We start from the raw sequence: 57,671 nt of genomic DNA on the forward strand, positions 1-57,671 counted from the left end.
TATCCCGCCAAGACCACCACTACCCCACGCTGAGACCGGTCTGCTGCTGGACAATCACGCATACGGTGTTGAATTGTTCAGGGCCACATACCAGCAGGAAGGGTGCTCCTCTTTTGCGGTATAGCGTCAACACCCGCTGCTGCCGGTCAACCTCGACTCGTTCGACATCCTGCCAGCGGATACGGTCGCTGGTGCGCATGACCAGGCCGGCTCCCATGGCGGTGACCTGACCGCTTAGCAGCGATGCAATCCGAACTGTCCGAAAGAACAGCTTTGTGCGATCGCCGAGGGTTGATCTGACACCGGTGGTGTCAAGGACAAACTGCTGTTCGTAGCCGATCAGGGCCAGCAACCCGACCACGATCACGAGCAGCCCGGCGATGATACCGGCGGTGATGCCCATGACCTGCAATGTGATCAGCCAGTGATTCTCTTCGCTGATGAGGAATATCAGCAGGCCGAGGGCCAGGATTGCTATCCCAAACACCAGTAGCGTCTGTTTGAAGATCAGGCGATTGCGCAACAGTGAGAGGCGTGCTGTCCAGGTAAGTGTTGATAGTTCCATCGTGCGTCTCCTGCATACCGGCCAGTGCATTGAGTACAGCATGGCGCACGGTGGCTTGCAGGACAAGCGCAGATTGAGCAATTCGGGGTAACTGACGGACAATCTTCCGGGTCTCGGTGGTTAGATATGCACCACAGAGGCACAGAGGGTACAGAGAGTTAACATAATCCAAGTTACTACCTTACGTCACCACAGCGGTGCGGGTCGTTGAGCGCGATGGGGGGAGGGGGGAACACGGATGGACGCGGGTTGGGCGGATGAACGCGGATAGATCGTCACCCAAGGTGTCACCTTATATCACCACAGCGACACGAAGTATGGTCATACCAGATGTGTGTGACGTAGTGCGTCTACGGAACTGACTGCTACCCAAACGGTGCATACCGGTCAGGTACGCTGCACAATGTTGTGCGCAGCGTCGTGCTGTTCATCATAGCAGGTAGTCTTTCGTAGCCTGCTCATAGCATAGGTGGTAACTTGAGTTAACATAAACAATCCTCTGTGTCCTCCGTGTCTCTGTGGTTAATCGCACCACAGAGGTACAGAGGGCACAGAGGGGGTGAACTCACACCGGTTGTTCTCCCTTTCCTGACAACTTATTCACCCACATTCTGACAAAACTGTCATCAAACCATAGCCATTTTTCGGGTAACCCTTAACGTGCCGTTCAAGATTTTCACCTATCATAGGCGATGCCTGATGACTCAACCATTGCGTTGCGGCGCTCCTGCACTTCACCCTCGCCTGCCCTCCGCATGGCCGGTTTACCGGTGGATGTCGCTTGTTTGGAAATGTATGAGGTGAACGTTATGCGTTGGATTGCAGGTTGGACGCGCCACTGGATGTATTTTGCGCTGGTGGTTGCCCTGATTGCGGTGCAGGCCGGTGTATCAACACCGGTGGCACGCGCAGTCAGTGCCGATCTGGTGATCAACCAGGTCTATGGAGGCGGTGGCAACAGTGGCGCACCGTATACCAACGATTTTGTCGAGATTTTTAATCGCGGTACGACAACGGTTAGTCTGAACGGTCTATCGATCCAGTACGCCAGTGCCACCGGGACGGGCAATTTTGGCAGTAACCCAATTGTGTTGCTCAGCGGATCGCTGGCTCCCGGCCAGTATTATCTGGTGCAACTGGCCGGTGGGGCGACCGGTAGTCCGCTACCGACACCGGACGCGACCGGTTCGATCAATGCCAGTGCCTCAGCCGGGAAGTTTGCGCTCGTGAACAGTACGAGTGGCCTGGCGTGTAACGGCGGCTCGACCCCCTGTTCGCCGACGCAACTGGCCCTGATCATCGATCTGGTCGGTTATGGGAGTGCCAATTTCTTCGAGGGCGCGCCAGCGCCAACGTTGAACAATACGACGGCAGCTCTGCGTACTGCGAACGGTTGTGTCGATACCGACAACAATGCGAGCGATTTCAGTGCCGGATCGCCCAATCCGCGCAACACGAGCAGTCCTGCCAATCCGTGCAGCAGTCCGCCGCCACCCCCGCCGATGATGGGCAATTGCCCTGATGTGCCGAATGTAACCCTCATTCACCAGATACAAGGCACAACCGACACCTCACCCTGTGTCGGTGAAGAGGTGCTGGTCGCGGGTGTGGTCGTGGGTGATTTTGAGGGCCCTTCACCCAATCTGCGCGGCTTTTACGTACAGGAAGAGGCAACCGATTCTGACAGCGATCCGCTGACGTCCGAAGGCATCTTTGTCTTCAACGGCAACAACAACAACGTGGCACTGGGTAATCTGGTACAGGTGCGTGGCACGGTCAGTGAATTTCAAGGCCAAACCCAGATCAGCGCAACCCAAATCACCATCATCGGCAGTGCTACCGTCGATCCGACTGACGTAGCCATGCCCTTCCCCGCCACCGACTATCTCGAACGGTTTGAAAGCATGCTGGTGCGTTTCCCGATGAAGCTGGTCGTGACCGAACACTTCCAGCTCGGTCGCTTCGGTCAGGTGGTGATGTCGGCAGAGGATCGCCTCTACCAGCCGACCAGCCTCTTCCCGCCGGGGCCGCTGGCTAGTGCGTTACAGGCTGCGAATGACCTCAATCGTATCATTGTCGACGACAACTTGCAGAATCAAAATCCCGACCCGATCCTGTTTGGGCGTGGTGGCAATCCGTTGAGTGCCGCCAATACCCTGCGCGGTGGCGATAGCGTGACCGGGCTGGTTGGGGTGATGACCTACACCTGGGCCGGTAATGCGGCGAGCGGGAATGCGTATCGGGTACGTCCGGTGGGTGATTTGAGCGATTTGACGCCGGGGGGTGGCGTCCCGGTCTTTGTCGCCGAGAATCCGCGACCGACGGCACCACCTGCGGTTGGCGGCAGCATCACTGTGGTCGGGATGAATTTGCTGAACTACTTTAACACCTTCAGCGGCTGTACTAATGGTCTTACCGGTGGGTCGACCGATTGCCGTGGGGCCGAGAATGCGACCGAATTTACCCGCCAGACCGCCAAGACGGTAGCGGCGATTGTTGCGCTCAACCCGGCAGTGTTGGGGGTGATTGAAGTCGAGAACGACGGCTATGGCCCGGCCAGTGCGATTGCCGATCTGGTTAATCGGCTGAACAGTGCGACCGCACCGGGAACCTATGCCTTCATCGATGTTGATGCAGCGACCGGTCAGGTTGATGCGCTCGGCAACGATGCGATCAAGGTAGGGATTATCTATCAGCCGGCTCTGGTCACACCGGTCGGTCAGACGGCGGCGCTCAATACACCCGCCTTCATCACCGGCGGTGATAGCGCACCGCGCAATCGGGCAGCGCTGGCCCAGGCATTTGCGGTGAATGCGAGCGGTGCCCGCTTTGTGGTCAGTGTCAACCACTTCAAGAGCAAAGGCAGCCCCTGTGATGCGCCGGATGCCGGTGATGGTCAGGGCAACTGCAACATCGTGCGCACCAATGCCGCCAATACGCTGGCAGCCTGGCTGGCGAGTGATCCAACCGGAATCAACGATCCTGACGTGCTGATCATCGGTGACTTGAACAGCTACGCCAAAGAAGACCCCATCCGCGCCCTTGAGACGCAGGGATACGAGAACCTGGTTGAGCGCTTCGGGGGCGCGAATGCTTACTCGTATGTCTTCAATGGCCAGTGGGACTATCTCGATTACGCACTGGCAAGTGCGAGCCTCAGTTCCCAGGTCGCCGGCACAGCCGAGTGGCACATCAATGCTGATGAACCGTCGGTTCTCGACTACAACACCAACTTCAAGTCGGCCGGTCAGATCAGCAGCCTGTATGCCTCCGATTTCTACCGCACCTCAGATCACGATCCAATCGTGGTTGGTCTCGACCTCGATGGGGTACCGCCAACGACCACGGCGACGGTCAGCGGGCCAAATAACCCGCTCTGTCCGGCTGATTGCTATGCGGGCAGCGCCACCGTGACGCTCACCGCAACCGATGATCGGTCGGGCATTGTCGAGATCGCCTATCAGATCAACGGTGGCGGCTTCCAGCCCTACACCGGGCCGTTCACCTTCAGCAGTGACGGCACGTATACCGTCGAGTTCTTTGCCCGCGATGGTGCCGGCAATGTTGAACCAACTCAGACCCTGGTGGTCAAGGTGAGTTCCTTTCCGGCTCTATCTCCCCTCGATACATTCAACCGTGCCCCTGGCCGCCTGGGGCGCAACTGGGGTGGGGCAACCCAGAGCGATCAATACCGCATCGAGAACAATGCAGTGACGGTAGAGAAGGGTGGTCTGGCCTGGTGGCGGCCAACCGTCTTTGGGCCAGATCAGGAAGCCTATCTGCGCCTGACGAACATCAATCCGGCGGGACAGCATCACACGCTGGCCTTGAAAGTGAACGGCAACCAGGGGCAAAACGGTGCCATCCTGGTCAGCTACGATGCGCTCAATCAGCAAGTGGTGGTTGAGGCATTGGTACGCGGGCAGGGCTTCCTGACCGTCGCCACCTTCCCGGCGGTGCTGCAAGCTGGTGACACCCTCGGTGCTCGTGCGCACGCCGACGGTACTGTTGAAGTCTTCGTGCGCTGCGAATCAATTGGTCTGGCCGACACGCGACCGGTAGCCGGCAACCGCTACGTCGGTACCGGCGGCCGGATCGGGGTCTGGTTCCTCAACACTGCCGGTGCTGCCTTCGATGATTTTGGCGGCGGCGATCTCACGCCGTAGGCTCAACAATCACCTCCGCCGACCGGATGATGGTTGGCGGAGGTGGTTTTTTGTCCTTTGCATCAAAACTACAACAACCCAACCAATTCGCGTTCAATAGCTCCAACCGTATCAGTTGGGGCATACCGCCGAACGACATTGCCATTCCGATCCACCAGAAACTTGGTGAAGTTCCACTTAATCTCACCATCAGGGCTTAGTCCTGGTTGCTGTGCCTTCAGATAGGCAAAGAGCGGGTGAGTATTGGGGCCATTCACCTCAACTTTGGCAAACAGCGGGAACGTCACCGCATACGTGCGAGCGCAGAAGGCTTTTATCGTCGCCTCATCATCCGGTTCCTGATTGAATTGATTACTCGGAAAACCGAGCACGACAAAGCCACGATCTTTGTATCGTCGGTAGAGCGACTCAAGATCGCCGTACTGAGGCGTTAACCCGCAGTGACTGGCTACATTAACGATTAAAAGCACCTTATTGCGGTAAACCGCGAGGGATTGCTGTTCGCCATCAATGGTGCGTACAGTGAATTGGTAGATGTTCATAGGATGATAGTTCGTTGTCTAAACATTTAAAACCTTTTATTTGATTGTACCACGGATAGGGCTGTTACCTGAACGATGTATGCCGGATGTAGTTTAGAGTCTGTTAATTGGGAGGATCCCCGCCGGGGTGAGGCATTGAGCGCATGCTCCCCTCTCCCGCGCTGCGGGAGAGGGGAGGGGGGTGAGGGCGTGCAGGGCGTGCTCTGCATCCTAGCTTCATAAAAGCTGTGCAGCCGTGCGCACCTGCCCACCCTGGAGCGGGGCCGGGGGTGAGAACGCGCTTTGCATCATCTGACAGAGCCACCACTACCCGATCAATCCTCTTCACCTCGCCCAAATACCAGTCGGCCACTGTGCACCTGTTTGCCGGTTATGCGCTTAATGATGACCGGCACGTAGGGCAGGAGCAGGGCTGCCAGGGCTGCCAGCAGAAGACCGAGCGAGAGTGGTCGGGTGATGAAAATGCTTAGATCACCCTGGCTGATGGCGAGCGCCCGGCGGAATTGCGATTCGGCCAGGGGCAGGAGGATCAACCCCAGAATCGCCGGGCCAACCGGTATACGGAAGCGGCGCATGAAGAAGCCGATGACACCGATAAGGTACATCAGGACAACATCGACAAAACTATTCGCCATACTGTAAACGCCCAGGGTGCCGAAAACCAGAATCCCACTGTAAAGAAGTGGGCGCGGAATGGTTAGAATCTTCACCCATATTTGAATGAGAGGGAGATTCAAGATCAGCAGCATGACGTTCCCAATGTACAGACTGGCGATCAGCGTCCAGACCAGATCGGGCGAACGCTGAAACAAGAGGGGGCCAGGCTGGAGGTTGTAGATTTGAAAAGCGGCCAGTAAGATTGCTGCGGTTGCCGATGTTGGTAAGCCAAGAGTCAAGAGTGGTACCAAGACCCCCGAAAAGGCAGCATTGTTAGCTGCTTCCGGCCCGGCCACACCCTCAATTGCGCCCTTCCCCCACTCATCTTTGTAGCGTGACAGCCTCTTTTCAACCGTGTAACTGAGGAAGGTTGGAATCTCGGCACCGCCAGCCGGTAAGGCGCCCAAGGGAAAGCCAATGAGTGCACCGCGCAGCCATGCCGGCCACGAGCGTCGCCACTCGTCACGATTCATCCAGACGGACGAACGGACGGAGAGTACCTCTTCGCTTTTATGGCGGAGCTGCGAGGCGACGTAGAGCGCTTCGCCTACGGCAAAAAGACCAACGGCAACCACTACCACATCGATCCCGTCCAGCAATTCGATGATCCCAAAGGTCAGCCGGACTTGACCGGAGAGGATATCGATCCCGATTAGCCCGAAAAAGAGACCGATGAAGAGGCTGATCATGCCGCGAATGATTGATGAACCGACCAGCGCTGTAACACTGACAAAGGCCAGCACGGTGAGTGCGAAATAATCTGCCGGTTGGAAGAGCAGAGCAACGCGGGCCAGGAGAGGCGCAATAAAGGTGAGGAGGAGTGTCGAGAGGGTACCGGCCACGAACGAGCCAATTGCAGCGGTGGCCAGGGCAGCGCCGGCCCGCCCCGACTTCGCCATTGCAAACCCTTCAAAGGTGGTGGCTACCGATGCCGATTCGCCGGGTGTGTTGAGCAAGATTGAGGTGGTGGAGCCACCGTACATCCCGCCGTAGTAGATACCGGCAAACATAATCAGGGCACCGGTTGGATCAAAGTTGTAAGTTAACGGCAAGAGCAGGGCAACCGTAAGAGCCGGCCCAATGCCCGGCAACACACCGACTGCTGTACCGATGGTGACGCCAATCGCCGCCAGGAAGAGGTATTGTGGCGTGAGCGCATTGGCGAACCCGGCCAATAGATAACCGATAACGTCCACAGACTATCCCTATAGCAAGCCGATCAGGATACCGGCGGGCAGGCGAACACCAAGGAGACGGGTGAATGCGAGATAGACAATGAGGCCGATCAGAAAGCCGATTAATAGATCACGGCGCAGATGCCGGCTCCCCAATATGCGACTGCTCAGCGGAAAGAAGAGGGTCGTAGCAATCACATATCCGAGTGGCCATAACACAGCCGCGTAGGCGACCAGTAATACCAGCAGTAATAGCGTTGTTGGCCAATCGGTTGTCTGTTCCTCGTCAGCCACTTCAGCCACCAGATCATGATCTGGCATAACTGTAACCCGCAGGAAGAAAAGGAGACCGAAGATCAAACAACCACTGCCAACAATCGTTGGGAAGACACGTGGCCCAACGACAGTGAACCCCGCACTTTCGCTTATCTGAGTGATCTGGGAGAGGATAACCCCTCCCAGACCAATCACCGCTAATGCGGCCAGCCGTAATGAAAGCAGTGCCCGTGTGTGTGCATTCATTGCACCAACCCAAGATCGCGCAGGACGCCCCCAATACGCGTGATTTCATTATTCAAAAATGTGCTAAATTCGTCGCCGGTGCGAAAGAAGTCAGTCCAGCCATTTTTGCTAAGCGCGTCTTGCCACTCTTTGCTGGCATGCATCTTCTCGATGGTAGCGATAACGGCAGCGCGCTGTTCAGGCGTGAGGTCGGGAGCACCGAACACGGCGCACCAGTTCATTAATGCTACATCGACGCCGGCTTCTTTTAGGGTTGGTGCATCGATACCGGCAATCCGTTCCTCACTCGATACCGCCAGCATGCGCATGGTTCCGGCGGCAACCTGTTCGGCAAATTCCGACACGCCAGATACACCAGCCGTCACTGCACCGGAGAGAATCGCTGCGGTTGCTTCACCACCACCCGAATAGGCAATGTAGTTGACATTCGCCGGGGCGACGCCAACAGCTTTAGCAATCAGACCAACCAGAATGTGATCGGTACCACCAGCCGATCCACCACCCCACGAAATAGCCGTCGGATTGGCCTTGAAGTCCTCAATGAGTTCTTGCAGGGTCTGATACTTCGAGTCGGCAGGTACAACAATTGCTTCTGCCTCGGCAGTGAGTAGCGCGATAGGAGTAACCTGTGACAGGTTAACTGGCGCTTTATTGGTTTGAATTGCACCAACCATCACCAGGCCGCCAACCATCAGCTCGTGCGGTTTGCCTTTGGCTTCATTCACAAATTGCGCCAGACCAATGGTGCCACCAGCACCGCTCACGTTGTAGACCTGTACGGTCTGACCAGTTGTTGCGGCCAGGGCCGCTTGCATCGCACGAGCGGTGCTATCCCAACCACCGCCGGGTGAGGCCGGCGCCATAATGTTAATCGCTTCGGTTGGATACTCAAACGAAGAAGAAGTGGTAGCCTGATTGCCACATGCGCTAAGCAGCATTGCTATGAGCAGAATGACCGGGAGAACGCGACGCATAGCAACGCCTTTTCTAATAGGTGCATTTGTCTGGGTGCTCAATGGGACAATAGTTGCACTATTATATTCCCGACGGAGATTGGCGTCAACCGAAAAGATTATATATTCACGATCACGCTGCTTTCCATGCAGACATCATACGCCGAAGTGGGCGCTGTTTACGTTTGCATAGTTTGGCGTGCGCCGGCCACACTTCCACGCTTGCCGTGCAGGATGCCGTGCGCGTGTCTCACCGGTCACTCTACAGATTGTGAAAGCAACGAGAGTTCTCGAATTGATGACTTCTACACAACGCACGTTAGATATGAACGCGGCGCTATACTGCATACGTTGTTCCAACTGTGTAGGCACTCTTGTGAATACGTCTTTCAGGTCTGATTGTTGCTATGCGACGCACCTGCCAGGAATTGTTCTCTTGTGGTCAGAACAATCCGGTTGTGGAACGGATCATGCAGGAGCAACCCTGCCGGATGTGCTTCGCCGGTGATCCCTGCGTCGTGGAGACGGGTAAGGATCGGTGCCAGTGCGTTCTGATCGGGTAAGACAATTGAAAACCACTGGAGTCCGAGGGCATCGGCTGGTGCCGAGGGAGCACGCTCGCCCTGCCAGGTGTTCAGTCCGATATGGTGATGGTAGCCACCGGCTGAGACCATCGCCATCTGCAAACGGCGCATCACGCCCTGAATATCGAAGCCGATCAGTCGGTGGTAGAAGTCTACTGCTACATCTATATCCGCTACGTGCAAATGGATATGACCGATGCTGGTCGTTGCTGGTATAGGAGCGGCAAGATCATCGGTGGGTGAGAGCAGGCGTAACAGTGCAGCTACGTCAAGTGGTTCACGTCCGTTGCTCAGACTGCCGTCTGTACGACGGGCGAAAAAGATGTCGTCGTTCATGACAAGGACACCATCCTCTGGCGACTCGCAATAGATTTCAATCCCATTGCCATCCGGGTCGTCAAGATAGGTGGCTTTGGTCATGATGTGATCGGTTGGTGCGTTTGGATAATGTGCCCGAAAGAGGCGGGCCAGCGCACGAGCCAGTTCATAGCGGTTTGGAACGAGAATTGCAACGTGGTACAGCCCGCAGATGCCACGGTAGCGGCGGTACGTCGGTTGTTCGTGCAAGATCAAGAGATCAGGGCCGCCAACGCCGAGATGAGCCGTCTGTGCAGTACGCTGATGAAGCCGCAGACCGATCAAGTTTTGATAAAAGGCCAGTGAGCGTTCAAGGTTGGTGACGGTGAGGGCTACAGTACCGATATGCGTGGCGGGGTGAATCGTGCCGGCTATCATAAGGACTTCTCCTGGCTGATCTGAAATGTGTCCCTACTCCTCGCCGCGTAGTCGACGCAATTCACGTTCCAGCTCACGTAGTCGTGCCGCAAACGCTTCACGCGCCTCGGCTTCGCGGCGGGCCTGTTCTTCAGCGAGCCGGGCCCGCTCTTCAGCCGCTGTCCGTTCCTCTGCCTCGCGGCGGGCCTGCTCCTCGGCGGCCGCCCGCGCCTCGGCTTCACGGCGGGCCTGTTCTTCAGCGAGCCGTGCTCGCTCCTCAGCAGCAGCGCGAGCCTCGGCTTCGCGGCGAGCCTGCTCTTCGGCAGCCGCCCGTGCAGCCGCTTCTGCCGCCCGCGCCTCGGCTTCACGGCGGGCTTGTGCTTCGGCGGCAGTGCGGGCCTCCGCTTCGCGCCGTGCCCGCTCCTCAGCCGCCGCCCGCGCCTCCTTCCCGCCGGGCCTGGGTCTGCGCCGCTTCTGCCAGCTCCATCATCGCGGTGTAGTTCTCCATCACCTCGCCCCGCTCGTTGACACACACCACGTGGTTGTCCGCGATCCCCAACCACAGTCGGGCACTCTCCAGATACACCCGTCCGTGCTCGTCCGGCGGGTACAGCACGTAGCGCTCTCCCACCAGCCGGTAGTCCAGCAACCGCAGCTGGAGCGGCTCTTCCCGCGTCAGATCATCCACGATCACGTACTGCGCGACCCCCGCCCGTGCGTAGTGCTCGACTTTGCGCACCAGATCGTTCTCGCAAGTCTCCGGTGAGGTGATTTCGATGATCAACGCCGGACGCGGCCCCTCCTGGGCGACATCGAACGTGCTCCTGTTCTCCCGTTTGGTGATGCCGGGAATCACCATCACATCCGGGCCGTGTGGCCGTAGTCCGGGCACGTCCTAGGCGATGCGGATATCGCTCATCACGATGGCTTCGCCGGTGCGTTCGAGCCGCGCCTGTAACACATCGGTGAGATAGCGCTGGTCGGTTTCGTGACGGATGCTATGCACGATGAAGTCTCCCACCTCGGGATGGAGGACATCCTCGAGGGTGAGCGGCACCTGCTCGAGATGATGCGGGTCGTCGGAGGTGGGACGATGCACAAAGCGCCAGCCGTAGCGAAACGGGTCGTCGGCGGGCGCCGCTGGTGGGTCGGGAACCAGCGTGGTTTTGGGTGACGGTTGGCTCATGGTGAAACCTCCCTGCTGGGGTGGGTAGCGGTTGGGAAAGAGTTCTGAATTGGTATTGTACCACAGTGGTCGTCTGGCATGCTGGCCGGTGATTGGTGATGGGGTGCGCACAGATGCCTGGGAAGCGTGAGCGTGGCATAATGCACTCCTGGGACAACACAGTGTTCTGATATATAAACCGTGCCAGGAGTGCAAAAGTAACGCGGATATTTGCAAGAGATGGTGGATAAGTGGATGAGGCGCACCAGCGGATACTTGTCGGAGAAGCTCTGTTATACAATCGGCCTGTCAGCTCCCATCGGCATACTGACTCGCCAATCGCTCACCAGCGTGACGGGCACCGATGATGTTGCGTGCTACCGGGCCAATCTCGAGTTCGGCCAGCGGGCCGCTCACGAATAATCCTGGTGCCCATTGCAAATCAGAACCAATCAGGGGATAGCCGCACGGCGCGGTTGGTAATTCGTTGTGGGCAATGGCATCATCGAGCCACGGATGACCGGGACGTTCAGATGTGAAGCCGGTGGCAAGGATAACCGTTGTTACCGCCAGCTGGTGATGCGTGAGCTGTAAGGTGATCGCGCTATCTGAAATGGTGGCGGCGTGTACTTCATCAATCACGATCTGAAGTTGTTGCTGTTGCGCAGCGGCGTGCAGACTCTGGGCCAGTTCAACCGGCATCGTTCCCGGTAAGCGGGCCGCAGTAATCATCGTGCGCCGTCGGGTTGGGTCGGGTTCGGCGTGGAAGCGACGAAGCTCTTTCGGCCCCATCCAACCGGGCGGACTATCGAACGGGGCGACCTGGATCGGACGACGCATAAGCAACGTTACCTGCGCTTTTCTGCAAAGGTTTAGTGCGAGATGACCAGCACTGATCCCGCCCCCGATAATCGCGACGGCACTGTGTGCGGCGATCTGATCGAGAGCGAACGTCGGTTCGTAGAGGTGATAAACCGCTGCTCCAGTCTTTCGTAGTTCACCCGCCCAGGCCGGCCAGCGCAATTGTTCACCACAACTCACTGCCAGTAGCACATGTCGTGCCGAGAGCATGCCCTGATCGGTTTCCACATCCCAGAATGTTGATCGCCGACGCAGACTGCATACGCGCCCTTGCAGCGTGTAGTCTGACAATCGGTATTGACGTATGAGCGATTGCGCGTGAGCCTGAAAGATAGCGAGGGATGGGCGCTGGTACCGACCGTGAAAATGGTGATCGTCAGCGTTGATGTGTCGTGCAAATCGTAGCAGATCGTATGGATCAGGCGCGAGGTGATGCACAACCGTTGAGCGAAGATAACGCATCCCACAGGCGGTCGTGCAAGACCTCCAGCGTGCGAGCAGGTGATCGTGGGGATCGATAATGCGAATGCGATCGGCGGCAATCTTGCACCGCTCACGCAGCACGAGTGCCAGATGTACACCGTGAATGCCGCCACCAACGATGAGCCAATCCAGATGCATACGACTAAGTCCGAACAAATCGTTTATTACAACCGAGGCAATCTCTCCGATGACGTGCCTCTGGTATCGGTCAAGAAAGAGGTTATGCGCGTGAACGTCGCTCAACATCTTTTAGGGTAAGTCCCCGGTCACGTAATGCTTTCAATAAGCCTTTACGCTCGATTTCACGCAGTGCTGCCGCCGATAGCTTGAGGCGTACAAAGCGCTGTTCTTCCGGCACCCAGATCCGTCGTTCCTGGACGTTGGGTAGCCAGCGTCGGTTCGTGCGACGCTTGGAGAATGAGACGTTGTGTCCAAATGAAGGTGAGCGACCGGTCAAATCGCAGCGACGTGACATATCTGTTCCTCCGTTGTTGCGAGAGGGTGTCAGAACGAGATACCCTCTCGCTACCAGTTTAATGTTCTACCGTCAGAGCGTAATCACCTGATCCGGTGGGTTACCGGCCAGAGCAGCATACAGATCGGGGAAGCATCCTACCTGCACACCGGCCACGGTCCCGGTTGCCCGGCAATTGCCCGGTTCACCGACAGCCAACCCACGTTCAAGTGCGCATTGGTCGCACATCATCAAGAGGATACCCTGCTCGGCAGCGACTTTTGCCAGCCGCTCCCCCATCGGATCACCCGCCCGCAGCAGGTAGGTGTTGTCATCGAAGAAGAACATCCCAACGACTTGTGCACCATGGTTGCCAGCTTCTAACTGTGGCAGAATCATCTTGCCGAGCTTGTAGCTGGCGGTGTGGCCTGATGTAGCGAAGATGTAAGCAACTTTCATGCTTCCTAATCCTTTCGATATGAACATGTTGCGAAATTGGCGAAACTTATCCTAAACGAGCATGACGGGCACTGTCAACGCGGGGCGAATGCTGCCATTGTCAGCGGTGGTAATCCTCTTCGTCCAGGATCATAACCGGCTCCCAGCTTCCAAATGGATCGGTAAACGTTGCCCAACCGGTCGGACCGAGTTTCATCTCCTCATCGGTCAACAAACACGATGTCATGCGTGCCCGCAGGGCTGATTCATCGAAATCCTGACCGATAAATACCAGCTCTTGCCGACGATCACCCCACTGATCGTCCCAGATCGCCGCCAGTGCCGCTGCTTCGGCGGGATCATCCGGCTGATCGTCCACTGCTGCCCACCACCATCCACCCGGTTCGATGCGGCAGGAAGCACCGGCTTGCGACCAGATTCCGCACTGGTTCATACGGGTTGCCAGCCAAAAGATACCCTTTGAGCGCAGTACTCCCGGCCATTCCTCGTGGAGTAGCTCCCATAATCGCTGCGGATGAAATGGTCGCCGGGCACGGAAGACGAAGCTGCTAATCCCGTATTCTTCCGTTTCGGGTGTATGTTCGCCGCGCAGTTCCTTGAGCCAGCCTGGCATCTGTGCTGCCCGCTCGAAGCTAAACAGTCTGGTGTTGAGAATGTGGTCGAGAGGGACTTGCCCAAACACGCTGCGGATCAGGCGAGCCTCTGGGTTTAGTTTGCGTAAGAGTGCTTCAAGCCGAATCAGATCAGTTTCACTCACCAGATCGATCTTGTTCAAGACAATGACATCTGCGAACTCCACCTGATCGATCAGCAGATCAACCACCGTCCGCTCATCATCGTCACCGACAGCCAGATCACGATCACGCAATTCGTCTAGCGAATGCAGGTCACGCGGAAAAGTAAAGGCGTCAACGACCGTAACCATCGTGTCGAGGCGAGCGATCTCGCTCAGGGAAGTGCCATCGGGACCAGGAAAGGTAAATGTCTCTGCTATTGGTAAGGGTTCGGTGATGCCAGTCGACTCGATCAGGAGATAGTCGAATCGGCCTTCGCGGGCCAGGCGGGCAACTTCGATGAGTAAATCTTCGCGGAGCGTACAACAGATACAGCCGTTCGTTAGCTCCACCAATCGTTCCTCGGTGCGACTGAGTGCAGCATCACCAGAACGGATTAGGTGCGCATCGATATTGACCTCGCTCATATCGTTGACGATCACTGCTACTCGCAGGCCGGCCCGATTGGTCAGTACGTGATTGAGCAGGGTCGTCTTGCCGCTTCCGAGAAACCCGGAAAGAACGGTAACGGGTATTGGTTGTGAGACGGGCATTGGTTGTTCCATATTGATACATTATATCATTTTTGATTGACCAAAAAAGGTGCTGCTGGATGCAGCGGTGAAATGATACCTTATATCAATATGGCTGTCAAGTCGAACGATCGGCGTGTCAGACAACTAACCAACCAATCGGGGTGCCGGCAGGATCGCAGCACCGAGACCCGGATGAGACAGCGGTTGGTATGTAGAACCTACCCGTGACCAGCAGGGTCAACGGTGTACCACACGCCGGATCGTGAGTACGGCTGCTGCGGCAGCCATGCTGCCGCACTCCAAACGTCGCGACCCGCGCATGACGTGCGGGTAAGGCAACCAGTCCAGCGCGTGATGGCACGATCAGAGCTGCTCTCTGCCAACGGGTCAGAAGTAGGATGGGCTGTTGTTGGTGATTGGCAAGCGTTCATGCACCTGTGTGACTGTCTGGGAGCACGATAGCCCAGCTTTGTAGAAATAAGTTCTGGTTCTTGCAACTTCTTCTGTGCTCTCTGTGTCTTTGTGGTGTGCATCACCAATCGTGGCGCAGGTGCCCCGTCACCTTCATCCAAGCAGAATCTGCGCCAGAATGATCTTCACAACCATGGCTGTCGGGAAGACCATCGCGTAGCCGATATTGGGTGCTTCGTTGCCGGTCTGCTCGTTGGCAAAGGCCAGCACTGCCGGTTGGGTCTGGAGGCCGGCCAGCATTCCGATCAGCAGGCTGAAGGGTATCTTGAGTAGTTTATAACCGATAAAGAGGGTTAGCAGGGCAACTGGTATCGTGATTAGTGCACCCCCGATGAAGAGGAACAGGCCATTGCCCTGGGTGATGGTGGTGAAGAAGCTGTAACCGGCACGGGTGCCAATGCCGGCCAGGAAGAGAGTCATGCCAACTTGACGTAATGTAAGATTGGCGCTGTACGGCAGGCTCCAGATAATCGGCCCGGTACGGCCACGCCAGCCGAGGATGAGGGCGACAATCAGCGGGCCACCGGCCAGACCAAGCGCGAAACTTCCGCCACCGGGTAGTGGGATGGGGATCAGTCCCACCAGCATACCGAGCGCGGTACCCAAACCCAGCGAAACCACGTCAATTTCCGCCAGCGAACGGTAAGAGTCGCCGAAGAAGGCGCTAACCCGATCCATATTATCACGTTGAGTGACAACACGCACCCGATCACCGGGTTCGAGCACTGTATCGCCGTGCGGTAGGAGTTCGACATCACCACGGCGAATGCGGGTGATGACCGCTCCCAGCGTTGAGGGCAGGTTGAGCATGCGCAGTGGTACCCCAATAACCGCTGGATTGGAGACGAAGATACGTCGGAAGTCGAGGGTGTGACGATCGAGCATGAGTTGCTCGTCGGTTGGCTCACCCAGGACAGCCGTGACCTCGGCTACAGCTTCCGGCGAGCCAACGACACTGATCAGGTCTCCGGTATTGAGCCGGGCTGCTCCGGTAGCCAGCTCGATCCGGCCATCATGTTGGCGTCGGCTGAAAATCACGTTCCAGCCATTAGCTCTGACCAGTTCGGCAATGCTTTGCCCGTCCAAATTGGTGTTGGTCACGCGAATAGTGCAGTTGATCAGGTGCTCGCCAACTGCTCCGAATTCGCGAAGCTGCTGGCTTTCCTGCTGTAGATCGATCCGCCAGAGCCGGCGCGTCAGGTAGATGGCGAGGATCATGCCGAGCACGCCAACCGGGTAAGCCACCGAGTAGCCAACCACCGGTTCGGCACGGAGCACTTCATCTGCACCCCGTTGACTCAACCGCTCGATGACCGCTGCCAGGGCTGGGGTGTTGGTCAGACTGCCAGCGAAGAGGCCGGCGGTTTGTGCGCTGTTGAGACCCAGGATCATGCGCAGTACGACAGCAATACCGGCGGCAACGATGATGATCCCACCCACAAACAGATTGTTGCGTAGCCCACGTCGGCGAAAGGAGGCGATAAAACCGGGGCCGCTGCTCAGGCCAATCGTGTAGACGAAGATGACCAGACCGAGCAGGTAGATGATGTCGGGCAGGCGTAATCGTTGATCGAGGGCGCCAAAGGCCAGCCCAACGAAGAGCACTGCTGCCACCCCAAGACTAATTCCACCGATGTTGATTCTGCCGATCAGGTAGCCGATTGCCGATACAGTGAAGAGTAGCAGGAGCGGGTTGTTAGCCAGTATATCGATCATGATGAAGCTCATCCTCTTGTTATGGTGTCGTTGTTGTCCGCTGTGTATGGTATCATGCAAGCGATAACCCATAGTTAAGAAAGAGGGATCGTATGATTACTGAAGATATGGTTCGGGCAGCACTGAAGAACGTGGTAGACCCTGAGATTGGCCTGGATGTCGTCAATCTCGGTCTGGTGTACCGCATTGATATTCTCGATGGTGGCAAGACCGTTGATATCGATATGACCCTGACCACTCCGGCCTGTCCGGCAGGGCCGCAGATTCTCGAACAGGCTCGCCGGGAAGTGATGGCGTTGAAAGAAGTCTACAAGGAGCTTGAAAACGTCAAGATTAACCTGGTCTGGACGCCTTTCTGGAATCCGTCGATGATGTCAGAAGAGGCGCGGGAAGAGTTAGGGTTCTTCTAAGTGGTAAACGAACGGTGAGTATTGGGCGATACTCACCGTTCGTTGACGATTCAGCAGCATACAATACAAGGGGGTATTGTCATGACAACCATTGCTCCGCCCGCGATGCCTGCCTACACTGAAGAAGACCATCTGGTTTGGGCGACACTTTGTGCTCGCCAGGTTCCCCGGCTCGATCGGTATGCCTGTCGGCTCTTCCGCGAAGGGTTTCGTAAACTCAATCTCGATTTGCAGCGTCTCCCCGATCCGGTACAGGTGAGTGAACGGCTGGCCGCGATGACCGGCTGGACGTTGTGTGATGCTCAAAACGAGTACCTCAATCCCACCGAATGGTTCGAGCATATCGCCGAACGACGTTTTCCGGTCACCAATTACATCCGGCGCATGGACGAGCTTGATTTTACGCCGCTCCCCGATCTCTTTCACGAGTATATCGGCCATCTGGCGTTTTTCACCGATCAGCGGTTTGCCGATATTGCCCAGGCGTTTGGACCGCTCTACTTTGCCGGTGATGAACGGCAACGGCTCGAAATTGCCCGTCTCTGGTGGTACAGCATCGAGTTTGGCCTGATCCGCGAAGATGGTGAGCTACGCGCCTTTGGTGCCGGTCTGCTATCGTCGATTGGTGAACTCGACCACGCCTTTGCCCCTGATACGCCGCGGGTACCCTTCGATATTCGACGGGTTGCCAATACGCCAGGGGCCGCCTATTCGATGCATGAAACCTACTTCATCCTTGAGGATTTAGAGCACGTTGCGGCTATTTTGCGCGATTACGCTGCGATGGAAGGGCTGCCACCGGTGCAGGTCTGATACATAACACCCGGTGTAGCAGGGAATCGGTACGATCCTTGCGGGTAGGTGAAGGTGGTGCTTTCGCCTACCCCACCCGGCAAGGGGTGTTTGGACAGGCTATGATGGGCAAAGCAGGCTCTTGAGCCTGCTTTGGCGCTATGGAGAGGTCATCTCCTTGAAAACGAGTGCGAGATGAACGTCGTACATGTGATCAGTGCGAGACGTGGAGCACGGTGGGAGTAGCGGCCAGGCTTCTGCACGCTACACGACGTGACACGCATATCACGGAGCGTAGAAATCCATTCCGGTGCGTGATTACGTAGTTCACGGAGCCACTTCTCTCTGCCTCACTGATCATGCCGAAAGCAGGCTATGCCGTCTGATGTACATTGTCAATATTTATCAGCCTATTCTTCCGTAAGTTGTCAATAAGTCTTACACATCATTCAAGTTGCCACTACGCTGTAAGCAGGCCACGTGCTGCTATGATGAACAGCACGACGCTGCGCCCACCATCGTGGAGCGTACCTGTGTGAACCATGTGGGTAGCAGCCAGTTACCATAGATGCACTACGTCACGCTCTGAGGTGGCAACCCGGATGATGTCCATCCTCTGTGTCATCCGTGCCTCTGTGGTGATGAAAGGTGGCAACTTGGGTTACATATAACAACGCCCATCAATCCCCACTGCCCGTCTGAAATTGCCAGGTGTAGCTAAACGGTTGACTGGCGTATGATCCGTTAACTGAAACCTCGATCAATGTATTGGGGGGAAGGCTAAGCGTCGGCGTGATCACGACCCCCTTGTGACCAACCGGTAATGAGGTCGAGAAGCTATGTGCGATATTGCCACCCCCCACGACATGTAAAGCTGTGCTGCTGACAATCGGTGTGTCGCCGAAATAGCGCCAATGTACCGTAATCGGGAATTGCGTCGGTGGGATGTCAGTCTGGTTTGGCGCTGGATAGCGCACCGGCCAGTTGGGATAACTGTCGCCGTTGTTGAAGTACGATAGGACATCCAGCGCTGCCGCACTTCTACTCCCATTACTGGTTGTGTAGAAGCCGAAACCGAATGTAGGAGTCGTCGGGTACAGGAGCCAGAGTCGGTGACCGACCGAGCGCATCCAGCCGTCAACGGCATTGGCTGGTGCCCACGATCCACCCCATCCAAGCCAGGCATTGCCTTTTTGGGCGCAGATCTGTCCGGCTGCGGAAGCGAAAGGGAGGCTCGGGTTCTGGTTGTGTGTCAGGTGATTGTTTTCGGCCATATAGCGGGCGTGTTCAAAGCAATTGCTGTTGAGGGTTGCATCTTCGGTGACCGGAGGAACACCGGCGCGCAACCGATAGCCGTTCACCCGTTCCAGCCAGTTGCTGGAGAGTGGCGGTAATGGATTGACGACCATCGGGATGAAGACGGTGGTGGTCGTCTGGGTGACGGGTTGAGCCAGGGCGTTTGTTGACACAATGAGCAGTATCAGTGCGACGATGCTAGATCGATGGAGTGGAAAGTGACGTGTCACATCTAGCTCCTTACAGAAATCTGTTTCAGGTATCTTGCTCTACTGTACGCGGTGTCTATCAGCCGGGTCAATAGCTCTTCCTGGCTATTCGGGAATAGGTATGGTGTTCGTTGTTTCTACAGAGAAGCGGTACGTGTAATCTGGATCTGTTTTTAGGGCGCGGTAAGCACTCTCGTGTGGGGACGGGCGGGTTGAGGACGGGCCTGGCTAGAGCGTCGGGGTGGTGGGGCTGGTGGCTATCCATACCATCAGCAGACTGTGCTGCGAGCGCGGTAAGCGCTCTCGCGTGTGGGGACGAGCGGGTTGAGGACGGGCCTGGCTAGAGCGTCGGGGGTGTCGGGGCTGATGCCATACCGGTTTCACCCATCCTATCAGTCTTGCTGATGAAACTTGACATCTGAATTGCCTTCTCTGCCGCCCTGTGCTACGATGAGCCTTGAGCGTTCGCCACTTGTGACGGAGTAAGCTATGAGCGATGCCGATAGAGAGATTGTAGCGGTTGGAAGACCGGATCGCGCCGGAAAGAGTCGATTGGGTAGTGCAGTCTCACAGGTGGTTGTCGTCGCCGATGAGCGACCGTTGGCCGTCGCGTTAGCTGATTACCAGCAGGAAGATGCAACGTTGCTGCCCCATTTTTATCTGGCTCGCGATGGCACGCGCTATCAATTGTTGGCAGCCGGACGTGCCGGTTGGGGGGCCGGGCGGGCGATCTGGCGTCAGCGCTGGCGTAATCTTGATCGCAGTGCATTGATTCTCTGTCTCGAAGCGTCTTCGCTCACCGATCTCAGTGAGGCGCAGGCGACGATCCTGGCAGGCTGGCTCCCGGAACTGGTTGCTCAACATCATCTGTCACTGGCCGATGTAGGGATGCTGGTGGCTTCGGCCAATGGCCAGGTGCGGTTGCAACCGTATATCCCGCCTGCCCCGCCGGTCGAGCTTGTTCCCGATACGTCGTTCGTACTAGGGAGCGGTGTGCGTTCGCCGGAGCAGGAACTTTGGCTGGGTCTGGCTACGATTACCTGGCGGCAACGGGGAGCGCAGTTGCGCCTTAATCAAGCTTTTTCGCTGTATTGGGGGAAGGTTGATCTGGGTGCGCCGCTAGCACCCAACGAGCCGCCGCCGGTAGCTGTCGATGGCAAAACGTACAATTTTCAGGTCTTTGCCCGCGATACGATCTTTAATGAAGGCACGCAGTACGCTGCTGTTCAGCGTTTGTCCGATCTTCTCGGCTCCGACATTGAGGCGATTCCGACTGCCGGTGTGAGTCGAGCGTTGATTGAGGCGAGTTATCGTAGTGCGCTCAAAGCCAGTGCTGCTCGCGCACCGCTCGAAGGGAAGACGGAGTTTCGGGCCGATTGGAAATTTCATTTCGTCGCTCTGCAAGCCCACCTTGGCCCAGCACTCAGTGGCAATTACGTGACTGCCGACCGCGCCTTTGCGGTGCAGGTCTTTGCCGGTGATACGCTCTATACCCCGATGAGCCAGCAGTCCGGCTGTTTCTTTCTCAGCCTGACCGATCCGGCCAGCCCGCAGTACGCCCTCATCTGGGCCGAGACCTGTAAGGTGGCCGGGATTCCGTATCTTCCTACCGATCCGTTCCATCAGCGGGCTATCGAATTGAAGTTGGGCACGCCGTTGAGTGGGGTTATGCGTGAGACGATTAACGGGCAGGTTTACGATGTGCAGGTCTTTGCGTATGATACATTGTATCGGGGTAGTGATGGGGTCATTCGCCGTATGAGCGAACTGCCGCGTCCGGCTGAGGTGCAAAACTGGCAGCCCAAACCGGTGACGCAACCGGTACAACCGACGCCGGCACCGCAACCCGCACCAACACCGTCACCGGCACCATCGCCATCGCCATCACCTGCCGTCGATGTGCGCAATGCCCCGGAGGTGGTACGGGCTGGTGCACCGCGTCGCGATCCCAATTGGCCACCCAAACCTGATTTCAACATCCTGACCGACCGGAACAATCAGCGTGAGCAAGTGCTGGGGAAGATCGAGTGGGTACGGCGGAGTGGTGATGACATTACGATCACGAATGATTGGGTTGTCCGCCACATCATCGAGGTGCACATTCCGCAATTGGAGCGTTTTCGGAATACCAATGGTGGGCGGATTAAGTTTCATCGGGTTGCCGCCGACCAGCTACGGCGGCTGTGGCAGGCCTGGGAAGATGCCGGTCTGCTCGATTTGGTACTGACATTTGACGGTGCCTGGTGGCCACGGACGATCCGCAGCAATCCAACGACGTTGAGTAATCACGCTTACGGGACGGCGTTTGATATTAATGCACAGTGGAACGGCTTTTACAGACCGGCGGCGCTGGTTGGTGATCGCGGTTCGGTGCGTGAGCTGGTGCCGATTGCCAATGCACTTGGATTCTTCTGGGGTGGTCACTGGAACTACGATGGCAGGGGAGCCAGTGATGGTATGCATTTTGAGTGGGCAGTTGCCCGTTGAGCAAAGGAGCACACCATGCAACTGCAAGGGTTGAGTGTCCTCGTCACCGGTGGTGCGTCCGGTTTAGGTGCAGCGACGGCTGAGCGATTGGCCGGGGCTGGCGCACGAGTAACGATTGCCGATTTGAACGAAGCAGCCGGTATGGAGCTGGCGGAGCGGATCGGGGGGCAATTTGTGCGCACCGATGTCACCGATCCGGCGCAGTGTGCTGCTGCTGTCAGTGCGGCGGCTGCGCAGCAGGGTCTGCACGTTCTGGTGTGTTGCGCCGGGATCGTGCTGGCCGAGCGGATGCTTGGTCGGGAAGGCGTGCATGATCCGGCACGTTTCAAGCGGGTGATTGAGGTCAATTTGATCGGTACCTTTCAGATGATGCTGTACGCTGCCCAGGTGATGAGTCAGAATCAGCCAAACGATGAGGGCGAGCGTGGTGTTATCATCAATACGGCGTCGATTGCAGCCTTCGATGGGCAGATCGGGCAGGTGGCCTATGCTGCTTCAAAGGCGGGGGTGGTTGGGATGGCACTACCGGCAGCGCGGGAGCTGGCCCGCTTTGGGATTCGGGTGATGACGATAGCGCCGGGTATTTTCGATACGGCTATGATGGCGAGTTTGCCGGCGGCTGCTCGTGAGTCGCTCGGTGCCCAGGTGCCGTTTCCACCGCGACTGGGACGACCTGCCGAGTATGCAGCATTGGCCCACCATATCATTGAAAATCCGATGTTGAACGGAGAAGTTATTCGACTCGATGGCGCGATTCGGATGGCGCCAAAATAACGGAGGAGACTAATGCAAATCTATCTTGATACGGCAAATCTTGCTGAGATTCGCGAAGCAGCCAGTTGGGGCATTCTCAGCGGGGTGACGACGAACCCGACTCTCATTGCTCGTGAAAAGGGAGCTGATTTTAAGGCGATCATCACCGAAATTGCCGAGCTGGTTGATGGGCCGATCAGCGCCGAGACCATCTCGCTCGATGCCGAGGGAATGGTGCGCGAGGGGTTGGAGTACGCCTCGTGGCATCCGAATGTGATCATCAAAGTACCGAGCACAACCGAAGGGTTGCGGGCAGTGAGCCAACTGGCCAAACATGGCATTCGCTGCAATGTGACGCTCTGCTTCAATTCGGTGCAGGCATTGCTGGCGGCGCGGGCCGGTGCGTTTATCATCAGTCCGTTCGTTGGCCGGGTTGATGATACCGGTGTCGATGGGATGGCGTTGATTCGGGAGATTGCCGGTATTTATCGCCAGGATCGTGAAATTACCACCAAAATCCTGGCCGCCTCGATCCGTCATCCACGTCATATTGTCGAGGCGGCGCTGGCGGGTGCCGATATTGCTACCTGCCCGTTTAAGGTTTTGCAACAGGCGATGCGCCATCCGTTGACCGACCGCGGCATCGAGCAATTCCTGGCCGATTGGAAATCACGCACGAGTTCCTGAGTTTACGGTATGCGAGCACATCCGCTTATGCTTGGGCTGGTTGGCGCCAGCGGCTCCGGGAAGACAACCCTGACCCAGGGGATTGTTCGTCTGCTCGGCGCCCATGGGGTCACACCGGTCAATCTGGATGATTACCTGCGCTACAGTCGGGCTGAGCGCGCCATGCGCGGTATGACCGACGCCGATCCGGCAGCGATGGATTTGGATCGTATGGCCGCCGATCTGGTTGCGCTGCGGGCTGGTCAAACTATCGAGAAGCCGGTCTACGATCATACGATTGGTGCGCCCCGGGGAAGTGAGCGCGTCGCACCGACCGGCCTGGTTATTGCCTATGGTGCGCTCACGCTTACTCCACCGGTGCAGGTCGAATTATTCGATTTGACCGTCTATTTTGATCCGCATCCTGCCCTGTACCGTCGCTGGCGGGAAGAACGAGATGTTCTTCAGCGCGGGTATACTTGGGCTGAAGTGCAGGCTGCATGGCCGGCGCGTGAACGTGATATTCAGCAGTACATCGTCGTGCAGCGACCATTGGCCGATGTCGTTGTGCGTTTTGTGCCGGGGGAAGCAGGGATTGATCTGCGTCTGCTATTGCGCCGCCGGGCATTGACGTTCGAGATAGCACGTGTCGCGCAGGAAGCCGGATCATCGGTGGTGCAGGTACAGCAGCTTGCGGCTGATGAGGATGGACTGCCGGCTATGCTGGTTACTGCCACATCCGATCCTGCCCTGGATTGCCTGAGTGAGGCGTTGCGTGAGCGTCTACCGCGCAGTGGTCAGGTAACGGGTGATACGCTCAATGCCACGCATCCGACGTTGCGGTTTGCCCAAACGCTGATTGCAGTGTTGCTCTTGCATAAATGATAGGAGCACGTTGTTGCCGATGGGAATGGGTAGGCGAAGGCACTGTCTTCGCCTATCGTATGCGGCGATGAAACCGGTAGGTTGCAGGAAAACCGGTGTTCCTGTCCATCCAGGCTGCAAGCGCCCAGTGTTCATGACCCTGCTGGAGTGTAGAAGCCATACTCCCGCACTTGGTGAGTGTATTCAGGTCATGACTCAACCCTCCATCAGCCGCCATATACTTCATCTACCAGCTCAAACGCACTCTCAACAATTGACATCAGGTCAAGATGGAAGGCTCGATAGAGATCATCACGGCTTCCCGATTGACCAAAACGATCAACCCCGTGCGCTCGTAAGGGCACACCGAAGACCGATCCGAGCCATGCCAGCGCGTGCGATGCAGCGTCGTGCACTGTGACGATAGGTGCCTTACGTTCGTCGGCAAGGAAGAGCCAGCTCAAATCGTCGCCACACTGCCAGTGTTCATAGACTCGACGGGCACTGGTCAGGTTGATAACGTTGACGGCAACCCCTTCCCGACGCAGATAGTGGGCTGCGCTCACCGCTTCGGGAACCAGCACACCGCTGGTCACGATATGTACGAGTGGTGATCGTGACAGATCGCGATAATCTGTGCGGTCGATCAGCCGGTAGCCACCGCGCAAGACCTGACGACGTAGTTCAGCAGTACCGAACCGATCAAGTGCGGGTTGCAATAAGCTCTGATCGATTGGCCGGGTCGAGAGGCGCAGGTAGCTGGCTGAGCCGTTCGGATCGAGGCACAGGCGAAGAGCTTCGTGCAATAGCCAGGCTGTCTCAAGCGCAAAACAAGGTTCAAAACTCGCCAGTTGTGGTAGCTCCATCCCCAACGAAGCGGTGACCGATGACTGATGGGCGCCACCTTCAGGAGAGAGCGTAATACCACTCGGCGTACCGACAACAATAAAGCGTGCACCTGAATACAGGCCGTAAATGAAGGCATCAAGCCCGCGGCAGACAAACGGGTCGTACACCGTACCAATCGGAATCAGCGGCTCACCGATGAGATCGCCGGCGATACCGAACATGCCCAGCAGCATAAAGAGATTCATCTCCGAGATGCCTAACTCGATATGCTGCCCACCCGGCCAGCGTCGCCAGCGCAACATGCGATAGGCTTCGGTTTCAAAGTCTGGTTCTTCGCGCCGGGCAAACACACCGGTCTTGTTGATCCAGCCGGCCAGGTTGGTCGAAACCGAAACATCGGGTGACGCGGTGACGATGCGTTCGCGCAGGCCGGCGATGTCGGCAAGCCGCACCATAAAGCGTCCGAACGTGTCCTGGGTACTGACTGTACCGCTGGTCGGGACGGTAATCTCATCGGGTAATGGGATGGCTGATGGCGAAACCGGGGACGTCGCCACACCGTAGAGCCGCCTGGCCGCTTCCGCGCACAACTTCCCGCCCGGAGAGTCCTCTGGCAGCCGATCCCATTCGTGGCCGGGCGGAATGGCCAACTGCTCGCGCAGAGCTTCGATCTGCTCTGGACTGAGCAGCATCGAGTGGTTGAGCGGATTACCGGCAATCGGTAACCCCCACCCTTTGATCGTATACGCAAAAATGATGGTCGGACGTCGCGGTTCGGCATCGGCAGCGGCAAGCGTCGCCAGGAGTTCGCTCACATCGTGACCACCCAGATTGGCCAGGGTAGCCGGTAACTCATCGTCAGGCACCTGCGCCAACAGACGGGCCAATCGCTCATCGTTGTCGATCAGTCGTGGACGTAGATCGCGACCATTGAGTCGAATGAGAGCCTGATACTCCTCGTTACTCATCTCGTCAATGCGTGCGCGTAGCACCTCGCCGCCTGGTTGTGCAAAGAGTGCTTGCAACCGCCGACCATATTTGGCTTCCAACACCCGCCAGCCGCTCTCGGCAAACAATCGCTTGAGATGGGCAGCGCGAATGCCGGGTACCACCCGATCCAGACTCTGACGATTGAGGTCAACGATCCAGAGCAGGTTGTCGAGCTGGTCGAGCGCCGGATCGATCACCGCCTCCCAGACGTTCCCTTCATCGAGTTCAGCATCACCGACCAGCGCGATAAAGCGTTGGGTTGCCGGTTTGCCGAAGTGGGCTGCAATATAGTGTGCACTGAGGGCGGCGAAGGCCGGGGCTACTGCCCCCAAACCGACCGATCCGGTCGAGAAATCGGGCGCATCAGGGTCTTTGGTGCGTGACGGATAAGCCTGCAAACCGCCAAATGCCCGCAGTTGAGAAAGATAGCGGGTATCGAGCCGACCGAGCAAGTACTGGAGCGCATGATAGGCTGGTGAAGCATGTGGTTTAATCGAGACACGGTCGCCAGGTCGCAGATAACATAAGTACAACGTGGTTAAAATGGTCACCATTGACGCAGATGAAGCCTGATGACCACCCACCTTTACCCCGTCCAGATTGGGACGCACATGATTGGCGTGATGGATCATCAGCGTTGACAGCCAGAGCACGCGCTGTTGCACCTCTTCAATGGCGCTGATCAGCGCAGGGTTTGGCTCAGTGTGGGGCATACATCGCTCCTCTTCATTTATTGTGCGGGGCCGAGTCTATTATAGCATTCCTCCGCTCACATCGGGGGAAAGGGGAATGGCGAGTGGGAATATGGACGTGCTCCAGGGCATTCTCCCGCCCCCAGCGGGGGCGGGCTGGGGTGGGGGTGTGCCCCGCACCTCACCTTCCAGCCCTCGCTCACATCGGGGGAATGGGGAGTAGGAAATGGGAGTGGCGTGCTCCCTATCCTTCGCCGGGAGCTGGGAGCGCACGCCGCTGGTGCGCACGGTACCGATCCCATTCCTGCACGCGCCAGCTATGCACGTGCTCGCCGTATAGTAGTTCCTTCTTTTGGGCTGGGGAGTGCCTTCTTCATCAGCGGCTGTGCCTGCCTGAACATCGCCGCAGGTACCGCCCGGCTACCTGCACTGGCGGTGGCACCCCGCTGAGCATGAAACGTCGCGGCAAGCATTGGTGGCGTGGGGGCTTACCTCACCGCTCTGCTCACATTGCAGGAGAGGAGCGGAGGAGTGATGACGGACGTGTTCCATACTGGTTCCCGCTCACCTTAATCCCGGCCCCCCTCCTAACCTCCCCCCCGCTGGGGGGAGGAACAGACAAAACATAAGAACGAACCCGTCGTTTATTGCATCAGATATTGCATCAGAACGCCTCGGTGCCGCTTGCCGTTCTCCCCTCTCCCGTGCGGGCGCGGGAGAGGGGCCGGGGGTGAGGGCATACTCTCGCTCCCAGCGGGGGGGAGCATACCACCATCCATCCGTATCAGTCTGGAAACAGCTCATCGATTTCTTGCTGGGCCTGTACCAGATCAACCGCACGTCGGGTACGTTGCTCGATATAGCGATAAAACTGCTCATCGTAGGCACGGGTTTGCACTACGACCGGCATGGGTACCGCGTGACCAAGCACAAGTGCCTGCTGGCGGGTGTCGAGATTGGCCAGCACAGCACGGAGCCGGCTACTACCGCCGACACCGGTGAATACTGCGTCGATATCGTGTTCATCACTCAGGAGAGCGGTGATACGCGTACCAAGCTGACTGAGCACCTCGCTGTCGATAGAAGAGGGTCGCTGATCAACGACCAGCAGGGTGACGCTATACTTGCGCATTTCGCGGGCAATCGTGCCGAAGATGGTTTGCCGTGCCAGTCGTGGGTTAAGGAATTTGTGCGCTTCTTCGATAGTGATCATCAGCGGGCGTGGACGATCTGCTTCATTTTTAGTCTGAAGATAGCGTTCGGTTTGTTCACGCCAGCGCTGGTGGATACGCCGGGTGAGGATGTTGGCGACCAGCATGTAGGCTAATGGATCATCGTAACGACCAAAACTCAGCACTACATGCCGTCCGGCCATCAACGCGTTGATTAGATGATCAACAGGCGACAGATCGGCCTGATCCCGAACAAAGCCGAGACGCTTCAATTGCAATGTCTTGCGCTTGAGGGCTTGCAGCGAGGCCAGACTGGCACTCTTCTGTTCGGCAAATGCCTTCAAGGCTTCCTGATCCATCTCCCATAACGCCGCCAGCCATTGAGTGCGGTACTCGTCAACCAGTAATTCGGCGGTCTCGGCAGCGGTAGGATTGAGATTTAGCTCCTCGCTTAACAACAGCACATCTTCTGGTTCGATCTGATCATAACCGATCACGATCTCACCGTCGATCTGACCGTGATTGAACGCGCTATCAGCCAGACTGTACACTAGCACACGGCTCCCGAAGAGCTGACGCAACCCCTTAACAAAATGACTCCCTTCTGAGCGAGCCGTCCATCCATATTCGTTGTGCATATCGAAGATCAGGTTAGAGGCCACGTCGCTCAGGATCACGCCACACACCAGCAGACGGGTCAGAAAGCTCTTACCGGTACCACTCTTCCCGAAGACGCCGTTCGAGCGCTCGACCAGGCGATTCAGGTCGATACATACCGGCACCGCCATATCGAGCGGTGTCCCGATCATAAACCGGCTCCCCTCTTCCTGACCAAACACTTGCGTGAAGTCGGCTTCGCTGGCCTCGTAGAGTGGGGCGAAATGAGGTGGCACTGTTTTAACCGGCAACAAATCAGCGTCCCCGTCGAGAGGCAGCATCAGGCGAAGATCGAGCCGAAGTTCGCCGTAGGTAGTGGTACCGTTGAGTACACTGGCAAAAAAATCATCGGCTGGCGGTGGATCAAGCATCACCTTTGAGGTCGTCGCCCCAAGCCGGACATCGGTCACCATCGAGAAAAATGTGAAGCGCTGGCCCTTCACGACCACGAACTTACCAACGCGCATATCTTCAACTGACGTACCGGCATCGAGCCGTACCGTTAATCCCTCTTGAAGCGAACCGCCGGTGACTACACCGAGCCGTGGCCGTTGCTGCATATGAACCTCCTTCGCCGTAGACCCGTGACTGATCTTAACACAGGTCAGCATAGGAGAGCTTATTAAAAAAAGATGAACCTGATGATGAACGCGGAAATTTGGCGATCTATCACGTTTTGTAAAGTGATGGAAGGCACAGAGTGAACGAGAGATACTATGCGCATCCTCATTGTAGAAGACGAAGCCAATGTGCACTCTTTCTTGCAAAACGCAATGAGAGCATTGCGACGTGGTGTGAAGGTTGATACGGCGAATCACGAGGCCGATGGCTTGAAACTGGCGCGTCGCCAATCGTACGACCTGATCATCACTGATTACCATATGCCAAAGATGGACGGCATCGATCTAACCTTCACTTTGCGCCAGGAAGGGTATACTATGCCGATTGTGATGATATCTGCTGATTCCATTGTTGAGACGTATGCGTTAAATGCAGGTGCTAACCTCTTTCTGGCAAAGCCGGTTAGTCTGGAAAATCTCCGTTACATGCTTAATCTCTTCGGTCTGTAGAGTTTCCGAACACCAGATGGGGGATCGATAGCAGACGTGCGACGCTTTAAATGTATCGCACGTCTGTTATTTGTGTGATACCATCTCTAACAGTATGGCACATGATGAACACGACACTGGAGCTGGCATGCAAACAATTCCACGTTATGACGGGTATATTTTTGATCTTGATGGCACGATCTATCTGGGTGACATTCTCTTGCCCGGTGCTGCTGAACTTTTGCAAACGCTACGCCGTGAGGGCCGCCGGGTCACATTTCTCTCGAATAATCCGACGAAGACACGTCGCCAGTATGCCGAGCGGTTGCAGCGCCTGGGCATTGCTGCCGATGAGCACGAGATTGTGAACAGTTCCGCAGTTATGGTCGAATGGTTGCTGGCTAATGCGCCTGGTGCGCCATTATTCGTCGTTGGCGAAGCACCGCTTATCGGTGAACTGGAGGCGGCCGGTTTTCCCCTGAGTGAAAAACCGGGTGAAATCGCCTTTGTGGTTGCTTCGTTTGATCGAACCTTCACCTATCGCAAGCTACAAATCGCTTTTGATGCCATTCGAGCGGGTGCGCGGTTAGTGGCGACCAATCCCGACCGCTTCTGCCCGGTGCCCGGTGGTGGTGAGCCGGATGCTGCCGCGATCATTGCCGCTATCGAAGCCTGCACCGATACCCGTTGCGAGGTGATCGTCGGGAAGCCGTCACCGATTATGGCACGTACTGTTACCAACCTGATCGGCTTGCCGCCTGAGCGCTGTATTATTGTTGGCGACCGTCTGATGACCGACATTGCTATGGGGGTGACCGCCGGCATGGATACCGCTCTGGTCTTGACCGGTGATAGCCAGCGCACCGATCTGGAGCGTTCGCCGTATCAGCCAACGTATGTGCTGGAGCGGATTGATGAGCTGATTGGTGGGAGTGGCGTTTAAGTACCAATGGTTGCCTGCATTGCTCGTGCAGCCTGCATAATAGAACTTATTTCAAAAAGCGGTGCTATCGTGCGTCCATACGGTCGCACAGGCGCGTGAACGCCTGCCAATCACCAACGACAGCCTGTGCTGATACTGGCCCATTGTCGGATCGCAGCTCCGGTCGTGCCATCACGCGCTGGAGGATTGCCTTACCCGCTCGTCATGCGCGGGTCGCGGCGTTTGGAGTGCGGCAGCCATGCTGCCGCAGAGCCGTGCTTCGTGTCAGGCGCACGTCACGCCGTGTAGGATCATATTGCCTTCCCGTGCCGGGCCGTGAATGATGGTATCCGACTGAATGTGGGAGCATCCGCGCTCAATAACTCTCGCAATGTACCCACCGTGTTAGCCAGGCCGAGCGGGGCGGCAAGGTAGAGATCACGATACTCCCCATATCCATAGGTTACCGCAATACAGGGCATCCGATGGGCACGTGCGCCATGGATGTCGAAGATCGTATCCCCCACCATCACCGTCCAGGCTCGATCAACACTGAGTGTTGGTAAGAGGGTACCGATGACCATTGCCTTGTTGCCATCGCGATCGTCGGGATCAACGGCGGCAATGGCCTCGAAGAAGGGTTGCAGCCCAAAGTGGGTCAGAATCCGTTCGGTAGGCGGACGAATTTTCGAGGTGGCGACGAAGAGCCGAATGCCTGCGGCCTTGAGGTCAGACAGGAGTTCGGGAATGCCGGGGAAGACAGTGTTCTCGTACAGACCGGTTTCCCAATAGCGTTGCCGATAATGGGCAACCGCTTGATCGGCTAACTGCGGGTCGCCAAGCAGTTGCTCGAACGAGGCGTGCAGGGGAGGCCCAATCCAGCGCCGAAGTTCGTCGTCGCTGAGGAGTGGATGCCCAAGCTGTTGCAGGGCATAATTGACGCTGCGGGCAATGCCGGTGAAGGGATCGGTCAGTGTGCCGTCAAGATCGAACAGAATTGCGCGAAAACGGTGTTGTCTCTTCATGCCCATAGTATAACGCAAAAACGGTCATACCCGGCAAATGCCAGGAAACGGTGTTATAATATTTTCATCCGGTCTGAAAAACCGAGATATGCATCTAAGATACCTGCTACGTGAGTAATCATCACAGAAAGGCCCCAGGAATGTTCAATTCGATGGCCGATGTGCGTGACTTATTGGGGCGACAGAACTATATCGCCTCTGACGAGATCAGTACCGCGATTTTTCTTGCCGAGCGCTTGGGGAAGCCGTTGCTGGCCGAAGGCCCCGCCGGCGTTGGCAAGACTGAGCTGGCGAAGGCATGGGCTGGGGCGCAGGGGCGAGAGCTGATCCGTCTCCAGTGCTACGAAGGGCTTGATGAGACAAAAGCGCTGTACGAGTGGGAATACGCCAAGCAACTTCTCTACACCCAACTGCTGCGCGAAAAACTGTCTGATCTGCTTGGTGATGCGCAAAGCCTGCGCGAAGCTGCTGATCGACTCGCTTCGCAAGAGGATGTTTTCTTTTCGGAACGATTTCTGTTACCGCGCCCGTTGTTACGCGCCATTATGAGCGATCAGCCGGTCGTCTTGTTGATCGATGAGATTGATCGCGCTGATGCCGAGTTTGAGGCGTTTCTGCTCGAAGTTCTCAGCGATTTTCAGGTGTCGGTACCAGAGCTGGGCACGCTGAAGGCGAAGCATGTGCCAACCGTCATCCTCACTTCAAATAACACACGCGAATTGAGTGAAGCACTCAAGCGTCGCTGTCTTTACATTCATATTGACTACCCTGACCTCGAAGCCGAGTTGCGGGTTGTGCAGTTGAAGGTGCCCGGTCTGGCGCCCAGGCTGGCGCGCGAGGCCGTCGCCCTTGTGCAGCGCCTGCGCACACTCGACCTCAAGAAGCACCCCAGTGTATCCGAAACGCTTGATTGGGCACGGGCATTGGTTGAGTTGAATGCCCGTCAGCTCGATAAAGCAACGCTCGATACCACCCTGAACGTGCTGCTCAAATACGAGAGCGATTTGCAGCGAGCACGTCGCTTGTTGCAGCAGGGAGATCGGCCCGACCGTCCTGATCGTCCTGACCGCCCTGATCGCCCACGCGGTGGGTATCGTGGTAATGATTGGACAAATAACTAGCGGAGTAGCTATGGATCGACGTATTACTGAGTTCATTGCCGGTCTCCGAGCTGCTGGCGTGCGAATTAGTGTTGCTGAGTCTGCCGATGCGTTACGAGCGATTGAACAGGCCGGTATTGCCGATCGCAATATTTTCCGGTTGGCGTTGCAGACAGCGCTGATTAAAGAGCGGCAGGATCAGACGATCTTCAACGAACTGTTCCCGCTCTATTTTGGCAAAGACGCTCCGCCTGCGATGCAACCGGCTGGTGGTGGTCAGCTTTCACCTTCCGAACTGCAACAACTGATGCAGCAGTTACAGCAACTCCTCTCCCAACTGCCTCCTGGCCCGCTCCGTCAGCTCTTCCAGAGTATGGTGAGCGGTCAGCCACTCAGTAATCAACAGATTCGGTCGATGCTGGCGAATGTCTCACCGCCACATATGACCAATCCACGCTATCGTGACTGGATGGCGCACCAGGCGATGCGTGAGTTGCAGATGCAGCGGTTGCAGCAGGCGCTCCGTCAGCTTCTTGCCCAGCTCCGCGAGCAAGGGATGCGGGAAGAGGCGTTGCAGGCCATCGAACAGGCCGCACGGGCTAACCTGCAAGCGCTGGAGCAGCAGATCGGCCAGCAGGTGGCGCAGCAGATGCAGGAACAGGCGCAAGGTCAGGGGCCACGCCAGGGCCAGGGACGCCCCAGCGAGCGTGAGTTACTCGACCTGCCGTTGGAACGGCTCGATGAGAGCCTGCTCCCGGAGATGCGAACGCTGGTACGAAAACTGGCCGCCCGTTTGCGTACACGGCTGGCGCTGCGTCAGCGTCGTGGCAAGACCGGTACCCTCGATGCCAAGGCGACGATCCGCACTAATCAGCGGTTTGGTGGCGTGCCGATGCTGATCCGTCATCGCAAACGGCATCTCAAACCAAAACTGGTGATCTTGTGTGATCGTAGCGTCAGTACGCAACACGTCATGTCGTGTATGTTGCTGATGATCTATGCCCTGCACGATCAGGTCAGTCGTGCCCGTTCGTTTGCATTTATTGACCGCCTGTACGATATGTCGCACTACTTTGCCGAATCACGCCCAGAGCAGGCGATTACTCAGGTATTGGCTGAGATTCGGCCGACGCGCAGCTACAGTACCGATCTCGGTCATGCGCTGGCTGAATTCTGTCGTGATCAGCTTCACCTGGTTGACCGGCGAACAACGGTGATTGTCCTTGGTGATGGACGCAACAACGACAATGATCCCAACCTGCCGGCGTTCGAGCAGATTCGGCGGCGAGCGCGGCGGATTGTCTGGTTTGCCACTGAAGAGCGCTGGAAATGGGGAGTCTACGATCCCGGCTCGCTGAGCAGCGACATCTACAAATACGCACCGATGTGTGATGCGATGCACGAGGTGACGACTCTGCGTCAGTTGGCGAACGCGATTGATCGCCTGTTCTTACACCCGTAGATGCGTCGTTAGCTGTAAATATACGTGTAGCTGCATGTGGAGTGCGGAAGCCACGCTTCCGCATAGTTTGTCTTCTGCCGATCAGTGTCTGATAAATGCCAGGTCGTCCGTCGCTACTACTGCCAGATATCTTGCGAGATGTTCAACCGGTACGCCTGACATCCGATATAAAGTGGAATAGACTGAAACCTGTACTTACCACTAGAAGTTATTGCACTGCGGAATGATCAATCCTGTTCACGATGTTTTCGGCGTCCATCCCCGGCGCAACAGTGGCCATGCCTGCCAGAGGTATTCGATCCCTGAACCGACAGTCCAGATCAATGCCAGCCCCATAACAACTGGCCACAAGTTCAGTAGCAGGACAAGACTGCCACTGAACATGACCCCGAGAAAGCCTCCGTTCCCGGCATGGGCAGCCAGTAATCGCCAGATCAACGCCACGACCGTGATCACCAGCTTCTGCTTCCCAAAGCGACGGGCTGAGATCACAATCCCTTCGGCAGCGGCAAATGAGCGGAGACCGGAAACAACAAACTCGCGGATAATGATAGTGAGTGCGATCCAGGCTGGAATCAGGCCGGTTTCAATCATTGGGATGAGAACACCGGCAACGAAAATCTTATCACTAATCGTATCGATAAAAACACCGAGTGGTGAGACAACCTTCAGATGGCGGGCCAGGCGACCATCGGCCATGTCACTCAAAGCCATCAGCAACAGCAGAATGGCTGCGCCCAGATAGGCGGTCGGTGAGGCAAGCAGTACCATCCAGGCCAGGATAGGTGTCGCGAGAATACGGAAGAGACCTAGCAGATTTGGAAGCTGACGCATGGTAATTTCTCGGTTCTAAGCCTGCTCTGCACCCTCGATTATAGCACAAACTGTTCCTGTTTACTTGACATAAGTAGTGTTTATTCCAGTAGTTGTGTCTGCTACCTGCCATGGTATAATTCAGACTAACCCTCTGATCGGAATAGTCGTAGTACAAATAGACAGGTCACTTATCACAATTCAGGCAGCTTGTTGCGAAAGACAGGTATTTGCGCTTAATGTCGCCGGGTTCATGGCATACTGGCAAACTTTACTTGAGCGTATCTGGTTCCTGTACACATTGATATGGTAGCAATTCTCGAACGAATCAATGAACTTCTCTTCGCTGCGGTATTGATTGTGAGCTTTTCGCTGCTGGCGTATATTGTGTTGCAAAACTGGCGCAGCGATATTGTTAGATCATTAGGTGTGTTGCTAGCGGGGGTCATTATTGCCTACAGCGGTGATCTCTTGCTGGCTCGCGCTCAGCGTCCGGCCACGATTGAATTTCTGGGTCGTGCTCAGTGGTTAGGTATTGTGTTGGTACCGGCAGGGTATATCCATTTTGCGAATGCCTTGCTGGCCTTTGGCAGTGCCCATACGATTGCCCAACGCTGGCGTAGAAGTGTCTATGCTGCGTACATCGGCAGTCTGGCCATCTTTTTGCTGGTTGTCCTCGGTACAAATCTGGTCGTCTACACCGGTTCGCCGAGTGGGCCAGTGGCACGCTTCAATGCTGGCCCCCTCTTTTGGTTTTACGTCCTCTTTTTCGGTCTGGCCATAGCCTCGGCCCTGATTGCGATTCTGATTGTCCGTCGCTCGGTGCTGACACCTGCTCAACGCCGACGTTTGAGTTATCTGGGGGCAACCTTCGCCGCGCCAGGGATTGGTGTCTTTCCGTTTCTGCTGATAGCTTCACCGAATGTGATACCGCTCACCCTGATTCTGGCGCTACAGGCGGTTGCCAGTCTGATTGTGATCGTAATGCTCACCGTCATGACCTATTCGGTAGCGTTTCAAGGCATGCTGATCCCGGAGCGATTGATTAAACAGGATTTTGTGCGGTGGTGGTTGTATGGCCCGTTTGTTGGTATCACTACCATCCTGTTTATTCAAGCGGTACCGATTATTGCGCAGTATTTGGGATTGCCACCAGAGACGCTGATCACCTTCGGTGTGATGGTGATGACGGTGTTGATGCCGATCTTTGTGACGCAGGCGAAACCCTATCTCGATGCGCTAATCTATCGCCAGGATCATTCAGAGATCGATTATCTGCGCAATTTGCCTCGCAACATGTTCACCCGTGCCGATCTACGGGCTTTGCTGGAGAATTCGCTAGTTGCGATCTGTAGTGCATTGCACGTCAAAACTGGTTTTATAGTTGCACCGGGTGAAGATGGCTTTAGCGTTAAAGCGGTATGGGGATCGCGCCGTGATGTTCGACGGTTTGTTACCGAGCATCCGGTGATGTCCATCATCCCACAGTTGGAGTCCATGCCGTATGACGCTGCTGCAAGTCTGGATAGCGGTTCGTTTGTGGTGATCGATGATTTTTGCCTGTTCCCACTGCGGAGTCCCGATGGCATTTTTCTCGGCGCAATTGGGCTGGAAGCGACGCTCGATCAATTGCGCCGTAATGGCGGTATGTCTACCGATATGCGTCGTATGGTGACTGGCCTGGCTCATCAGATCGAGCTGGCACTGACGACTGCGCAAATGCAACGACAGATTTTCGATGCCTTGCGAGAACTGGCCCCAGAGATGCAATCGTTGCAGCAATTGAGTTCCCGTCTGGAACAGGCAACCCCGCTAACGTTAAGTAATCTCGATGATGATATTGTCTTGCATCCAGATTTTCCGCAGTTGGTAAAGGATGCGCTTACCCAGTTGTGGGGTGGGCCAAAGCTGGCCGAAAGTCCACTCCTCGGTCTGCGCAGCGTGCGGCGGATTCTCGCCGAACAGGGTGGCAGCCCGACACGAGCATTACAGGCTGTGTTACGGCAGGCAATCGCTAATTTGCGTCCTGATGAACAAATTGATCCGTCAGCCCAGGAATGGTTGTTGTACAATTTGTTAGAAGGACGTTTCCTGCGCCGGCAAACGGTTCGTGATGTTGCTCATCGGTTGGCCATGAGTGAGTCTGATTTTTACCGCAAGCAGCGCATAGCAATTGAAGAGGTTGCCCGCCAGATAGTTTTAATGGAAGAGCATGAGTACGAAAATTCTTCTGGTCGAAGATGAGACTGATTTGCAAGTCATCACCCGTATGGCGCTGGAAGACGCCCACTATACGGTAGCAGTCGCCAGTAATGGACTTGAAGCCCTTGCCATTCTTGATCGCGAGTCGTTTGACCTTTTGTTGATTGACCTGTTAATGCCAAAGATGGATGGCCTTGAGTTATGCCAGCATTTGCGTCAGCATCCGGTCTGGCAACATATTCCTGTACTGTTGCTTACGGCTAACCCCAAGGCACATCTGGCAAACCATGAGTTTCATCCGGCTGTACGGGGCTGGGTCGAAAAGCCATTTAATGTCTTTGAACTGGTCGATTACATTCAGTCTATTTTGAACGATGCGCAGACGTAGGGTGTGCCATAGACAGGAAGGTGGCAGGGCATATCGTGCAAGTGTCTGAGCGATCGGTGTTACTGGCTATCTTGTGCCGGCAAATGTATCGTGCCACGTCGCACGATACGGTGTGGCAGGTGCTGCTCGACGGCGCACGCAGTGTGGCAGCAGCCGATATGGCAGTCATTTATCAGTTAGACCCTGAAGCTGATCTGCTTCAGCGATTTGTGGATCGTGGGACGACGGTCTTCCCGGATTACATTACGGTTCCGAACTATCTGCTACACGATTTACGCCTTTTGCGTCAGCCGATCAGATTTATTCCGGGTCAGCAATCGACGCCCCTGGCGCTGGCATTTACCTCTGCAATCTGGCCTGATCACCCACCGCATGAAGTGGTGATCCTGCCGCTCATCGAGCAGGGGCGGTTGGCAGCAGTGTGCGTATGCGGCTGGTTGTCGTCGGTTTCTGATGAGGAGATCAGCGCATTGCAGTTTCTCGTTGATGATGCTACCTATGCACGGGCAATGCTGGCCTCCACCGATAGGAGACAATCCGATGAAGGAGTAATCTCCGACGCGATCACCAATCTGACCCTGCTCTACACCCATACGTTCGATCAATTGATTGAAGCAGCGCTAGAGCAGTTAGTGGTGATCGGCGAAGCCGCAGCGGGTGCGCTTTATTTGTATGATGATGAGACGCAATCGTTGCGCTTGCAAAGTGTCAAAGTCAATGCTCTTGCTACGGCCTTTGCGCCTACGCTGCGTCAGTTGTGGCAAAACGATCTGGGGCGTCATTGCCAGGTACTGGCCGAATCGCTGCTTGAGTCGAGTAACGAAGTCGTTTACCTGGTTGCCGATCCATCATCGTCACACGATATTGCTCCTTTACACAGATTTCTTTGTGAGCACGCTATTGATGGCATTCTGTCGTTGACCATTGTCGCCGGAGGCTGGCAGGCCGGCGTTGTGCAGTTAGTGCCATGGCCAGGGAATGGTTTCAGTGAACAGCAATGGCAATGGTTGCGGTCGTTGGTCAGACAGATCGGTGTGGCAATTGAGCATTCGCGCTTGTTTGAACGTCTACGGGCTGAACTGGATCACGCGCAGGCAGTAGTTGAAACAACGAATGATGGTATTGTGTTGATCAATGCCCGGCGCCGGGTGGTGATGGTTAATCGCCGCGCCTGCTATTTCTTCGGTGTTGCCGAGCACGATCTGAAAGGTCGGCCATATGACGATCTGTTGCAGATCTTCAACCGGGTCTTCGCCCATCCTGCCCGTCTGGGATTGTGGCTTGGACAACTGCTCGGTTCAGAAACCGACCGGGCGAATGAAGAGTTTCAAGTGGTCTGGCCACAGGCGCGCCGTTTGCAGTGTTTCTCGGCCCCGGTTGTTGATCGCCGTGAGCAGTACCTGGGCCGTATCCTGATCTTTCGCGATGTGACTCGTGAGCGTGAAGTGGAACAGATGAAAAATGAGTTTGTTTCCATGGTCTCCCACGAACTACGCACACCGCTCGCCAGTACTCAGGGTGCGCTCCAGTTGTTGCTGGGTGATAATGAACGAGGTAAACCCGGTCTGATCCGTGATATATCGAGTGTCGAGCGTGATTTGCTACAACGGGCACTTACCAATACGAACCGGCTGTTGCGATTGGTAAATGATATTCTGGATATTGCCAAAATTGAACGGGGGCAATTACAATTACAGCGCCGTCCCGTCACTCCCGAAGAGATCTGTCGGAACGCAATTGATGACCTGGCCAGTTTTGCCCGTCAGCAGCAGGTGACAATTTCACTCGACGTGCCGCCAAATCTCCCGTTGGTGGATGTTGATCGCGACCGGATCGTGCAGGTGTTGGTGAACCTGCTCTCAAATGCGATCAAATTTTCGCCGGCAGAACACCAGGTTGTTGTGAGCGTTACCCACGAGCAGGGTATGGTGCGCTTCAGTGTGCGTGACTGGGGACCGGGTATTTCGCGAGTTGATCAACGTAAATTGTTTCAGAAGTTCCAGCAGCTTGATCAGTCGAAGAGTAATGTCAGGGGTGGCTCTGGCCTTGGTCTGGCTATCTCGAAGCAACTGGTTGAGTTGCACGGTGGTCGCATCTGGGTGGATAGCGATGTTGGTTTGGGCAGTACGTTCAGCTTTACGGTACCGCTGGCAGCGGTACAGCGGATTGCCAGTGCCGATCAGCGTCCACTCATCCTGATCGGTACTGATGGTCATCCCTTAACAGATGCGCTGCATACCAGCCTGATGACTACATCTGATTGGGAAGTTGTTTTGACGCCGATTGCCGATCTGCAAACGATGTTGCCGGCACGTCAGCCAGCAGTGACCGTTCTGCTGCATCCTGTTAGTGTTGAGGAGGTGATTGGACGACTACGTGCTCTTGCCCTCTACCAGTTGACTTCAATTATTGTTGTTAGTGATGAATCGGCAGTTAAACTACCTAAAGACATTGTTGTCTTTCCAGGAACGGTTTCTGTAGATCAGCTTGTAGCAGAAATACGTTATCAAACGACCAAGAATAAACCACTCATTATGGTTGTGGATGATGATCCGAATGTGCGTCCAGTATTAACGCGCCTTATCCAGCGCCATGGGATGCGTGTGCTGGCTGTGGGTGATGGTGAAGAGGCATTGGCCATCGTGCAACACGTTCGCCCACAAGCTATTTTGTTAGATTTGCGCATGCCCGGCCTGGATGGTTTTGAAGTGTTGCGCCGGTTGCAGGCCGATCAGGCGACAGCCTCGATTCCCGTAGTGGTATTGACGGCCAACGATCTGGCGCCTGATGCACCTTCCCAGGCATTTGCGCTCGGTGCACGTGGTTTTCTCGAGAAGCCAGTCTCGGCTGAACGACTGATTGCCATGTTGACCTCCGTCATTCCAGCAGATGAGGGCAGTCATGAGTAAATTTTCTCCGGAGGTTGAACGGTTTATTCATCAGTATGTATCACCGCTCACGTCGTTGCAGAGTGCTGTTGATCTCCTCGTCCACCACTATGGACAGAGTACTGATCAGCGCCTTAACAATCTGGTCTCTTCATTACAGCGCTCAACCGTGCGTTTGCGTCAGTTTGCTCAGTTACTGACAGAACATCTTCAACAAGAGGATGAGGACATTGTTGTCCGTGTTCCACGGGCGTGGTATTGGCGAGATCAGCATGCTGCACCATCTGTAGACGCTTTACCGTCTGCATCGCTAGGGTCGGGTTTAGCAGTGTTGGTAGGCGAAGCAGACCTCGACGATCTGGCTGCTCTGTTCCACAATGCCGGCTGGCAGGTTGAGCGAGTGTCATCATGCGCTGCCGGCCTTGATACCGCCCGTTACCGCCGTCCACGTTTGCTGATTATTGCTGGCACCACTGCCGATATCGAGCCGGCCTTATGTGCGCAGATTGTGCATACCGATCCAGAGACACGCGGTGTGGTTGTGGCAGTGGCCACCCGTGATCGCTCAGTCCGTCCTGTAACAGGCATTCCCTATATTGATCTGCAACAACCGCTGCTTGAACAGCTCCATCGCCTGCTGTCCATGCATCACCAGGCCGGTCAGAACGTGCCGCGGATTTTGCTGGTTGATGATGAGCTGGATATTCGGGTTATCCTTAGCCAACAATTAACGGATGCCGGTTTTGTGGTGGTAACGGCATATGATGCGACAACGGCGTTACGGCTGATGCATGAACAATTCTTCGACCTGGTCATCCTGGATCGACTACTGCCCGATGGTGATGGCTTAAACGTGTTACGGACGATTCGCTCGTCCGGTACGACGCGCCTGATTCCGGTGATGCTGCTTTCAGCGGTGAGTTCGTTAGATGAGAAAGTACGCAGTCTGCAATTGGGTGCTGATGATTACGTGGTGAAACCGTGTAGTGCGGCAGAACTGGCAGCACGTATTCGTTCGATCTTGCGCCGGAGCGAACGCGAGAGCAGTCTGAACCCCATTTCGCGCTTACCCGGCAATACGACGATTGAACAGGTTATTCATGAGCGATTGGTCAAACAGGAACCTTTTGCGGTTGGCTATATCGACCTTGACAATTTTAAGGGGTACAATGATCACTACGGCTTCTTCAAAGGTGATGCAGTCATTTTACACGCTGCCCGGTTACTGTCTGAAGTTGTCCACTGGCAGGACACGCCTGACGATTTTTTGGGTCATTTAGGTGGTGATGATTTTGTGCTGGTTTCAACCCTCGAACGGGCGCAGCAGATCGGACAGGCGATGATCGAACGATTCGATGCTACTATTCCGTACTTCTACGCACCTGAAGATCGTCAGCGTGGTTATATTGTTGGACACGACCGTCAGGGACGACCGTGCCGATATCCACTGTTGAGTGTCTCGATTGCGATTGTACCAGTGACGCCGTTGCGCTATCGACAGCCATACGAGATTGCAATGCGGGCAGCCATTGTGAAGCGACAGTCGAAATCGGTCACTGGGAGTTGTGTGATTATCGATAATGAAGAAAGAGGATAGCAATGCCTTCTGTGCCGGTACCAACAATTGTAGAACGCACAAGCCGTGGGGAGCGAAGCTGGGATATCTTTTCGCGCCTGTTGAGAGAGCGAGTGGTGTTGATTGGTGAACCCATCGACGACGAACTGGCTTCATCAGTCGTCGCTCAGTTGCTGGTGTTGCAACAGCAAGACCCTGAACGCGATATCTGGATGTATATCAACAGTCCTGGTGGCGTGATCCGGGCCGGCCTGGCGATCTACGACACGATGCAACTGGTAACCCCCGATATTTGCACAGTGTGCGTGGGCCGCGCTGCGAGTATGGCGACCGTCTTGCTTTGTGCCGGTACGAAGGGGAAACGGTTTGCCCTGCCACACGCCACCATCCACTCGCATCCGGCAGGTGGCGGTGCCGAAGGGTATGCCCCCGATGTCCAGATTGCGGTAGACGAAATGCTGCGTTTGCAACGATTACTGCGCGAGATCATGGCTAAGCATTCCGGTCAACCCGTTGAGCGCCTGGAAGCCGATTTTAGTCGAGATTTCTATATGACGGCACCACAGGCGCTGGAGTACGGATTGATCGATGCTATTCTAACACCAAACCGGTCGTGAAGGCAGACTGGTTCAGGTGTCGTGCGAGCCAGTCAACCGTGAGCGTGATGCATTCCAGGTCTATCGGTAGCGAGATATGACTGGCGAACGGCAAGAGATGATACTCAGCCCAGCCGGCTGCTAGCGCTGCAACTTCGGCTGCTGCGGCTGGCGGTACAATTGCATCGCGTCCGGCATAGACCAGCAGGGTCGGTAATGGTGGCTCTCGTCGGGCCAGCGGGCGCAGGCTTTCGGGAAAGGCCAGAGCATCGAATAAGTCCCAGGTACTGATCGTAGCCCGAATCCCACTGGTTTGCCACGCTCTGATCACATGATCAACAGCACCATCGCGGAAGAGGTGTAGCATGCGCAATTGTAGAATTGCCAGTGCTTCACGAATCTGCACCTGTCGGTATGCCCGGGTATCAAGCCGCAACCGTGGTGGTACTTCCCAGAGCGCCAGCGCATCCACGCTGGCGCCGTTCGCGACCGCCCGGGCCAGTACTGCACCGCCGAGGCTCATCCCGATAGCGCCAACCTGAGTGTAGCGCTGGCGTAGCCAGTCAATCGGATCGGCAACGCTGTCAACCATGTGTGGAAACGCCTGGGGTCGTGGACTCTCGCCATGACCGTCGAGATCGATCAAGAGCGCGGCGACGCCGTGCGCAATCAGTCCATCCACCAGTCGCCAAGCGTAAAAGGTCTTATCGCAGCCTGAACCATGAGTGACCAGCACCGCAGTCTTCGACCCACCGTGTGGTACGATGTGCAGTGCCGGTACCGGTCCATGGCGGGCGGGTAGATCGAGGCGTACAATCTGGCGATCCGGGTAACGCCCTGGCCGTAACTGTTGTTTTGGATCGAGCTGCCGTCGCCGGAGGGTAGCCAGGACTATCTGACCAAAGAGTGCCGGTAATAGCAGTGCCAGATGGCTGCGCCATCCCGAAGCCGGCTGGCTCCAGGCCATGGTCAGAAATGGTAATGCCAATCGGTTGCTCCAGCTCAACCCCCGCAGACCACTGAGATGGGCAACCGCATTACCAAGCGTAATCAGCCGTAAGAAGGTGTTAAGTAAACGCACAGAACCTCGATGAATGACACAATTGCTGCAATTGCCACACCACCCGGAGAAGGTGGCATTGGTATTATACGCCTGAGTGGGCCTGACGCTCAATCGATTGCGATGCGCATTTTTCGTCCCGTGCGGCCAGGACGGTTGCGCAGTCATCGGGTGCGCTATGGACACGTGATCGGGCCTGATGGAGAAGTCATCGATGAAGCATTGCTGACGCTGATGGCCGCTCCTCACAGCTTTACCCGTGAAGATGTCGTGGAGATCTCTTGCCACGGCGGAGCGCTTCCAGTCCAACTGACCCTCGAAGCAGCCCTGGCTGCCGGCGCCCGGCTGGCGAATCCCGGTGAATTTACCTTACGGGCTTTTCTCAATGGTCGGATTGATCTGAGTCAAGCCGAAGCCACCCTCGATGTGATTCGGGCACAGACGAGTGCCGGGCTGGCGATTGCGCAGGCACAGTTGGGGGGCTGGCTGGCACGCGAGGTACGGGCTGCCCGCACAGCCATCCTTGAACCGCTGGCCTACATTACTGCGCTGATCGATTTTCCTGAAGAGGGGATTGAACCGCAGACGGTGGCTGGGCCAATTGAACAGGCGCTGACCACGGTCGAGCACTTACTGGCCGGGGCCGATCAGGGCATGGTCTTGCGCAACGGTGCGCGCGTCGTGCTGGTTGGCCGCCCAAATGTTGGCAAGTCAAGCCTGCTCAATGCCCTGCTCCGGGTTGAACGCGCTATAGTTACCCCCATCCCCGGTACAACGCGCGATACCCTGGAAGAGATGGCAAATCTGGCGGGGGTACCGGTGGTGTTAATCGACACCGCCGGTATGCGTACCAGTACCGATCCGGTTGAACAGATTGGGGTGGAGCGGGCAGCAGCGGCGCTGGCCGGTGCTGACCTGGCGCTGCTTGTCTTCGACTCATCACAACCGTTTACCCCCGAAGATGAAGCGATGCTGGTGACCACTGCCGACCGACCAACCATCATTGTCTGGAACAAGTGCGATGATCCGGATGTACCGCCACCGCCCGCTCCGCCGCATCCGAAAGCGATGGCTGTGGTTGCCTGTTCGGCTCGCTATGGTCATGGGATCGATACGCTGGCTAAAACAATCGCTACGACCTTGCTCGGTGGCACATTACCGGCTGTTGGCGCAACGCATCTGGTCAGCAATCCGCGTCACCGGGCTGCCCTGCGGCGGGCCGCCGAGTTTCTGCGCGCAGCTCAAGAAACCCTGGCCGCCGGTGCGGCAACCGATCTCCTGGCAGCCGATTTAACCGGTGCTGCCAATGCGTTGGGTGAGATTACCGGTGAAACTGTGGGTGAAGATTTGCTCGACATGATCTTCAGTCGTTTCTGCATCGGCAAATAGCCCCTGTGTTACAATGACAGCGGGCCGTTATACCGCGAATTAAGGAGGAACGCGCATGAACAAGAAGACCATCCGTGATGTGGATTGGGCCGGAAAACGTGCGCTGGTACGAGTTGATTTCAACGTGCCACTTGATGATCAGGGTCAGATTACCGATGATACCCGGATTCGGGCGGCATTACCGACCATTCGCTATCTGCTGGAACACGGTGCCAGTGTGGTCTTGATGTCGCACCTGGGGCGTCCGAAGGGTAAACCCGATCCGAAGTACAGTTTGCGTCCCGTTGTCGAGCGTTTGTTTGAACTGCTGCCCGAAGCAAAAGAGGTCAAGAAGACCGAGGCGATCACCGGGCCGGCGGCGGAGGCGGCTGTGGCGATGCTAAAACCAGGGCAGGTATTGGTACTCGAAAACACTCGCTTCGATCCCCGTGAAGAGCCAAACGATCCGGCAATGGCGGCTGAACTGGCGAAATTGGGCGATATTTTCGTCAACGATGCCTTCGGCACAGCCCACCGCGCCAATGCCAGCACTGAGGGCGTAGCGCACTATCTGCCGGCTGTTGCCGGTTTTCTTATGGAAAAAGAACTGACGTACATCGGTGGTGCCCTGAATAATCCGCAGCGTCCATTCGTAACTGTCATCGGTGGTGCGAAAATCAGTGACAAGATCGGCGTGATCGAAAATCTGCTGGGTAAGGTCGATGCACTACTCATTGGTGGTGGTATGGCTAACACCTTCCTGCTTGCCAAAGGGCTGAATGTCGGCGACTCACTGGTCGAACCGGACAGTGTACCGGTGGCTCAGCAGTTGATGGCCCGTGCTGAAGAGCGGGGTGCTCGCCTGCTGTTACCGGTTGACGTGGTGATTGCCGATGCGTTTAGCGCCGATGCCCAGCGCCAGGTTGTTGATGTAAGTGCAATTCCTGCCGGCTGGCGCGTGCTCGATAGTGGCCCCAAGACCATCGAACAATACAGCGCCGAGATTCGGGCTGCCCGCACAGTTATCTGGAATGGGCCGATGGGTGTCTTTGAACTAGAGCCGTTTGCCGTCGGTACACGTGCTATTGCCCAGGCAATGGCCGAAGCGGCTGCCAATGGTGCAATCACAATTGTCGGTGGTGGGGATAGTGTGGCCGCAGTGGAACAGGCCGGTCTGGCCGATAAGATGTCGCATGTGAGTACCGGCGGTGGTGCCTCGCTTGAGTTGCTTGAGGGACGAGTCTTGCCGGGTGTGGCTGCGCTGCAAGATGCAGAGTAGTCTGGCTTGAGCAGGAGTTTTCAGGCGACCTACAGACGTAGTAGCACAGGCTTCGGCCTGTGCTACTTTCCAATCTACCATCGCCTACGGCACCGCTGTCGTATCTACAACTGCCGCAGTCTCCCACGGCTCAACATTCCCTGCCCAATCGCGTGCACGAATCCGGAACTCAAACTGTTTGCCTTCGTGGGGGCCAAACCATGCGCTCAAGTCGGTCGTGCCCAATTTCCAATCCGTCCAGCCACCGTTCGGCAATAGACGCACCTGTACATCGTAACTGGCGATACCGGTCAGATCATCATTGCCGCCCCACTGGATCTGAAACCCATTGTCAACCCGTGAGATCGAAATAATCTGCGTATCAGGCGGTGTCGTGTCACTGCGCGGTTCCCAGGCAATAGCGTCGAAGCGCACCGCCAGGCCGCGATCATCGGTGAGATCGCTTAGGAAGACCTGGGGTACGTCATTGTTAACACCGCCAAAATAGTATGTACCAAGCGAAGCCCACTGACCGGCGGCGGCACGTTGGTCGAGTGTTACTTCGGTGATTGCCCCGTCATGGCTGATCTGATAACGGGCACTGGTAGTCGCTGGATTGCCGCAGACCGGGATGTAGGCTTTTACTTCGTAGAACCCAGGGCTGAGATCAGGCGCTTGCCAGCTTGCGGCAGTGGTAGCTTTTGTGGGATCGGTCGTTGAATACGTCCATTGATGTTGACCGTTTAAGCCACACGTCTCTTCATACCAGTCTTTGCCGACCGGATCAAAAGCAGAATCGGCGTTGTCAATGGTGGTTGCACCTTCTGGAGCAGTCACAGTGGAATCGGGATTGTCGGTTATCTGCCCGGAGCCGACGTCGATAGCCGAACCGGGGCCAGGGTCTTCGCCCAGCCAGAGAAATGTGACGTAGACATAATCGCTGCGGGTCATACCCAGGTCATCCCAGAAGGTACCATCGGCGATGTCGATTCCATTCGGGAAGGTGATGCGTCGTCCCCATTCATCGCGTCCGCCGTTGTAGCCATGATAGTAGGCGGCTTCAGCCATTGGCATACCTACCGGTAAATCGCTGTACCGTCGATTGGGATTCCAGTAATCATCGCGGGTGTTCCATGGGCCGACATCCCAGACCGGCACGACGACTGAACGGCCATTGTAGGTGAGACGAACTTTGAATTTGTCAGTGCCTTTTGGCGAGAGAACACACCAGCACGGGAGGGCGACGAAGCGGTCACGGGGTTGAATGATATGACCATTTGTGGTTCGGCGACCAACTAAACCTTCACGGGTAGCGAAGATACGGTAGGTTGGTGCGAGGTTCGACTGCTGAGACGGTGAAGTCGTTGGGGCAGCCTGGACGTGGGCGATGGCTGTCGAAAGAATGACCAGCACAACGACAAGCAGGCCATGGCGAACGATCCTTCCTCTCATAAATTGTTTCCTCCTTTGTGACGGCATACGGCTATTCGCCGGGCAGACGCGAGGCAGCCGTCATCGGGTGAGGTCCGCCGACGCCAGGGGGCGCCATTGGTGCCTCGTAAGCATTACTGTGGTTTGCGTCTGCCAGGGCGTCGCGCAATGCGCAAACAGAGCGCAACAGTGGTAGTTGAGGAGTGCTGGCAACAGGGCCAGAGCACTGGCGACGCCCGCCTATCGTAGCCGAAGCAACGGGCTTCGGGGTGTAGCGTTATCGGCCGCCTTCGACGGTCAGGTTGGCAAGGTCGGGTATGGCAGCAATCCAGACCGATCCGGGCGCGAGTGGTATTTCGTTGCCATTCGCGTCAACCAGATACAGTTGCGCGTAGCCGGCTGCTTTCCGCCAGGTCGCTTCAATCATGCGCCCGTCGCGGAAGATACGAGCCTGGCCCTCGCCGATCACATCTTGCTCGATACGACCTTTAGGATCGTTGGGGATAGGCCGTTCGGGCACTTCCAACACGACAACATTCTTAAACTGTAATTGCGCACCGGTTGCCGCATCAACGTGTGGGCGATTACTGCGGAAGTAGCGGTAGCTATTCGTGGCCGGATCGTAGCTCCAGCCTACGCTTGCCTCGCGGTAAATGAAGAAGTAGCGCAATTCTTGTTGTGCAGGACGGTCTTCCAGTGGGGCTTCGGACGAGTAGGTAAACCCAATCTCTTCCAGCCCTTCAACCGGACGGTCATTCGCTGCGGCAAAAGCAGCGATGTTTGCACTATTGGTGTAGAGGTTGTGGGGGGCGCTGCGGTCGTGCGTGCGATAGAAATAGCTGCTGGCATTTCCGCGTAATGCATCCATATTGATCAGTTCAATGGACGTTTCTGCCAGCAACAACCCTTCCGGCGATCCTCCGGCATGAACATACACTGCCCGTAGTCCCTTTGCCCATTCGACATAATATGGTCGGGCACTGCGTACCGGGCCAATGACCGGCATATCAGGTGAAATACCAGGAATAAAGATCGCCATATAGCGCGTAATTCCAAATTCAGCCAGCGCTTCAAAGACAACCGCAGCCCCATCCATGCCGGTCTGCGGGTAGGCATTCGGATGGTTGTCATACATTACTGCGAAGGGCCGTGTAGTCACCGAACCACGTGGAACCGCCAGCGGTGCTGTTATCGGTTCAGGTGAGGGTGTTGGTTCAGGAGTAGCGGTTGGCTCAGGAGTAGCAGTAGCTGCGGGTGTTGCCGTAGGCGGCAGTGTTGGGACGGCTGTTGGTTGTGGTGTATCCGCTGGTAATCGCGTCTCTATTGCGATGAGAGTGGGGAGTGGGGTAGCTATTGGCGTATTCGCAACAGCAGATCCACACGCACCGATGAGCACGATACTGAGCAACAGGGCTAGCGAAGAAAATCTACTTATCATGTTCCTCTTTCCTTGTGCACCGCAAAGCATGGCGGATAGCACGGGCGGCCTATTATACCATGGCTCTGCTATTTGGCAAGCAGCGATCTTTTTGGGTTGCATGTGTTTATTGGTGGAAACTGCAGCAGCCCTGCGCCGACGTCTGGAAGCCACCTCATTGATCCTGGCAGTACAGTGGAGAACTTATTTCATAAAAGTTGAGCGGTCGTGTTAGCTGACTATCGCACAGGCGCATGAACGCCTGCCAATCACTAACGACAGTATTGTCCTGCTCCCAGTCTGCCAGGATGGAAGCGAGGAGGGCTGACGACCATCGTCAGTACCATCACTTGTTGAGTTGGTTATCTTGTCCGTTTGTCATGCGCGTGGCGCAGCGTTTGGCGTGCGGCATCCGCGCTGCTGCTTCTCATGATCTGGCACGTGTCACGTCGTTGACCCTGCTGGTCACGGGGATGCTGTCCGTACTCGTCCAATCATGTCGTCTGTCGGTAATGAATGAGCTACCTTCTGGTCGATGTTTTTGAAATAGGTTCTAAACCGCCACTCACTGCTGCTACCTGCAATCACGCGCCATTGAGCAGGCAATATCCGTACTGTTCACCCGTAAACGCGGTACAATATCATCAAATATTAGATAACCCAGGTTGCTACCTATGCTGTGAGCAGACCGCGTGAGGCTAACTGCAATAATGAACAGCACGGCGCTTTGCACAACACTGTTGAGCGTAACTGTATGAACCATGTGAGTAGCAGTCAGTTCCCATCGACGTGCTTCGTCACGCCTTAAGAGTAACTCGGATAATGCCCATCCTCTGTGCCCTCCGTGCCTCTGTGGTGATACAGGTGGCAACTTGCGTTAGTTATTAAATGGAGTGTCGATCATGAAAAAAATGCTACCTGTTGACTTGCCGGAATGGTTGACCATTGTTGCCAAAATGATCGACGCCGAGCGATACGCCGATCTGACTGCTGCTGCCATAGATGTTCTAACCTCGATGTTACCCGGCTATCAGGTAGACATTAAATTGTTCCAGAGTGATTTCCAGGATGAATCAGATGCTCTTGTCCATCGTTTGGGGCAGCGTGAAACGTTTGCCTGGCTCGTGATCCGGCCTGCTGATCTAACTGATGATGATCTGATAATCCTGCAATCAGTTGAGCAATTAATTGTTGCTGGTTATGAGCGCATCCGACAACGGATCGAACGGCAGGGTTGGCATCGCCGCCTTCAACTTGAAGTCGACGCTTTGCGGGATACACCCCAGCCTGAGCTTATTTGCCAGCGGATGGTGCAACTGCTGACCGATCTGGTAGGACTTCCGCTCACCATTGGGCTGGCGACACCGATCCATCAGAGTGTTTGGCTTCAGCAGATCGTGCATTACGCGGCACAACCAAACCGCAATGACATTTCTGAACAACGGTGTTGGACAGCAGAGACCGACCTGAGCAGCATGGTGATCAAGCTAAGCATGCCATTAAGCTCAGCCGCGTACCTGGAAGATTGTGCACGTTATAATGTGCGTCCGCACGCAGTGTGGCTGGCGTCGCCCCCCACCTTCTGGTCAGGTGTACCCGTTCGCTTTGGTGGCAAAACCTTTGGCGTCATTTATGGCTATACATTTGCCTCCGAACCTCTGAATGAAACCCAACAGCAGATGATTGCTGAAGCGCTTGAGCTGGCTGTTCGCTTACTGCGCACGCCTCTCCTGCAACGCGAAGTCGATCTTGCCAATCAGCAACACAACATCTGGCAGAAACTTGTCGCCACCAGTGTGCAGCTCCTTGATACCGATCAGGCATTGCAGACGATGCTTGATCTCAGTTGCCAGTTGCTGGTGGTAGAAGGTGGTGGTCTGTTCATTTTTGATGAACAGCACAATGAACTGGTGTTTCGTTACGCCTATGGTCGACAATCACACCAGTTGGTAGGGATGCGTTTGCCGATGACTCACGGCATCATCGGTCAGTCATTTGCGCTGGGGAAGCCGGTAATTGTGAATGACGCCAGTGATGATGTGCGACTCAGTCGCGTCATTGATCGGGTGATTGGGTTAAAGTGCTATAACCTGATAACTGTACCGTTTACGTCACCATCTGGTGTGCGTTTCTGTCTGCAATACATTAATCGCCAGGACGAAGTACCGTTTATTGATACAGACATCGATGAGATACAGGCTACTGCCGCTCTGATGAGTCTGGTTATTGACCGTACCCGGCAAATTACCCAGATCGCAACCGGTATCGTTCAACAGGCACAAGACCTGGATCGAGATAATGCCGATCTGCGCTCATTACTGGTGCTTAATCACAGGTTGCTGGCAGAACAATCGCCTGACCAGCTTTTCCAATTGATTATCGACTCGATCACAAAGCGCATGCGGTTTCAATCGGCTGCGCTGTTTGTCAGTCAGCGTGAACACGCACTTCATTCGACGCTTGCGTGTGTAGCGGCAACCGGTACGCTCAGTGGTGAATTTCCTGCTGGCTTGCGTCTGGCTATTGGTCGGTTAGATGCGTTGGTCAATGAGTGGGGACTTGGCGATACTTGCTTTCTGCTTAATCGTCGTAGTGCCAGTTTTGCCACCCTATTCGATTTACCGCAACCGGTAAGTGAACGCCTGATGGATTTTGGTGCAATTCATTGGCAGCCCGACGATTTGCTGGTGGTGCTATTACGCGCTCCTGACCATCGGGTGCAGGGGGTCTTGCTCCTTGATCAACCACAGAGCGGTCAACGTCCGGCGATGGCCGATCTTCAGGTGTTGACATTGTATGCCGGTATTGCTGGCTCTGCTATCGATATAGCGCTTTTGCGCTATCGCCAGCAGCGTAGCCTCGAACGATTGACAGCGCTGAATGGACTGGGAATGGTGATCAATTCGCAGTCACTCCCTCAGCCGCAAGTCCTGGTTATGACCGCCCGCGGCATGTTAGAGATGGTAGAGGGCAACTGGGCGCAGATCATGTTGTTTGACCCTGAACACGATGAATTGCACTTCGATCAGACAATCGGTATGAGTCCGCTCGGAAAGGATGTGGTGTTGACTCTGGCCCGCCGGGCGCTACTTCATCGCCGACCGGTCTTCCGTTCGGCGACCACTGTGGCAATACCACTCCGCAGTACTCAACAGATCATCGGTGTGATTGTTATCGGTGGTGAACACGCTCTCGAAGCGGCCGATGTTGAGATGTTGACGTTGTATGCAAGCCAGACCGCAATTGCTATCGAGAGTATGCGATTGCTCGATGCGGTGCGACGTGGACATGATAATCTGGCACGGGTGATGGCGGCGGTTGAGGATGGTCTTGTCTTGTTTGGCGTTGACGGAACAGTTATGGTTGCGAATGAAGCGTTTCATCGCCTGGCTCGTACTGTTGCCTGGTCGCCGCCGTTACTGCGGATTGATGGGCTGAAGATCGATAATGTCCTGGAATGCTGGGCCAGGCAGCGTGTATTGGAACCTGCAACAGTTGCTGAGTTGCAACGCTCGTTGACCTGTATCGGTGCCCGGAATGAGCTACATGGAAACGATGGTGTCTTCGCCTGGAAGATCATCCAGGCCGGTGATTTGATTGCTGGCCGTACCTCTGCCTTTCTGCTGACGATTCGTGATGTGACTGAAGCCAAAAAGGTTGAACAGTTGCGTGAGGATTTGACTCGTATGGTAATTCACGATCTGAAAAATCCTCTTACGGCTATCAAACTCGCATTTGAGCGACTGGAGGATGAATTAGGCGATCTTTTCACCGAACGGCAGCAGCAGGCAATGAAAATTGGGCAAAATAATACTACACGTTTGATTGATCTGGTCAAGACAATGCTTGATATTGGGCGGCTAGAGAGTGGTCAGATGCCCCTTGACAAAGTGCCGTTGCCGATTGCCGATTTAATCGAGTACACTGTTGATCGATTGTTGTTTCATGCTCAAGAGAAACAGGTTCAGATTGTGCACGAGGTTGATCCGCACGTGCATTTACTGTTTGCCGATAGTAATATTGTTTCCCGCGTATTACAGAATCTCCTCGATAATGCTCTCAAGTTTAGTGAGCCTGAGAGTCAGATTGCTATTGAAGTGCGAATGAAGCCTGCTCAGGGTCAGTCTCAGATCGTCGCTGTTTCTGATGAGCTGGCGATTCTGGTACCCGGTGATCGAGTTGCGCATATCATTGTTCGTGATCAGGGGCCAGGTATTCCACCCGAAGAGCAGGATGTTATTTTCAAGCGGTTCAGTCAGGGCGGTCGTAAGCGGAGCGAAGGGAGTGGCCTGGGGCTGGCATTCTGTAAGCTGGCGGTTGAGGCTCATCGGGGTGCGATCTGGGTCGAGAGTATGCCGGGGCGCGGCAGCGCGTTTCATTTCACACTGCCGCTGGCCGAGATTTACGATCCTGAACGGGCGTAGTCAGTCTCCCAACAAACGCTGACGAGTCTCGGCGATAAAGTTCTGAATCCGGTCGGGATCGGGTTTGTCGGTCGGCAGGATCAAAATGAAGTGACTGAAGATTTCCGACCGTTCATCGAGGAGCGTTTGCCAGTTGGCTTCAGGACGTTCACGCCGAATTGCTTCCAGATGAATGTCGGCGAAGGTGCGAATTGGCCCGGCAGTGTCGGGTGTCAGATGGGCGGTAGGGCCGGCGAGGTAGTAGTTCGGCGCTGTGCGCCCAAGCGGTGTGTCAACCGGCAGCAGATGCCCGACGATCACTTCGTCAAGCTCCAGGCGCAATGAGGCATGACTGTCGGCCAGAATCAGCGCCTCGCCGGTTAGCAGATCGCGTAGGGTCGCACCGGCATTGGGATGCAGGCGCTCGACCTGGTACGGACGTAAGCGAACATTGACCCACGTCGGCAGAAGCTGTCGTTCGAGCGGTGATAGATCGCTCTCCGGCATCTGAGCTACCATTTGCTCGACCAGTGTCTGCCCGTCTGACCGGCGATAGTCGAAAGCAAACCAGATCATGAAGCGGTCGGCCCCGTACCCTTCGCGCTGGTTCAGTTCGGCTAACTGGGCAAACTGGTAACGCTGTTGCCAGTATCGATCAAAAGCAGTTTGTAGTTCTGTTGCCTCCGCCTCAGTGGCTCTGGCCAGAATACGTTGTAAGAGCTGGTCTTGCGCGTTACGCAGGCGTAATTGCTGACTGCGCCATTCCTCTTCGATGCGCAGATGGCAATCCTTGTATTTGCGCCCGCTGCCACAGTGGCAGGGATCGTTGCGGCCTAATTTAAGCGTTTTGGCTGGGTTCATACAGCGTATTCTCCTTGATTATTCCAGGTCTAGGACAAGGCGCATACCCAGAAACTGGTTGCGCATCGTCGGTTGTAGTCGAAAGCGACAGGCACAGCGCGCATACCCCTGGGGATTGGCGTAACAACCGCCGCGTAAAATCCGTCTCCCGGTTGCGGTTGGGTCTTCACGTCCATCATCGGGTCGGTAGGGATATTCCCGGTCGAGCGATGCTGTCCATTCCCATACATTACCGGCCATATCTTCAACACCATACGGACTCCGTCCGGCAGGGTATGTTCCGGGCGGGTTAGGTGCTGATCGTCCCCCCTCACGCGTATTGGCGTAATCGGGATGAAATGTCTCGCCCCACGGGAAGCGCCGTCCGTCAGTGCCGCGAGCGGCGTGCTCCCATTCCGCTTCGGTTGGCAGGCGAAAGCGCAACACAGGCGGTGGCGTAACCGGTTGACCGGTCGGGTTGATCAAGCGGAGGGACAGACCGGATTGTTGGCTCAGCCAGGTACAGAAGGCCTGGGCTTCGTACCAGGTGATGTCGGTAACCGGTAATGCTGCCAGTGCTTCCGGTGGGGTTGTGCCATGCCAGGCGGGAGGCGGTGGTACGGCCCCATCGGCAACAGCGCAGGCGTAGAGGGCATTGCTTAGCGGATGTTGAGCAATAGCAAATGCCGGGAGTGTCAGTTCGTGTTGTGGTGTCTCTTCACGATAGCTTTCGCGGGTACCGCCATAGTGACGGGCCAGGTCACTGATGTCGCTCACAGGTGTGCCCATACGAAAGAGTCGTGACGGAATGTGAATAAAAACCGGTAATAATTCACTAAGCCTGCTCATCGTTGATAAATCCGATTGAGTCGATCTAGCTCACGCTGGTAGATCGTCTCGGCGAAATGATCGATGGATGTCACGTTTTGCAGCGCATCATAACCGCGCCGTAGAAAGGTATGGACATGCCCAATACCAGCGAGGCGGGCAATGAAGTGGGAGCGGCGGAGCGCCATCCCCAACACTACCGAACGCGACAGGTGAAAGACATTGTACAACGTTGTTCTGACGAGTGTTAACTGGCGAAGGCGATCATCATATTTGTCGGCCAATCGGTAGAAGAGTTCATACGTGGACTCGTCAAAATCAGTGCCCACATTGGCCTGCCACATACGTTGGGCCAGGTCTTCATCGAGTTGATTGGTGAGATCAAGGAGTTCCAGTACCTCCTCAAGGTCGCGCAGGCGTACACCAGGGAGCATACCGATAAAATGGTGCAGGCGTCGGCCTTCCTGATCGCGCTGGCTGAAATCACGTGGGCCGTACATTTCGTTAAAGAAGAACTCACCCAACGGTTCGTAGGCCGGCACTTCCGCCAGATCACGGTAATCGCGACGGAGGCGATTTGATTGAAAGATTTGCAGGGCGATGCGATACTGGCGTAGCGTACTCATGGTAAACGTTCGATTTGGGCAAGTGCACGCTGACCCCACTCGCTGGTTGGTTCCCGACTGATCAGGGTCTGATAGGCATCACGGGCGGCGTCAAAATTGGCCTGATCTTCGGCAATAAGACCACTGTAGAAGATAGCTTCACTGTAGTTCGGGTTCAGAGTAATCGCTTGTTGAATAGCCTGTAAGGCGCTTTCACTTCGGCCCTGGGCGTAATAGGCGCGACCCAACCAGTAGTAGGCTTCGGGAAAGTTGGCTTGCAGGGTCGTAGCGCGATTGAGGTCACGAATGGCCTGGTCGTATTCACCGTTGCGGATGGCGAGCAGAGCACGACGGTAGAAGCTCTCGGCAATGCGATCATTGGCGCCAATGGCTGCATCGTAAGCGGCGCGTGCTTCCGCGAAGCGACCGGATTCTTGCAACAATTTGCCGCGGAAGAGGTGTGCTTCGGCATAGTTACTCTTCTGTTGAATAGCCCGTTCTACCGTCTGAAGTGCTTCTTCGGCCCGACCTAATGCGTATTGGGTCTGGGCCAGCCCCAGCAGGGCTTCTGGATATTGCGGCTGCAATTCCAGGGCGCGCTGGTAGGCTGCGAGAGCACGCACAAGGTTACCGTTGCGCAAGAGGGCTTCACCCAGCCAGAATTGAGCCGCAGCATTCGTGTCACCACCGGGCAGTGCAGTGGAAGTCTCGAAGTAGGCCAGTGCAACCCCCCAATTCCCCTGCCCACCGGCCAGCTCACCCAGGCCAATGTGGGCGGGAATTGACTGTGGATCGGTTGCAATTGCCTGTTGATACGCCTGCTCGGCGGCTGCCAGATCGTTTCGGCGCCGGGCTATCTCGGCCAGGGTGAGAAAGGCATTGACTCGCGCTGAAATCGCTTCCGGGTCGGTGCGGTTAGCGGTTAGATCGAGCGTGCGTTGTGCAGTTTGCGCTGCTGCTTCCAGCCGGTTTCCGTTCAGGTATGCCCGTGCCAGCAATTGATTCACCGTCGCCGATTCGGGATTTCCCGTGAGCGCACGTTCGAGTGCCTGAATCGCCACCGTTGTGGCATTACCGGCAAGGGCAGCCTGTCCGATGCGGATTAACCGGTCAAGGTCATTCACCCCCTGACCGAGGGCAATCCGGTATTGTTCGATGGCGCGATCAGGCTGATTGAGGGGGCCTTCATATAATTCGGCAAGGCGGAGGCGAGCATCGAGATTACGCTCATCGAAGGTGAGCGCATCACGTAGCATGCGTTCAGCAGTCGCAACATCACCCAGTCGGATATACGTTTCTCCTAACTCAAAGGCGGCCACAGTTGAACGTGGATCAAGCACGAGTGCATCGTGGTAGACACTGGCTGCCTCGTCGGGATAGCCGGCATCGTTGTACAACCGGGCCAGTTCAATCGTTGCTTCGACATGTTCGGTGGCCAGGGGAACGAGTAGCCGTTCAGCTTCAGCAAAACCGCTGGCACCACTCCGCCGTAGCGCACGTGCGAGATGAACGACAGTATATGGCGTCTCTTGCCAGTTCACCAGGGCGCGCCAGTAATTAATCGCTGATGGCCAGTCGTCAGCATCTTCAGCCAGTTGTGCCAACAACAGGTGAGCCGGAAAAAAGCGATTATTTCGGTCGAGTGCCTGGCGCAGCCATTGCTGAGCACTTTCTCGATCATTGCGTGCCAGGGCAACCATCCCAATTCCGGCATAACCGTCGGGAAGCTGCGGTGCGAGTTCAATGACACGCTGATAGGTCTGGATGGACGTATCGTACTGCTCGTCCATGCGTAGTGCAAACCCAA

43 protein-coding genes and 1 pseudogene (1 of these 44 running past the window's edge) are annotated in these 57,671 nt (G+C 56.0%); 20 read left to right on the forward strand and 24 right to left on the reverse strand.

Features of this window, described 5'->3' with window-relative positions; translation table 11 throughout:
* Positions 1–19 precede the first annotated feature (19 nt).
* Positions 20–565 (reverse strand): hypothetical protein, encoded by a 546-nt coding sequence (locus VAE57_RS11865; protein ID WP_322822089.1) that lies wholly within the window; start codon positions 563–565, stop codon positions 20–22.
* Positions 566–1,374: 809 nt separating this feature from the next.
* Between VAE57_RS11865 and VAE57_RS11870 the strand changes: the two genes are divergently transcribed.
* Positions 1,375–4,731: an ExeM/NucH family extracellular endonuclease gene (locus VAE57_RS11870; RefSeq protein WP_322822090.1), complete on the forward strand. Its 3,357-nt coding sequence runs from the start codon at positions 1,375–1,377 to the stop codon at positions 4,729–4,731.
* Positions 4,732–4,799: 68 nt separating this feature from the next.
* Here the strand turns inward: VAE57_RS11870 and VAE57_RS11875 are convergent, their stop codons facing one another.
* The 11 genes and pseudogenes from VAE57_RS11875 to VAE57_RS11925 all read right to left on the reverse strand — a co-directional run bounded on the left by VAE57_RS11875 (position 4,800) and on the right by VAE57_RS11925 (position 16,796).
* A complete protein-coding gene (locus tag VAE57_RS11875; protein ID WP_322822091.1) occupies positions 4,800–5,273 on the reverse strand; it encodes a glutathione peroxidase in 474 nt (157 codons plus the stop codon).
* Positions 5,274–5,587: 314 nt separating this feature from the next.
* Positions 5,588–7,126 carry a tripartite tricarboxylate transporter permease gene (locus tag VAE57_RS11880; protein WP_322822092.1) on the reverse strand — a complete coding sequence of 513 codons (1,539 nt, stop codon included), beginning with the start codon at positions 7,124–7,126 and terminating at the stop codon, positions 5,588–5,590.
* A 9-nt stretch (positions 7,127–7,135) separates the two neighbouring features.
* Entirely contained in the window at positions 7,136–7,627 is a 492-nt protein-coding gene (locus VAE57_RS11885) for a tripartite tricarboxylate transporter TctB family protein (RefSeq protein WP_322822093.1), read from the reverse strand.
* On the reverse strand, positions 7,624–8,601 hold the full coding sequence (locus VAE57_RS11890) for a Bug family tripartite tricarboxylate transporter substrate binding protein (RefSeq protein WP_322822094.1): 978 nt from the start codon (positions 8,599–8,601) through the stop codon (positions 7,624–7,626). Before VAE57_RS11890 ends, VAE57_RS11885 begins: the two co-directional genes overlap by 4 nt.
* Before the next feature lie 368 nt (positions 8,602–8,969).
* Positions 8,970–9,899 carry a VOC family protein gene (locus VAE57_RS11895; RefSeq protein WP_322822095.1) on the reverse strand — a complete coding sequence of 310 codons (930 nt, stop codon included), beginning with the start codon at positions 9,897–9,899 and terminating at the stop codon, positions 8,970–8,972.
* A gap of 33 nt (positions 9,900–9,932) precedes the next feature.
* Positions 9,933–11,064 (reverse strand): annotated as a pseudogene (locus VAE57_RS11900) (Uma2 family endonuclease).
* A gap of 288 nt (positions 11,065–11,352) precedes the next feature.
* A complete protein-coding gene (locus tag VAE57_RS11905; protein ID WP_322822096.1) occupies positions 11,353–12,525 on the reverse strand; it encodes an FAD/NAD(P)-binding protein in 1,173 nt (390 codons plus the stop codon).
* 82 nt (positions 12,526–12,607) lie between these two features.
* Complete coding sequence (gene rpmB, locus VAE57_RS11910; RefSeq protein ID WP_322816149.1) at positions 12,608–12,862, reverse strand: 50S ribosomal protein L28; 255 nt, start codon at positions 12,860–12,862, stop codon at positions 12,608–12,610.
* 72 nt (positions 12,863–12,934) lie between these two features.
* Complete coding sequence (locus VAE57_RS11915; RefSeq protein WP_322822097.1) at positions 12,935–13,300, reverse strand: SaoD/DsrE family protein; 366 nt, start codon at positions 13,298–13,300, stop codon at positions 12,935–12,937.
* Between the two features lie 100 nt (positions 13,301–13,400).
* On the reverse strand, positions 13,401–14,627 hold the full coding sequence (gene zigA, locus VAE57_RS11920) for a zinc metallochaperone GTPase ZigA (RefSeq protein ID WP_322822098.1): 1,227 nt from the start codon (positions 14,625–14,627) through the stop codon (positions 13,401–13,403).
* A gap of 546 nt (positions 14,628–15,173) precedes the next feature.
* Positions 15,174–16,796 carry an aspartate:alanine exchanger family transporter gene (locus tag VAE57_RS11925; protein ID WP_322822099.1) on the reverse strand — a complete coding sequence of 541 codons (1,623 nt, stop codon included), beginning with the start codon at positions 16,794–16,796 and terminating at the stop codon, positions 15,174–15,176.
* A gap of 92 nt (positions 16,797–16,888) precedes the next feature.
* Here VAE57_RS11925 and VAE57_RS11930 point away from each other — a divergent pair, with 92 nt between their 5' ends.
* Entirely contained in the window at positions 16,889–17,206 is a 318-nt protein-coding gene (locus VAE57_RS11930) for a metal-sulfur cluster assembly factor (protein WP_012258652.1), read from the forward strand.
* Positions 17,207–17,287: 81 nt separating this feature from the next.
* Positions 17,288–18,019 carry an amino acid hydroxylase gene (locus VAE57_RS11935; protein WP_322822100.1) on the forward strand — a complete coding sequence of 244 codons (732 nt, stop codon included), beginning with the start codon at positions 17,288–17,290 and terminating at the stop codon, positions 18,017–18,019.
* A 659-nt stretch (positions 18,020–18,678) separates the two neighbouring features.
* On the opposite strand, the gene VAE57_RS11940 is transcribed toward VAE57_RS11935, so the two are convergent.
* A complete protein-coding gene (locus tag VAE57_RS11940) occupies positions 18,679–19,524 on the reverse strand; it encodes a CAP domain-containing protein (protein WP_322822101.1) in 846 nt (281 codons plus the stop codon).
* Positions 19,525–19,992: 468 nt separating this feature from the next.
* Between VAE57_RS11940 and VAE57_RS11945 the strand changes: the two genes are divergently transcribed.
* The 4 genes from VAE57_RS11945 to VAE57_RS11960 are packed head-to-tail and all read left to right on the forward strand — an operon-like array spanning position 19,993 to position 24,294.
* Entirely contained in the window at positions 19,993–21,990 is a 1,998-nt protein-coding gene (locus VAE57_RS11945; protein ID WP_322822102.1) for a M15 family metallopeptidase, read from the forward strand.
* A gap of 15 nt (positions 21,991–22,005) precedes the next feature.
* On the forward strand, positions 22,006–22,764 hold the full coding sequence (locus VAE57_RS11950; RefSeq protein WP_322822103.1) for an SDR family NAD(P)-dependent oxidoreductase: 759 nt from the start codon (positions 22,006–22,008) through the stop codon (positions 22,762–22,764).
* 12 nt (positions 22,765–22,776) lie between these two features.
* A complete protein-coding gene (gene fsa, locus VAE57_RS11955; RefSeq protein WP_322822104.1) occupies positions 22,777–23,430 on the forward strand; it encodes a fructose-6-phosphate aldolase in 654 nt (217 codons plus the stop codon).
* Between the two features lie 9 nt (positions 23,431–23,439).
* A complete protein-coding gene (locus VAE57_RS11960; protein WP_322822105.1) occupies positions 23,440–24,294 on the forward strand; it encodes a uridine kinase in 855 nt (284 codons plus the stop codon).
* A 206-nt stretch (positions 24,295–24,500) separates the two neighbouring features.
* On the opposite strand, the gene VAE57_RS11965 is transcribed toward VAE57_RS11960, so the two are convergent.
* Positions 24,501–26,825 (reverse strand): transketolase-like TK C-terminal-containing protein, encoded by a 2,325-nt coding sequence (locus VAE57_RS11965; protein ID WP_322822106.1) that lies wholly within the window; start codon positions 26,823–26,825, stop codon positions 24,501–24,503.
* A gap of 216 nt (positions 26,826–27,041) precedes the next feature.
* On the opposite strand from VAE57_RS11965, the gene VAE57_RS11970 reads away from it, so the two are divergent.
* The gene (locus VAE57_RS11970; protein ID WP_322822107.1) at positions 27,042–27,254 is read left to right on the forward strand and encodes a hypothetical protein; all 213 of its coding nucleotides are present in this window, start codon (positions 27,042–27,044) and stop codon (positions 27,252–27,254) included.
* A 334-nt stretch (positions 27,255–27,588) separates the two neighbouring features.
* Here the strand turns inward: VAE57_RS11970 and VAE57_RS11975 are convergent, their stop codons facing one another.
* A complete protein-coding gene (locus tag VAE57_RS11975) occupies positions 27,589–29,193 on the reverse strand; it encodes an ATP-binding protein (RefSeq protein WP_322822108.1) in 1,605 nt (534 codons plus the stop codon).
* A 156-nt stretch (positions 29,194–29,349) separates the two neighbouring features.
* Here VAE57_RS11975 and VAE57_RS11980 point away from each other — a divergent pair, with 156 nt between their 5' ends.
* Together VAE57_RS11980 and VAE57_RS11985 are read left to right on the forward strand one after the other, a co-directional pair.
* Positions 29,350–29,703 carry a response regulator gene (locus tag VAE57_RS11980; RefSeq protein WP_322822109.1) on the forward strand — a complete coding sequence of 118 codons (354 nt, stop codon included), beginning with the start codon at positions 29,350–29,352 and terminating at the stop codon, positions 29,701–29,703.
* 127 nt (positions 29,704–29,830) lie between these two features.
* Positions 29,831–30,625, forward strand: a complete 795-nt coding sequence (locus tag VAE57_RS11985; protein ID WP_322822110.1) for an HAD-IIA family hydrolase — start codon at positions 29,831–29,833, stop codon at positions 30,623–30,625.
* 290 nt (positions 30,626–30,915) lie between these two features.
* Here VAE57_RS11985 and VAE57_RS11990 read toward each other — a convergent pair whose 3' ends face one another.
* Positions 30,916–31,629: an HAD family hydrolase gene (locus VAE57_RS11990; RefSeq protein WP_322822111.1), complete on the reverse strand. Its 714-nt coding sequence runs from the start codon at positions 31,627–31,629 to the stop codon at positions 30,916–30,918.
* 140 nt (positions 31,630–31,769) lie between these two features.
* On the opposite strand from VAE57_RS11990, the gene VAE57_RS11995 reads away from it, so the two are divergent.
* Positions 31,770–32,750, forward strand: coding sequence for a MoxR family ATPase (locus VAE57_RS11995; protein ID WP_322822112.1), 981 nt, complete (start codon positions 31,770–31,772; stop codon positions 32,748–32,750).
* 10 nt (positions 32,751–32,760) lie between these two features.
* Positions 32,761–34,191, forward strand: a complete 1,431-nt coding sequence (locus VAE57_RS12000; RefSeq protein ID WP_322822113.1) for a VWA domain-containing protein — start codon at positions 32,761–32,763, stop codon at positions 34,189–34,191.
* A gap of 237 nt (positions 34,192–34,428) precedes the next feature.
* Here the strand turns inward: VAE57_RS12000 and VAE57_RS12005 are convergent, their stop codons facing one another.
* Positions 34,429–35,025, reverse strand: a complete 597-nt coding sequence (locus VAE57_RS12005; protein ID WP_322822114.1) for a CDP-alcohol phosphatidyltransferase family protein — start codon at positions 35,023–35,025, stop codon at positions 34,429–34,431.
* 285 nt (positions 35,026–35,310) lie between these two features.
* Between VAE57_RS12005 and VAE57_RS12010 the strand changes: the two genes are divergently transcribed.
* From VAE57_RS12010 to VAE57_RS12030, 5 genes are all read left to right on the forward strand, one after another.
* Complete coding sequence (locus tag VAE57_RS12010; protein ID WP_322822115.1) at positions 35,311–37,248, forward strand: histidine kinase N-terminal 7TM domain-containing protein; 1,938 nt, start codon at positions 35,311–35,313, stop codon at positions 37,246–37,248.
* The gene (locus VAE57_RS12015) at positions 37,217–37,594 is read left to right on the forward strand and encodes a response regulator (RefSeq protein ID WP_322822116.1); all 378 of its coding nucleotides are present in this window, start codon (positions 37,217–37,219) and stop codon (positions 37,592–37,594) included. Before VAE57_RS12010 ends, VAE57_RS12015 begins: the two co-directional genes overlap by 32 nt.
* Positions 37,595–37,677: 83 nt before the next feature.
* On the forward strand, positions 37,678–40,503 hold the full coding sequence (locus VAE57_RS12020; RefSeq protein ID WP_322822117.1) for an ATP-binding protein: 2,826 nt from the start codon (positions 37,678–37,680) through the stop codon (positions 40,501–40,503).
* A complete protein-coding gene (locus VAE57_RS12025; protein ID WP_322822118.1) occupies positions 40,496–42,079 on the forward strand; it encodes a response regulator in 1,584 nt (527 codons plus the stop codon). The genes VAE57_RS12020 and VAE57_RS12025 overlap by 8 nt, the downstream gene beginning before the upstream one ends.
* A 2-nt stretch (positions 42,080–42,081) precedes the next feature.
* Positions 42,082–42,675, forward strand: a complete 594-nt coding sequence (locus tag VAE57_RS12030; RefSeq protein ID WP_322822119.1) for an ATP-dependent Clp protease proteolytic subunit — start codon at positions 42,082–42,084, stop codon at positions 42,673–42,675.
* Here the strand turns inward: VAE57_RS12030 and VAE57_RS12035 are convergent.
* On the reverse strand, positions 42,650–43,735 hold the full coding sequence (locus VAE57_RS12035; RefSeq protein ID WP_322822120.1) for an alpha/beta hydrolase: 1,086 nt from the start codon (positions 43,733–43,735) through the stop codon (positions 42,650–42,652). The two genes, VAE57_RS12030 and VAE57_RS12035, sit on opposite strands and share 26 nt — an antisense overlap.
* 9 nt (positions 43,736–43,744) lie before the next feature.
* On the opposite strand from VAE57_RS12035, the gene mnmE reads away from it, so the two are divergent.
* Entirely contained in the window at positions 43,745–45,103 is a 1,359-nt protein-coding gene (gene mnmE / locus VAE57_RS12040) for a tRNA uridine-5-carboxymethylaminomethyl(34) synthesis GTPase MnmE (protein ID WP_322822121.1), read from the forward strand.
* A 55-nt stretch (positions 45,104–45,158) separates the two neighbouring features.
* The gene (locus tag VAE57_RS12045) at positions 45,159–46,361 is read left to right on the forward strand and encodes a phosphoglycerate kinase (RefSeq protein WP_322822122.1); all 1,203 of its coding nucleotides are present in this window, start codon (positions 45,159–45,161) and stop codon (positions 46,359–46,361) included.
* Positions 46,362–46,445: 84 nt separating this feature from the next.
* Here the strand turns inward: VAE57_RS12045 and VAE57_RS12050 are convergent, their stop codons facing one another.
* Positions 46,446–47,792, reverse strand: a complete 1,347-nt coding sequence (locus tag VAE57_RS12050; protein ID WP_322822123.1) for a hypothetical protein — start codon at positions 47,790–47,792, stop codon at positions 46,446–46,448.
* Between the two features lie 256 nt (positions 47,793–48,048).
* Positions 48,049–49,209 carry a DUF3048 domain-containing protein gene (locus tag VAE57_RS12055; RefSeq protein ID WP_322822124.1) on the reverse strand — a complete coding sequence of 387 codons (1,161 nt, stop codon included), beginning with the start codon at positions 49,207–49,209 and terminating at the stop codon, positions 48,049–48,051.
* A gap of 881 nt (positions 49,210–50,090) precedes the next feature.
* Between VAE57_RS12055 and VAE57_RS12060 the strand changes: the two genes are divergently transcribed.
* Complete coding sequence (locus tag VAE57_RS12060) at positions 50,091–53,612, forward strand: ATP-binding protein (protein ID WP_322822125.1); 3,522 nt, start codon at positions 50,091–50,093, stop codon at positions 53,610–53,612.
* Here the strand turns inward: VAE57_RS12060 and VAE57_RS12065 are convergent, their stop codons facing one another.
* The 4 genes in view from VAE57_RS12065 to VAE57_RS12080 are tightly spaced (at most 18 nt apart) and all read right to left on the reverse strand, a layout consistent with a single transcriptional unit that may run on beyond the window.
* Positions 53,613–54,452 carry an SEC-C domain-containing protein gene (locus VAE57_RS12065; protein WP_322822126.1) on the reverse strand — a complete coding sequence of 280 codons (840 nt, stop codon included), beginning with the start codon at positions 54,450–54,452 and terminating at the stop codon, positions 53,613–53,615.
* An 18-nt stretch (positions 54,453–54,470) separates the two neighbouring features.
* Positions 54,471–55,280, reverse strand: coding sequence for a formylglycine-generating enzyme family protein (locus tag VAE57_RS12070; protein WP_322822127.1), 810 nt, complete (start codon positions 55,278–55,280; stop codon positions 54,471–54,473).
* Positions 55,277–55,885 (reverse strand): FFLEELY motif protein, encoded by a 609-nt coding sequence (locus VAE57_RS12075; protein ID WP_322822128.1) that lies wholly within the window; start codon positions 55,883–55,885, stop codon positions 55,277–55,279. The genes VAE57_RS12070 and VAE57_RS12075 overlap by 4 nt, the downstream gene beginning before the upstream one ends.
* On the reverse strand, positions 55,882–57,671 hold the 3' portion of the coding sequence (locus VAE57_RS12080) for a tetratricopeptide repeat protein (protein WP_322822129.1). 1,552 nt of this gene lie beyond the right edge of the window; 1,790 of the gene's 3,342 nt are visible here — the last part of the coding sequence; its start codon lies off the right edge, out of view; the stop codon is at positions 55,882–55,884. The genes VAE57_RS12075 and VAE57_RS12080 overlap by 4 nt, the downstream gene beginning before the upstream one ends.

Origin of the sequence: Chloroflexus sp., assembly GCF_034434295.1 — a bacterium.
In the GTDB taxonomy this organism is placed as follows: domain Bacteria; phylum Chloroflexota; class Chloroflexia; order Chloroflexales; family Chloroflexaceae; genus Chloroflexus.

Bases quoted from the DNA above. Each gene is read 5' to 3' on its own strand.
- VAE57_RS11865 (WP_322822089.1), bottom strand. From the start codon at position 565: ATGGAACTATCAACACTTACCTGGACAGCACGCCTCTCACTGTTGCGC.
- VAE57_RS11870 (WP_322822090.1), top strand. From the start codon at position 1,375: ATGCGTTGGATTGCAGGTTGGACGCGCCACTGGATGTATTTTGCGCTG.
- VAE57_RS11875 (WP_322822091.1), bottom strand. From the start codon at position 5,273: ATGAACATCTACCAATTCACTGTACGCACCATTGATGGCGAACAGCAA.
- VAE57_RS11885 (WP_322822093.1), bottom strand. From the start codon at position 7,627: ATGAATGCACACACACGGGCACTGCTTTCATTACGGCTGGCCGCATTA.
- VAE57_RS11890 (WP_322822094.1), bottom strand. From the start codon at position 8,601: ATGCGTCGCGTTCTCCCGGTCATTCTGCTCATAGCAATGCTGCTTAGC.
- VAE57_RS11895 (WP_322822095.1), bottom strand. From the start codon at position 9,899: ATGATAGCCGGCACGATTCACCCCGCCACGCATATCGGTACTGTAGCC.
- VAE57_RS11905 (WP_322822096.1), bottom strand. From the start codon at position 12,525: ATGCATCTGGATTGGCTCATCGTTGGTGGCGGCATTCACGGTGTACAT.
- rpmB (WP_322816149.1), bottom strand. From the start codon at position 12,862: ATGTCACGTCGCTGCGATTTGACCGGTCGCTCACCTTCATTTGGACAC.
- VAE57_RS11915 (WP_322822097.1), bottom strand. From the start codon at position 13,300: ATGAAAGTTGCTTACATCTTCGCTACATCAGGCCACACCGCCAGCTAC.
- zigA (WP_322822098.1), bottom strand. From the start codon at position 14,627: ATGCCCGTCTCACAACCAATACCCGTTACCGTTCTTTCCGGGTTTCTC.
- VAE57_RS11925 (WP_322822099.1), bottom strand. From the start codon at position 16,796: ATGATCGATATACTGGCTAACAACCCGCTCCTGCTACTCTTCACTGTA.
- VAE57_RS11930 (WP_012258652.1), top strand. From the start codon at position 16,889: ATGATTACTGAAGATATGGTTCGGGCAGCACTGAAGAACGTGGTAGAC.
- VAE57_RS11935 (WP_322822100.1), top strand. From the start codon at position 17,288: ATGACAACCATTGCTCCGCCCGCGATGCCTGCCTACACTGAAGAAGAC.
- VAE57_RS11945 (WP_322822102.1), top strand. From the start codon at position 19,993: ATGAGCGATGCCGATAGAGAGATTGTAGCGGTTGGAAGACCGGATCGC.
- VAE57_RS11950 (WP_322822103.1), top strand. From the start codon at position 22,006: ATGCAACTGCAAGGGTTGAGTGTCCTCGTCACCGGTGGTGCGTCCGGT.
- fsa (WP_322822104.1), top strand. From the start codon at position 22,777: ATGCAAATCTATCTTGATACGGCAAATCTTGCTGAGATTCGCGAAGCA.
- VAE57_RS11960 (WP_322822105.1), top strand. From the start codon at position 23,440: ATGCGAGCACATCCGCTTATGCTTGGGCTGGTTGGCGCCAGCGGCTCC.
- VAE57_RS11965 (WP_322822106.1), bottom strand. From the start codon at position 26,825: ATGCCCCACACTGAGCCAAACCCTGCGCTGATCAGCGCCATTGAAGAG.
- VAE57_RS11975 (WP_322822108.1), bottom strand. From the start codon at position 29,193: ATGCAGCAACGGCCACGGCTCGGTGTAGTCACCGGCGGTTCGCTTCAA.
- VAE57_RS11980 (WP_322822109.1), top strand. From the start codon at position 29,350: ATGCGCATCCTCATTGTAGAAGACGAAGCCAATGTGCACTCTTTCTTG.
- VAE57_RS11985 (WP_322822110.1), top strand. From the start codon at position 29,831: ATGCAAACAATTCCACGTTATGACGGGTATATTTTTGATCTTGATGGC.
- VAE57_RS11990 (WP_322822111.1), bottom strand. From the start codon at position 31,629: ATGAAGAGACAACACCGTTTTCGCGCAATTCTGTTCGATCTTGACGGC.
- VAE57_RS11995 (WP_322822112.1), top strand. From the start codon at position 31,770: ATGTTCAATTCGATGGCCGATGTGCGTGACTTATTGGGGCGACAGAAC.
- VAE57_RS12000 (WP_322822113.1), top strand. From the start codon at position 32,761: ATGGATCGACGTATTACTGAGTTCATTGCCGGTCTCCGAGCTGCTGGC.
- VAE57_RS12005 (WP_322822114.1), bottom strand. From the start codon at position 35,025: ATGCGTCAGCTTCCAAATCTGCTAGGTCTCTTCCGTATTCTCGCGACA.
- VAE57_RS12010 (WP_322822115.1), top strand. From the start codon at position 35,311: ATGGTAGCAATTCTCGAACGAATCAATGAACTTCTCTTCGCTGCGGTA.
- VAE57_RS12015 (WP_322822116.1), top strand. From the start codon at position 37,217: ATGAGTACGAAAATTCTTCTGGTCGAAGATGAGACTGATTTGCAAGTC.
- VAE57_RS12020 (WP_322822117.1), top strand. From the start codon at position 37,678: ATGTATCGTGCCACGTCGCACGATACGGTGTGGCAGGTGCTGCTCGAC.
- VAE57_RS12025 (WP_322822118.1), top strand. From the start codon at position 40,496: ATGAGTAAATTTTCTCCGGAGGTTGAACGGTTTATTCATCAGTATGTA.
- VAE57_RS12030 (WP_322822119.1), top strand. From the start codon at position 42,082: ATGCCTTCTGTGCCGGTACCAACAATTGTAGAACGCACAAGCCGTGGG.
- mnmE (WP_322822121.1), top strand. From the start codon at position 43,745: ATGAATGACACAATTGCTGCAATTGCCACACCACCCGGAGAAGGTGGC.
- VAE57_RS12045 (WP_322822122.1), top strand. From the start codon at position 45,159: ATGAACAAGAAGACCATCCGTGATGTGGATTGGGCCGGAAAACGTGCG.
- VAE57_RS12050 (WP_322822123.1), bottom strand. From the start codon at position 47,792: ATGAGAGGAAGGATCGTTCGCCATGGCCTGCTTGTCGTTGTGCTGGTC.
- VAE57_RS12055 (WP_322822124.1), bottom strand. From the start codon at position 49,209: ATGATAAGTAGATTTTCTTCGCTAGCCCTGTTGCTCAGTATCGTGCTC.
- VAE57_RS12060 (WP_322822125.1), top strand. From the start codon at position 50,091: ATGAAAAAAATGCTACCTGTTGACTTGCCGGAATGGTTGACCATTGTT.
- VAE57_RS12065 (WP_322822126.1), bottom strand. From the start codon at position 54,452: ATGAACCCAGCCAAAACGCTTAAATTAGGCCGCAACGATCCCTGCCAC.
- VAE57_RS12070 (WP_322822127.1), bottom strand. From the start codon at position 55,280: ATGAGCAGGCTTAGTGAATTATTACCGGTTTTTATTCACATTCCGTCA.
- VAE57_RS12075 (WP_322822128.1), bottom strand. From the start codon at position 55,885: ATGAGTACGCTACGCCAGTATCGCATCGCCCTGCAAATCTTTCAATCA.